The following is a 57,671-nucleotide window of genomic DNA, read 5'->3' as shown; positions in this document are numbered from 1 at the left end:
CCCACGCGGTCAGCGGTGGCCTGGCGGTGCTTCCCGGGCTCGTCGCGCGGCGGCTGCACGGGGTGCCGCTGCTGCTCACCGAGCACGGCGTGTACCTGCGCGAGCGCTACCTCGGCTATCGCACCGGCCCCTACCGGTGGCCGGTCAAGGCACTGCTTCTCGGCTTCTTCCGGCTGCTCGCCGAGGAGACGTACCGTACGGCGGACCTGATCACGCCGGGCAACCGCTACAACCGGCTGTGGGAGGAACAGGGCGGCGCGGCGCCGGAGTTGATACGTACCGTCTACAACGGCGTCGATCCGGCGGCCTTCCCGGCCGCCGGGCCCGAGCCGGACGTACCCACGCTCAGCTGGGCGGGGCGGGTCGACCCGATCAAGGACCTGGAGACCCTCATCAGGGCTTTCGCCCTGGTCAGGGCCGAGATACCGGACGCACGACTGCGACTGTTCGGCGGTACCCCGCGCGGCGGTGAGGCGTACCGGGAGCGCTGCGAGGCCCTCGCGGCGGAGCTCGGGCACGCGGACGCCGTCGTCTTCGAGGGCCGGGTGGACGACATCCGCGACGCGTACGCGGCGGGCAACGCGGTGATGCTGTCCAGCATCAGCGAAGGCTTCCCCTTCACGCTCATCGAAGCCATGTCCTGCGGGCGGGCCACGGTCTCCACGGATGTCGGCGGCGTACGGGAGGCCGTCGGCGACACCGGCCTGGTCGTGCCGCCGAGGGAACCGGAGGCCATGGCCCGCGCGGCCCTGGAGCTGCTCCGCGACCCGGCGCGCAGGGCCGCGATGGGGGTGGGCGCGCGGTTGCGCGTCATCGAGCAGTTCACGCTCCGCCAGACCATCGACACCTTCCGCTCCATCTACACCGAACTGGCGGGCGGGGTACCGGCGACCGGCTCCGCCGCGTGGCGGGAAGACGAGCGCGCGGGAGCCCTCGGATGAGCGGCCCTTTGCGGCTGCTGCCGGGCGAGGGAGACAGCCTGCCCGCCCTGCCCCGGCAGCGGAAGGAGCCCAGGGCGCGGCCCAGCTGGGCCGCCGACCCGATCGACGAACTCGCGGACCGGCTGATGGAGCCCGTGTCCGCCGCCGTCCATCCCTACGAGGTCGCCGCGCTCTTGGAGTCCGACGGCCTGACAGGTGATCAGATCACCACGCGCTACGCCCGTTCCGGTCTTTTCACGCTGGCCGAGGACCTGTACGCCCGGGTTCCCCGGCACTATCCCGAGCCGCCGCCCACCGCCGATCCCTGGCGACCCGACCACCTGCGGTGCGCCCTGCGCGGCCTGGTGTTCGCCCTGCCCGGCCTGGCCTATGTGCTGGGCCCGGGGCTGCTGGACGGTCCGCACGCCGTCCGCGGGCTCGTCGCCGCCGGCCTGACGGCCTGGGCGTGGAACCAGGCCCTCAGCCACCGCGCCTACCTGCGGCTCGGCACCACCGGCCCGGCCGCCGCGGGCCGCACCCTTCGGCTCGGGGCCCCGGCCGGAGCCCTCCTGGCCACCGTGGCGGGCCTGCTCCTCGCGGGCCCCGGGACGGCCGGGGCCTTCGCCGCCGGGCAGTCCTGCTACCTCGGCGCGGCGACCGTGCTCCTCGTCCTCGGCCGCGAACGCGCGCTGCTGGCGGCGCTGTCGCCCGTCACCGCCGGCGCCGCCGCCCTGCCCTGGTGGCAGCCGCCCGGCGCCGTGGCGGCGGCCCTGCTGCTCGCCACCGCCGGCCTCGCGGCGCTCGCGGCGGCGCACGCGGTCCGTGCCGCGCTGCGCTCGGGCCCCGCGCCCGCTGGTGCCACGCCCCCGCTGACGCGCTCGCTTCCGTACGGGCTGTTCGGCCTGGCGGCCGGGGTGCTCGCGATGCTCACGGGGGCTGTGGACCCGTACGCCGTCGTCGTCCTGACGCTCAGCATGGGCTTCGCCGAGTGGCTGCTCTACCGCTACCGGGGGCTCGCCGTCGCGGCGCTGCGCGCCAGCACCCAGCCGCGGGACTTCACCCTGCGTGCCGCCCGCGCCCTGGCGCTGTGCCTGAGCGCCTACGTCGTCCTGCTGGCGGCCGGCGCCGTGTTCGCCGGGGCCGGTGCGGCTCCCCTGCTCGGGCTGGGAGCGGTCCTGTGGACCGCCCTGCTGCTCCAGGCGTTCGGAGTGGCCTGGCCACCGGCTGCGGTCTGTCTGACCGCAGCCGCCGGGGAAGCCGCCGCCACGGCCGCCGGGCTCCCGACCGGGCCCGTCCAGCTGCTCTGCCGCTGCGCCGCCGCCCTCGTCCTCCTGTTCCTGGCCTGCCGGATCCTCGGCAGGCCCACCGCACACCGCTGAACTCCCGAACCGACCGATCCCCGTCACCACCGACCGAGGAGCGTCCCTGTGACCGCACCGGCACCAGCGCCCGTACCAGCAAACTCACTTGTCGCCGTCACCGGCGCCGAGGGCTTCATCGGCTCCCACCTCACGGAGGCGCTCGTCGCGGCCGGCCACCGGGTCCGTGCCATGGCCCAGTACAACTCCTTCTCCTCCTACGGGTGGCTGGAGACCCTCTCCGCCGAGACCCTCGACCAGGTGGAGATCGTCCTCGGCGACGTCCGCGACCCCGGTTCGGTCAACGGGCTCATCGAGGGCGCGGAGGCCGTGTACCACCTGGCCGCCCTCATCGCGATCCCGTACTCCTACCAGGCCCCGCACAGCTACGTGGACACCAACGTCACGGGCACCCTCAACGTCCTCGAAGCGGTGCGCAGGCAGGGCACCCCGCGCCTGGTCCACACCTCGACGAGCGAGACGTACGGCACCGCGCAGACCGTGCCGATCACCGAGGACCACCCGATCAGCACACAGTCGCCGTACGCCGCGTCGAAGGCGGGCGGCGACCGTCTCGCCGACAGCTACCACGCCAGTTTCGAGACCCCCGTCGTCACCCTGCGCCCCTTCAACACCTTCGGGCCGCGCCAGTCGATGCGGGCGGTCATCCCGACCGTGATCGGCCAGGTCGCCGCCGGGGAGCGGACGATCACCCTCGGGGACCTGCGTCCCACCCGTGACTTCCTGTACGTCAAGGACACCGCGCGCGCCTTCCTGGCGGTGGGCACCGCGCCCGCCGAGGCGGTCGTGGGACGAACGTTCAACGCCGGTACCGGCGGTGAGATCTCGGTGGGCGAACTCACCCGGCTCATCGGCAAGCTGATGGACGCGGACCTCGACGTACGCGAGGACGAACAGCGCATCCGGCCCGCGAATTCCGAGGTGATGCGCCTGGTCGCCGATGCCACACGGCTGCGTACCGCCACCGGATGGCAGCCCGAGCACGACCTGGAGCAGGGGCTCGGGCACACCATCGACTTCTTCCGCGACCCCGGCAACCTCTCCCGCTACAAGACCGGCATCTACAACATATGACCTCGTCCGCACGCGACGTACAGGGGACTTCCATGCATGCAGTGATCCTCGCAGGTGGCAAGGGCGTTCGGCTGCGGCCGTACACGACGGCGCTGCCCAAGCCGCTCGTGCCCATCGGTGACCAGCACGCGATCCTGGAGATCGTGCTCCGGCAGCTGGCCGCGAGCGGCTTCACGAGCTGCACCATCGCCATCGGTCACCTCGGCCACATCATCCGTGCGTACGTCGGCAACGGCTCGCAGTGGGGCCTGCGCGTCGGCTACTCGACGGAGGACAGTCCGCTCGGCACCATGGGCCCGCTGCTGACCATGATGGACCGGCTGCCCGACGAGTTCCTGGTGATGAACGGCGACATCCTCACCGACCTCGACTACGGGGACGTACTGCGGGAACACCGCTCGTCCGGGGCGCCGCTCACCGTCGCCACGTACGCCCGCAAGGTGGCGATCGACTTCGGCGTCCTGACGACCGAGGGGGGCCGGGTCGTCGGCTTCGCCGAGAAGCCGAGCATGGACTACCGCGTCTCCATGGGGGTGTACGGGCTCTCCCGGGAGACGCTCGCCGGATACACCCCCGGCCTGCCGCTCGGCTTCGACGAACTGGTCCTCGACCTGCTGGCCGCCGAGACACCCCCGCACGCCTACGACTTCGACGGCTACTGGCTCGACATCGGCCGCCCCGACGACTACGACCGGGCCAACGCGGAGTTCACCACCCACCGCGGCCTGCTCCTCAAGGGGGCGTGAGCCGGACATGCGCATTCTCGTCCTGGGTTCCACCGGATTCCTGGGCGGGCACACCGCCGGGCAGCTGCGCGCCCTGCCGGGCGTGCGGCTGCTCGCCGGCGGGCGGTCCCCGGCCGCCGATGTGCCCCTCGACCTCACCGCCGACCCGGAGATCCTGGCGGACGCGCTGCGCGCCGCCGCGCCCGACGCGGTCGTCAACTGCGCGGGTCTGGTGACCGGAAGCCCCGTGCGGCTCACCGACGCCAACGCCCGCGGCCCCGCCGCGCTCTGCGAGGCCCTGGCCGTGGCGGCGCCCGGAGCGCGCCTGGTCCACCTCGGCTCGGCGGCCGAGTACGGACCCACCGCGCCGGGCGAAGCCGTGGCCGAGGACGCGGCCACCCGTCCCCAGGGCCCGTACGGAGCCACCAAACTGGCCGGCACGGCCGCCGTGACCGCGTCGGCCCTCGACGCCGTCGTGCTGCGCGTGTTCAATCCGGTCGGTCCGGGCGCCCCGGCCGCCGGACTGCCGGGGCGGCTCGCGGGGGAACTGCGCAGGGCCGCGGTGTCCGGGACCGTACGGGTGGGGGACCTGTCGGCCTACCGGGACTTCGTGGACGTTCGGGACGTCGCGCGCGCCGCCGTCCTCGCGGCGACGCTTCCCGGTCCGCTGCCCCGCGTGCTCAACATCGGCAGCGGCCGGGCGACCGTCGTCCGCGACATCGCCGACGGGCTGGTCCGGGCGGCCGGCTTCCGGGGCCTCGTCGAGGAGACGAGCGGGGGCTCGGCCCGCTCGTCGGCGGTCTCCTGGCAGTGCGCGGACATCGGGGCGGCGCGGGCCGCGCTCGGCTGGCAGCCGGGGCGGGGGCTCGACGCATCGCTGGCGGACCTGTGGCAGGCGCTGCCGGGGGCCGCTGTGCCGGCAGCCCGGTGAAGCCGGCGCCGGAGCCGGAACCCCTGCCGCCGGCGAAGCTGCTCGTTCCCATGTACGTCCACCCCGCCGTCGACCCCGGCGCCTGGTGGACGCTCGTGGAGTCCGCGCCCCGGCTGTACGGCGTGGTGCTCAACATCGCGGACGGCCCCGGCACCGTGCCCGAGCCGTCGTTCGCCGCCGCCGCCCGCGCTCTGCGGGCGGCGGGGGTCCGGCTGCTCGGGTACGCCGACACCGACTACGGCCACCGGCCGCTGCGGGCCGTGACCGCCGACTTCGACCGCTACCGCGACTGGTACGCCACCGACGGCTTCTTCCTGGACCAGGCCGCCGCCGAACCGGGCGCCGTACGCCACTACCGGCGCCTCGCCCGGGCGGCGCGCTCCCGGGGCGGCCGTACGGTCGTCCTCAACCCGGGCGTGCACCCGGCGCCGGCCTACGCGGGGGTCGCCGATCTGCTGGTCACCTTCGAAGGCGACTGGGCCGCCTATTCGGCGGCGCCGGTGGCACCGGCCTGGACGGCGGCGCACCCGCCGGAACGCTTCTGCCATCTCGTGCACGGCGTGCCGGCCGGACTGTGCGCGCTCGCCGCCCGCACGGCGGCGCTGCGCCGCGCCGCCGTGCACTGCGCGGTCCCGGGCCACGGACCCAACCCCTGGTCGCTCCTGCCGCCCGTACTGCACCGGAAGGCCCCATGACCCGCTCGCGCCCGCTCTGCCTGCTCTTCCTTCTCGCCCTGCTGGCAGCGTGCTCGGCTCCGGCGCCCGAACCGGCACCGGACCCCCGTCCGCCGCACTCCGGACGGTGGCGGCCGGCTGTCGGTACGGCCTGGCAGTGGCAGCTGGAGGGCCGGGTCGACCGCCGCGTCGACGTGCCCGTCTACGACATCGACGGGTTCGAGAACGACGCCGCGGCGGTGCGCCGGCTGCACCGGGACGGCCGCAAGGTCATCTGCTACATCAACGCGGGCGCGTGGGAGTCGTTCCGCCCCGACCGCCGGGACTTCCCCGCCGCCGTCCTGGGCCGGGGCAACGGGTGGGCAGGCGAACGCTGGCTCGACATCCGCCGGCTGGACGTCCTGCGCCCGCTGATGGCCAAGCGGTTCGACATGTGCCGCGAGAAGGGCTTCGACGCGGTGGAGCCGGATCTGATGGACGGCTATCTCAACGACACCGGCTTTCCGCTGACCGCCGGCCACCAGCTCGCGTACAACCGCATGCTCGCCGGGCTCGCCCACGCCCGCGGGATGTCGGTGGGGCTGAAGAACGACCTGCCGCAGATCCCGCGGCTGGTCGCGGACTTCGACTTCGCGGTGAACGAGGAGTGCGTGCAGTACGACGACTGCGCCGCACTCGCTCCGTTCGTGAAGGCCGGCAAGGCGGTACTGCACGTCGAATACGCCGTCCCGGTCGGCGACTTCTGCGAGCGCTCCAGAAAGCTCGGCCTCAGCTCGATGCGCAAGAGGCTGGACCTGGGGGTGTGGCGCCAGCCCTGCTAGTCGCCCGGCGCACCGGGCCCGTAAGTCCGGCGGGCGGGAGTGCGGTGGATGGGCGGGCGTGGGCGACCGCCCGGCCACCGGGGACCGACGGGTGGGCTACGACGGGCGGCGGGGCCGGCCGCGCTTGCCGCCGCCCTTGGACCCGCCGGACGAGCCGCCGGAGCCGCTCCGGGGGTTCCGGCCCGCCGATTTCCCGGCCGCTTTCCCGGACCTCGCGGCCGACTTCCCGGCCGGCTTGCCCGCTGCGGCCTTCCGCCCTCCGCCGCGCGCGTCAGGGCTCTTGCCCTTCGGCTCGGCCGCCTGGGCCGGCGGGCGCCCGCGGGTGCTGTTCACGGTCCGCCCGCGGACGATCCCGATGAACTGCTCCACCAGATCGGTGGTCTCGTCCTGCGGCCACGACAGCGCGACCCTCGACTGGGGCGCGTCCGAGACGGCGACGTAGGTGAGGTCCCTGCGGTGGTGGAGGCGGGCGAGCGACTGGGGGACGACGAGCAGTCCCACTCCGGCCGCCACCAGCTCGACGGCGTCGGCCGTCGTCGCGGGGCGCTCGTTCGCCGGCTGGCCCGGCGGACGCTCCCAGTCCAGGGTGTCGTCCAGGGGGTGCAGCACGAGGTCGTCGGCGAGGTCCGCCACGGACACCTCGTCGACCGCCGCCGCCGGGTGGTCCTTCGGGACGACGACCACAGTCGTCTCGGTGTAGAGCGGGATCGCGCTGAGGTCCGTGCGGTCGACCGGCAGCCGTACGAATCCGGCGTCGGCGTCACCGCCCCGCAGCACGTCGAACGCGTCGGCGGCGGAGACCCCCATGAGGGTCAGCGGGATTCCCGGCAGCCGCTCGTTCCAGATCCGCACCCACTTCGTGGGCATGACTCCCGGCACGTAGGCGAGCCGGAACGAAGAGGGTGTTTCCGAGCCTGTCACCCGGCAAGGTTACCGCCATGGTCGGAGGTGGCACGCACGCTCGATACCCTTGACACCATGACGTCCCACCAGAACACCCAGACCATGAAGCCCGCGACCGCGGCGAAGAAGCTGGGTGTGTACCTCGAGGCCACCCCCGCCGCTTTCCAGGAGGGTGTCGTCTCGCGCACCGAGCTCAACGCACTCCAGACCGACCCGCCCGAGTGGCTGGTGGAGCTGCGGCGCAACGGCCCCCACCCCCGTCCGGTGGTCGCGGCCAAGCTCGGCGTCTCCATCGCCGGTCTCGCCCGTGGCGGAGCCACGGAGCCGCTCACCACGGAGCAGATCGAAGCCCTGAAGGCGGAGAACCCCGAGTGGCTTCAGCAGGAACGCGCCACCCTGGCCGAGGTCAGGAAGGAAGCGGTGCGTATCAAGGAGAAGAACGCGGAGCGCGCCGCCCGCGCGACGCGCGACTGACCGTCCTCGTGCGAAAGGGGGGCGCCCGGATGTCCGGGCGCCCCCCTTTCGCACGTCACGGCGTACGCGGTACGGGATGACCCGCCCCCCGTCGCCCCCGCGACGGCGGCGGACGCGGTCAGGGCTGCGGGGTCCACCGGTGTGGGGCGACGATGGAGAGAGCGCGTCGCCCGCCGAAGAAGTGAAGCAGCCACTGTGCCGGCGGGTGGAAGGAGCAGTCGGCCATGGACACGGACGGGTTCGCCGCCGATCTCGGCCCTGCCGGACGTGCGGAGCTGGGCCCTTCCCCGCCGGGCGGACTCCTGGACGTCCTGGGGGTGGCCGCGATCGTCCTGGACGCGGACGGGCGGATCGTGTTCTGGAGCCCTCAGGCGCAGGCGTTGCTGGGGTACAGCGCCCAGGAGGCGCTCGGCCGGTACGCGGCCCGGCTGCTGGTCGCGGACGAGCACGTCGATCTTGTGCTGGGGCTGTTCGCGCAGGTGATGGAGGGCGAGGGGACCTGGGCGGGCGTGTTTCCCGTACGTCACCGGGACGGCCGGACGCGGTTGCTGGAGTTCCGCAACATGCGGCTGCTGGACGACCGCGGTGATCTGTACGCCCTGGGCCTGGCCACCGATCAGGCGACGCTGCAACGGGTGGAGCGGGACCTGGCGCTTTCCGTGCGGCTGGTCGACCAGTCACCGATCGGGCTGGCCGTCATGGACACCGACCTGCGGTACGTGATGGTCAACCCGGCACTGGAGCGGATCAACGGTCTTCCGGCCGAGGACCATCTCGGACGGAGCGTGCACGAAGCGCTGCCGTTGCTGGACGCCGACCCCCTGGAAGCGGGGCTGCGGCAGGTCCTGGCCACCGGCGTCCCGCTGCTGGACCAGTACACCGTCGGCCGTACCCGGGCCGATCCCGGCACCGAGCACGCCTGGTCGGTCTCCTGCTTCCGGCTGGAGGACGGCGGCGGGAAGGTCCTGGGGGTGGCCACCTCGTCGGTGGACGTCACCGACCGGCACCGGGCCGCTCTGGAAGCCGAGCGGGCCCGGCACCGGCTGGCCGTGGTCGCCGACGCGTCGGTGCGCATCGGCACCACGCTGGACCTGGAGCAGACCGCCCGTGAGCTGGCCGATGTCGCCGTGCCGGAGCTCGCCGACATGGCCGCCGTGGACCTCCTCGACGCCGCGCTGGCGGGCCACCGCACCACCGTTCCCTCCGGCGGACCGGCGCTGTTCCGGGCCCTGGCTGTGGCCGCCGCCTATCCCACCGAGGCCGCGAGCGCCGCCGACGCTGCGGGCGAGATCGCGCGGTACGACGCCGACCGGCTGGTCACCCGGTGCGTCAACACGAGCCGGCCCGTCATGGTGCCGCACGTGGGCGAGGCCGACCTGTCCCTCATCGCCCGCGACCCGCGCGCGGCGGCGCTGATGGCCCGGGCGGGTGTCCACTCGTACCTGGCCGTGCCGCTGATCGCGCGCGGTGAGGTCATCGGCGCCCTGGATCTCGTACGGGCCCGGAACGCGCAGCCGTTCACCGATGACGACGCCACCCTGGCCTCCGAGCTGGCTGCGCGCGCCGCGGTCTGCATCGACAACGCCCGCTGGTACCAGCAGCAGCGGGACACCGCCCTCACCCTTCAGCGCAGCCTCCTGCCCGAGCCGCCGCCGCGGCTGTTCGGCCTGGAGGTCGCCTCCCGCTACCAGCCGGCCGGCGCCGCCAGTGAGGTCGGTGGCGACTGGTACGACATCCTCCCGCTTCCCGACCACAAGACCGCTCTCGTCGTCGGCGACGTCATGGGCAGCGGCATCAAGGCCGCCACCACCATGGGACGGCTGCGCACCGCGACCCAGACGCTCGCCGGACTGGGCCTGGAGCCCACCCAGGTTCTTCTCAACCTGGACCGGATCACCGCGGGTCTGGACCCCTACTTCGCCACCTGCACCTACGCGCTCTACGACCCCCACAGCGCGCAGTGCCGCATCTCCACGGCCGGGCATCTGCCGCCCGTGCGGATGCGGCCCGGTCACGATCCGGAACTCCTCGACCTGCCCACCGGCGCTCCGCTGGGCGTCGGCGGCGTACCGTTTCGCTCCACCGCCGTCGACCTGGACCCCGGCGACCAGCTGGTCCTCTACACCGACGGCCTGGTCGAGACCCGTGACCAGGACATCGACACCCGCCTGGACGCCCTCGTCACGCTGCTCGGCGGCCCGCACCGCGCGCTCGAATACACCTGCGACCACCTGCTGGCGGCGCTGCGGCATCCCGACGACCACGACGACGTGGCCCTGCTCATCGCCCGGGTCCGCCGCTGACCGCGCCGGATGCCCGGCGCCGGGTGCTACGAGGGGACGGGGGCTACGAGGGGACGGGGGCGCCCGTGGGCGAGTCGTCGGTCTCCGGCTGCTGCGGCGGGTCGCTGAGCTGCTCGCGCACGTAGTTCCAGACCACCGCGATCAGCGCGGCCGCCGGTACCGCGAGCAGGCTGCCCACGATGCCGGTCAGGCTGCCGCCCAGCGTCACGGCGAGCAGCACCACCGCCGCGTGCAGGCCCAGTCCGCGACTCTGGATCATGGGCTGGAACACGTTGCCTTCGAGCTGCTGCACCACGACGATGATGGCCAGCACGATCAGCGCGTCGGTCAGGCCGTTCGACACCAACGCGATGAGCACCGCGACCAGGCCGGCGAACAGCGCTCCCACGATCGGCACGAACGCCGAGACGAAGGTGAGCACCGCCAGCGGGAGCACCAGGGGCACGTCGAGGATCCACAGACCGAGACCGATGAGCACGGCGTCCAGCAGGCCGACGAATGCCTGTGAACGCACGAACGCGCCCAGGGTGTCCCAGCCGCGCTCGGCCACGATCGGCACGTCGGTGGCGAGTCGGCCGGGGAGCTGGCGGGTGAGCCAGGGCAGGAAGCGCGGGCCGTCCTTGAGGAAGAAGAACATCAGGAAGAGCGCCAGGACGGCGGTGACCACACCGTTGAAGACGGTGCTCACCCCGGTGCCGACAGCGGTGACCATGCTGCCGAGGCTGTCCTGAACCCGGGTGACTGCGGTGTCGAAGGCACCCGCGATCTCGTCCTCGCCGATGTTCAGCGGCGGCCCGGAGGCCCACTCGCGCAGTTTCTGGATGCCTTCGACCACGCCGTCGGTCAGCTCGCCGGACTGCGACGCCACCGGAACCGCGATCAGCGCCACGATGCCCGCGGCGACCAGCAGGAACAGCACGGTCACCACCGCCGCGGCCAGGGCCGGGCGCCAGCCGTGCCGGCGCAGGAAGCGCGCCAGCGGCCAGGTCAGCGTGGTGAGGAACAGGGCCACTATGAGCGGCCAGACGACCGACCACATGCGGCCTAGAAGCCACAGGGCAACCGCTGTGAGCAGGAGGACCAGCAGCAACTCGACGGAGACGCGCGCCGATCTCCGCAGCGCGGCGGAGGTTTTCGCGGAACTCAACTTGGCAGACATGGGGGAAACCCTATGGGCAGGCCGGCCGCACGTCGGCAACGGTCCGGCACCGACTCCCGCACCGGGTACGAACCGTGCGGCACCGGCACACGAACAGCCCGCGGCGGCCTCCGACCGTTTGCCGCGCTCACCAGCGGGCCGCCGCCCAGGCGAGCGCGTAGCCCGCGCTGTTGAGGGCGCAGTGCAGCGCGACGGGAGGGACGAGGCTGCCGGAGCGGCGGCGGAGTTCGCAGAAGAACACGCCGGCGAGGGCGGTACCGGCCACCGCTGCCGCCACCGACAGGGCGACGGCGGTCGGGCCCGTGCCGAAGACGGCCTCGGCGGCCTCGTTGGCACGCGTGAGCCCTCGTGCGGGTTCCACGTGCCAGAGGCCGAAGAGGACCGAGGAAGTGACGGTCGCCCAGGCGGGTCCCCGCCGTCGCTCGACCATGGCCCACAGGACTCCCCGGAATGCCGTCTCCTCGAGCAGTACGGTGCCGAGCGGTACGCGCACCAGTACGCGGAACACCAGCTCGCCGTGGGTGAGCCCAGCGGCGCGTTCGTCCAGGAAGGCTTCCCGGGTGAACGGCACGGCCAGGCCCACGAGGTAGACCAGTACGACGGCGCCGGCCAGGACGAGTCCCCAGCGCAGTCCCCGGCGGGCACTCCCGGCTCCGAGCCCGAGGTCGTCCCGGCTGAGTCCGTCCCACCGGGCGATCAGCAGGAGAACGGCGGTCGTGGCCACGCAGAGAGGGACGTACCAGTCGGCCGGCAGCCGGCTGCCCCACACCTGCACGGCGGCGAGAACCGCGATGACGAGAGTGATCCGCATCGTCGTACCAGAATCGCCGAAGACCCGGGGACGGTCCTCATCCGACGCGCCGGGCCGTCGTCGGCGCCCCCGTGGTCACACGGCCCGGCGCATGCAGGTCCGGGGCCACCGGTCCAGACCGTGTGCCGCTTCGCTGCGGCGGATCCGCCGCAGGCCGGGGGTGAGCCCGCTGTCGTCCAGGAGCCGGAAACCGCAACGCGCGTAGTAGGGGGCGTTCCACGGGACCTCGGTGAACGTGGTGAGGGTCAGCGCGGGTGTCCCCTCGCCGCCGGCGTACACGGCCAGGTGGTCCAGCAGCGACCGGCCGATTCCGCGCCGCGCGCTGTCCGGGTGCACCGACACCTGCTCGACGTGCAGGTTGCCGTCGACGCGGTCGGCGATGAGGTAAGCGACCGGGGTGTCGGTGTCATCGACGGCGGCCCAGGCGAGCCCGGCGTGGTGGTAGCGGGCGAGCTCATCGAGCGGCAGCGGCTCGTCGGCGGCGATCTCCGGCATTCCGATGTCGCGGAAGCACCGCCCGGCCGCCCTCTCGATGTCTCGGAGGAGAGGCAGCTCGTCCAGGTGCACCGCTCGCATACGCATGCACGCATTGTCCGTGGCGGGCCGGACGGCGCCAACGGATTTCACGTTCCCCGAGGCAGCCCCTCGCGCCGGCGCCGACGTACCCCGGCGGTGAGCACGGCGGCGACCGCCTCGACGGTCAGGGTCGTCTCATCGGACTCCGGGCTTCGCGGGGCCGGTCAGGCGAGGTGGAACACTTCGGCGAGCGGTTTCATGGCCCGGTCCGGCCGGTCGCCGTCGAGCGCTTCGAAGAACTCGCCCATCTCTGCCTGCCAGCGGGCGTTGATATCCGTGGCGGCCATGGCGGCCTGCGCCCCGGCGAAGTCCTCCGTCTCCAGGTAGCCGACGAGCAGCCCGTCCTCGCGCAGGAAGAGCGAGTAGTTGTGCCAGCCGGCGGCCGAGAGGGCTTCGAGCATTCCGGGCCAGACCGCCGCATGCCGTTCGCGGTACTCGTCGATGCGGCCCTGGCGGACCTTGAGGAGGAAGCAGACGCGCTGCACGGGTGCGTACCGCCGCTCGCGTCTAGAGGTCGAACTCGTCGAGGGCCGGGATGGGCGCCGGGGCCTGGTCGGGCTGGTTCACGGGGAGCTCCTCAACGGCGGTCTCAGCGCCGAGTGGTGAAAGGTTTCAACAAGGTTCTCGGAAGCTAGACGCGCCGCACCGACTCCGTCAATGGGTGTGCGCCGGAAAGCCTCGCCGCTGAGCCTATTTGTATTGCGCGCGCCGTAATCCCGCATCAGACCCTTGACAGGGATGTTCGCCACACATAGCTTCTGGAAAATGAAACGATTCATGCTCCACGGGCATCCATGCGGCACACAGGAGCACTGCCGATGACGACCCCACCGGACGTCTCCACGACGACCCGACCGGACGTCTCCACGATGACGACCCGACCGGATATCTCCACCGTGAAGGCGGCTCTCAGGACACAGGCCATCGAGACGCCGTCATGGGCCTACGGGAACTCGGGCACCCGCTTCAAGGTGTTCGCGCAGCCCGGTGTCCCCCGTACCCCGCGAGAGAAACTGGACGACGCCGCCCGCGTCCATCAGCACACCGGCGCGGCCCCGACCGTCGCCCTGCACATCCCCTGGGACAAGTGCGGCTCCTCCGGCGGATACACGGAGCTGGCCACGTACGCCGAGGAGCGCGGCCTGCGGCTCGGGGCGATCAACTCCAACGTCTTCCAGGACGACGACTACAAGCTGGGCAGCGTCTGCAACCCCGACCCCGCCGTGCGCCGCAAGGCCCTTGACCACCTGCTCGAATGCGTCGACATCATGGACGCCACCGGCTCCCGCGACCTGAAGCTGTGGTTTTCCGACGGCACGAACTACCCGGGTCAGGACGACATCCGGGCCCGTCAGGACCGCCTCGGGGAGGCCCTTGCCACCGTCTACGAACGGCTGGGCGACCACCAGCGGATGCTGATCGAGTACAAGCTCTTCGAGCCCGCCTTCTACACCATGGACGTGCCGGACTGGGGCACGGCGTACGCCCATTGCCTGAAGCTGGGCGAGAAGGCGCAGGTGGTGGTCGACACCGGGCACCACGCGCCGGGCACCAACATCGAGTTCATCGTCTCCCTGCTGCTGCGGGAGGGGAAGCTCGGCGGGTTCGACTTCAACTCGCGGTTCTACGCCGACGACGACCTGATGGCCGGAGCGGCGGACCCGTTCCAGCTGTTCCGGATCATGTACGAGGTGGTGCGGGGCGGCGGCCTCGACTCCGGCGCGGCCTTCATGCTCGACCAGTGCCACAACGTCGAGGCGAAGATCCCCGCGATCATCCGCTCCGTGATGAACGTTCAGGAAGCCACGGCCAAAGCCCTGCTGGTGGACGCCGGCGCGCTCGGCGAAGCCCAGGCGGCGGGAGACGTGCTGGCCGCCAACGCGGTCCTCATGGACGCGTACAGCACCGATGTCCGGCCGCTGCTCGCCGAGGTGCGCGAGGAGGCCGGCATCGATCCGGACCCGATGGCGGCGTACCGCCGCTCGGGCTGGGCGCAGAAGATCGTCGACGAGCGCGTGGGCGGGACCCAGTCCGGATGGGGGGCGTGATCCGTATGACGGGGCACCATGAGGCGCAGGCAGCCGTCGACGGGCTGTTGAAGCGCTCGCACCGGCTGGGAGCCGATCCGCGCAACACCAACTACGCCGGCGGCAATACGTCGGCCAAGGCCACTGCCCTCGACCCGGTGACCGGTGAGGGCGTCGAGCTGATGTGGGTCAAGGGTTCGGGCGGTGACCTGGGCACGCTCACGGCGGACGGGCTCGCCGCGCTGCGCCTCGACCGGCTGCGCGCGCTCACCGGGGTGTATCCGGGGGTTGACCGCGAGGATGACATGGCCGCCGCCTTCGAGTACTGCCTGCACGGCAAGGGAGGCGCGGCCCCCTCGATCGACACCGCGATGCACGGCCTCGTCGACGCCGCCCATGTCGACCACCTGCACCCCGACTCCGGTATCGCCCTGGCCTGCGCCGCCGACGGGGAGAAGCTCACCGCCGAGTGCTTCGGCGAGCAGGTGGTGTGGGTGCCCTGGCGGCGGCCCGGCTTCCAGCTCGGCCTGGACATCGCCGCGGTCAAGGAGGCCAACCCCCGGGCCGTCGGCTGCGTCCTCGGCGGGCACGGCATCACGGCGTGGGGCGCGACGTCCGAGGAGTGCGAAGCCAACTCGCTGCACATCATCCGCACCGCCGAGGTGTTCCTCGCCGAGCGCGGCCGGCCCGAGCCCTTCGGCCCGGTCCTGGAGGGGTACGAGCCGCTGGGCACCGCCGAACGCCGGGAGCGCGCGGCCGCGCTCGCCCCGTACGTACGGGCTGTCGCGTCTGCCGACCGGCCGCAGGTCGGCCACTTCGACGACTCCGACACCGTCCTGGACTTCCTCTCCCGCGCCGAGCACGGGCGGCTGGCGGCCCTGGGTACCAGCTGCCCGGACCACTTCCTGCGGACGAAGGTCAGGCCGCTCGTGCTCGACGTACCGCCGTCCGCACCGCGGGAAGAGGTGATCGCACGGCTCAAGGAGCTCCACACCGGGTACCGCGAGGAGTACCGCGCGTACTACGAGCGGCACGCGGAGGCCGGCTCGCCCGCGATGCGGGGCGCGGACCCAGCGATCGTACTGATCCCCGGTGTCGGCATGTTCTCGTTCGGCAAGGACAAGCAGACGGCGCGGGTGGCGGGCGAGTTCTACGTCAACGCGATCAATGTCATGCGGGGCGCGGAGTCGGTTTCGGCGTACGCGCCGATCGAGGAGCGCGAGAAGTTCCGCATCGAGTACTGGGAGCTGGAGGAGGCCAAGCTGCGGCGGATGCCGGAGCCGAAGCCCCTGGCCACGCGGACCGCGCTCGTCACAGGGGCCGGATCCGGCATCGGCAGGGCGATCGCCCACCGGCTGGTGGCGGCGGGGGCGTGCGTCGTGGTCGCCGACCTGGACGCGGCGAAGGCGGCGTCGGTGGCGGAGGAGCTGGGCGGACCGGACAAGGCGGTCGCCGTCACGGTGGATGTGACGGACGAGGAGCAGATCGCGGCGGCCTTCCGGGAGGCGCTGCTCGCGTTCGGCGGGGTCGACCTGGTGGTCAACAACGCCGGGATCTCCATCTCCAAGCCGCTGCTGGAGACTTCGGCACGGGACTGGGACCTCCAGCACGACGTCATGGCGCGCGGCTCCTTCCTCGTCTCGCGGGAGGCGGCCCGGGTGATGACCGCGCAGGGGCTGGGCGGCGACATCGTCTACATCGCATCGAAGAACGCCGTCTTCGCGGGCCCCAACAACATCGCGTACTCCGCGACCAAGGCCGATCAGGCGCATCAAGTGCGGCTGCTGGCAGCCGAGTTGGGTGAGCATGGCATCCGGGTCAACGGAGTCAACCCGGACGGTGTGGTGCGCGGGTCCGGCATCTTCGCGTCGGGCTGGGGAGCGCAGCGGGCCGCCGTGTACGGGGTGGAGGAGGAGAAGCTGGGCGAGTTCTACGCTCAGCGCACGCTGCTGAAGCGGGAAGTGCTGCCGGAGCATGTCGCGAACGCCGTCTTCGCTCTGACGGGCGGTGACCTCACGCATACGACGGGACTGCACATCCCGGTGGACGCGGGCGTCGCGGCGGCGTTCCTGAGGTAACGACGCGGCCGACTGCGGCGGAGCGGAAAGGGCCGCCACAGTCGCCCCTCCCCCGAGCCGAACCCCACCCGCATTCCACGAGGAATCCATGCCACCCACCCGCACCCGCACCCACACCTTCGCCGCCGTGGATCTCGGCGCGTCCAGCGGGCGCGTCATGGTGGCCATGGTCGGACCCGGGTCCCTGCGCCTGCGAGAGGTGCACCGGTTCCCGAACAGGCCGGTCCGGGTCGGCGGCACCCTGCACTGGGACATCCTCGCCCTCTACGGGGGGGTACTGGACGGCCTGCGGGCGGCCGGAGCAGCGGCGGGCGGGCGGCTCGCAGGGGTCGGGATCGACAGCTGGGCGGTGGACTACGCGCTGCTCGACGCCGACGGGGCTCTGCTCGGGAACCCCGTGCACTACCGGGACACCCGCACCGACGGCGCCCCGGAGAAGATCGCGGCCGCGGTTCCGCCCGAAGAGCTGTACGCCGCGACGGGCCTTCAGCACCTGCCGTTCAACACCGTCTTCCAGCTCGTCGCGGCCCGCGGTACGCCCCAACTCGCGGCGGCGAAGCGGCTCCTGCTGATCCCCGACCTGATCTCGTACTGGCTGACGGGCGAGGCCGGTACCGAGATCACCAACGCCTCCACCACCCAGCTCGTCGATCCGCGCACCCGCGCCTGGTCCCCCGTCGTCGCCGCGCGTCTCGGTATCGACCTCGGCCTCTTCCCGCCCCTGCGCAGCCCCGGCGACCCGGCAGGATTTCTGCGGCCCGGGGTGCTGGCCGAGACGGGACTTACCGCCGGCGGCCCCGTCCCGGTGACCGCCGTGGGATCGCACGACACGGCGTCGGCGGTGGTGGGTGTCCCGGCGGACGGCGACGACTTCGCGTACATCGCGACCGGCACCTGGTCCCTGGCGGGGCTCGAACTCGACCGTCCCGTACTCACCGAGGCGTCCAGGGCGGCGAACTTCACCAACGAGCTGGGCGTGGACGGCACCGTCCGCTACCTCCGCAACATCATGGGCCTGTGGCTGCTCCAGGAGTGCCTGCGGACCTGGGAGGCACAAGGCGACCCGCAGGATCTCGACGCCCTCCTCGAAGCCGCGGCCCGCGCGACGCCGCTGCGCTCGGTCGTCGACGCGGGCGACCCGGCCTTCCTCGCGCCGGACGACATGCCACGGCGTATCGCACAGGCATGTGTCCGCACCGGACAGCCGGAGCCCCGCACACCCGCGGCCGTGACCCGCTGTGTACTGGACTCGCTCGCCCTGGCCCATCGCAGGGCCGTCGAGGAGGCCCAGACGCTGTCCGGCCGGACGGCGAGAACCGTGCACATCGTCGGCGGCGGCGCGCACAACACGCTGTTGTGCCGGCTGACGGCGGACGCGACCGGCCTGCCGGTCGTCGCGGGCCCCGCCGAGGCGGCGGCCCTCGGCAATGTCCTGGTCCAGGCGCGCGCGGCCGGTGTGGTCGGCGGGCGACTCGCCGATCTGCGGGCGCTGCTGCGCGCCACCCAGCCGTTGCGGTACTACGATCCGGCGGGCGACCGTACGGCGTGGGACGAGGCCGCTGACCGTATCGGGGCAGGCACTGTCACCGGCACCGGCAGAGGCACAGGAACGGAGGCGTGAGGTGCGCGTAGCTCTCTTCGTCACGTGCGTGAACGACACGCTTTATCCGCGCACCGGACAAGCCGTGGTGCGGCTGCTGGAGCGGCTGGGTGTGGAGGTGGACTTCCCGCAGCCCCAGACCTGTTGCGGGCAGCCGCAGTTTAACACCGGCTACCGCCACGAGACGGAGCCGCTGGTACGCCGCTTCGACCGCGCCTTCGCCGACCACGAGTACGTCGTCACGCCGTCCGGTTCCTGCGCCGCGATGGTCAGGGACAACTACCCGCGCATCGGGGCGAAGGCAGCCGCCGAGGGGCGCGGCGAGGAGCTGGCCGAGGCCGCGGGGCGGGCCGTTCCGAAGACGTACGAGCTGACGGAGTTCCTGGTCGACGTCCTCGGCGTGACCGATGTCGGTGCCTGGTTCCCGTACGCCGTCACCTACCACCCCACCTGCCACGGACTGCGTGTTCTGGGCCTGGGAGAGCGGCCGCGCAGACTGCTGGAGCAGGTAAAGGGGCTGGAACTGCGCGAGCTGCCGGGAGCCCAGGAGTGCTGCGGTTTCGGCGGCACCTTCGCCGTGAAGAACGCCGCAGTGTCGGCGGCCATGGGCGCCGACAAGGTGCGCGCCGTCGAGTCGACGGGCGCAGGGGCGGTGTGCACGGTCGACAACTCCTGCCTCATGCACATCGGCGGCACGCTCGCCAAGAAGGGGTCCGCCGTACGGCCCGTGCACATCGGGGAGATTCTCGCCGCGACCGAGGAGGAGCCCTACGTATGAGCGGTACGAGCGATACATATCTCGGGATGCCGGCGTTCCCGGCAGCGGCGCGGGACGCCGTGCGGAACGAGACGCTGCGCGAGAACCTGCGCCATGCCACGCACACCATCCGCGACAAGCGCGCGAAGGCCGTGGCGGAGCTGGACGACTGGGCGTTGTTGCGTGCCGCCGGCAGGGACGTGAAGGAGCGGACCCTGCGCCATCTCGACCACTACCTGCTTCAGTTGGAGGAGTCGGTCACGGCGGCGGGCGGCACCGTGCACTGGGCAGCGGACGCCGGGGAAGCGAACCGGATCGTGACCGCGCTGGTGAAGCAGACCGGCCAGAGCGAAGTGGTCAAGGTCAAGTCGATGGCCACGCAGGAGATCGGGCTCAACGAGGCACTGGAGGCCGAAGGCATCCGCGCCTACGAGACCGACCTCGCGGAGCTCATCGTGCAGCTCGGCGACGACCGGCCGTCACACATCCTGGTGCCCGCCATCCACCGCAACCGGGGCGAGATCCGCGACATCTTCGCTCAGAGGATGGGGAGTTGGGGCAGGCCCGCCCTGGCCGGGCTGAGCGACGACCCGGCCGAACTTGCCGAGGCGGCCCGCGTCCATCTGCGGGAGAAGTTCCTGCGCGCCAAGGTGGGGATTTCCGGCGCGAACTTCATGGTGGCGGAGACCGGCACCCTCGTCGTGGTCGAGTCCGAGGGCAACGGCCGGATGTGCCTGACCCTCCCCGAGACGCTGATCTCCGTCGTGGGCATCGAGAAGGTCGTTCCTACCTGGCAGGACCTCGAAGTGTTTCTTCAGACCCTGCCGCGCTCCTCGACGGCGGAGCGGATGAACCCGTACACGAGCATGTGGACGGGTACGACGGACAGCGACGGGCCGCGCACCTTCCACCTGGTCCTGCTGGACAACGGCCGTACGGACACGCTCGCGGACGAGGTGGGGCGCCAGGCCCTGCGCTGCATCCGCTGCTCGGCGTGCCTGAACGTGTGCCCGGTGTACGAGCGGGCGGGCGGCCACGCGTACGGCTCGGTCTATCCGGGCCCCATCGGCGCGATCCTCAGCCCGCAGCTGCGCGGCACCGGGAGCGATGTCGACGCCTCGCTGCCGTACGCGTCGTCGCTGTGCGGGGCCTGCTACGACGTGTGTCCTGTCGCCATCGACATCCCTGAGGTGCTGGTGCATCTGCGGGAGCGGGTGGTGGAGGGCGGCGAGGTGACCAGGAACGGGGAGCGGGTCACCATCAAGCCCGCGAAGGGGCACACGGCCGAGCGTGCGGCGATGCGCGCGGCACGCTGGGTGCTGGACCACCCGGGCGCACTGCGGGCCGGACAGCGGCTGGCGTCCCGTACCCGCCGCCTCCACCCGAAGCGGCTGCCGGGGCCGGGGCGGGCGTGGACCGACACGCGCGCGCTGCCGGAGGTCCCCGCGGAGTCGTTCAGGGACTGGTGGCAGCGCACGCGGGGAGGAGCCCGATGAACGGGAGCGTCAGCGGCGGTGCCAGCAGCAGCAGGGAAAGGGTGTTGGCGCGGGTGCGCCGGGCACTGGCGGACGTGCCGCGCGACGAGCGGCCGCGGGATGTCGGGGTGGAGCGCGGCTATCTGCGCGTGCACGGCGACCGGACGGCCGAGCAGACGGTCGACCTGCTCGCGGAGAACCTGGCGGACTACCGGGCGCTCGTGCACCGGGTGGACGCGGCAGGGCTGCCCCGGCTGCTGAAGCGGCTCCTGGCCGCACACGGCTCGCGTTCGGTGCTCGTACCGCCGGGGCTCCCGTCCGAATGGCTGGCCGCCGCAGACCCGGCCGTGGTGCCCGACCGGGAGGCGGACACGGCGTACGAACTCGACACCGTCGACAGTGTGGTGACGGGCTGCGCGGTCGCGATCGCCGAGACCGGCACGATCGTCCTGGACGGCGGCCCCGACCAGGGCAGGCGCCGGATCACTCTGGTGCCCGACCACCACATCTGCGTCGTACGGGTGCCGGACCAGGTGGTCAGGTCCGTACCGCAAGCGCTCGAACGGCTGGACCCCGGGCGGCCGCAGACCTGGATCTCGGGTCCCTCGGCCACCAGCGACATCGAGCTGAACCGGGTCGAGGGCGTCCATGGCCCGCGCACGCTCGAAGTGATCCTGGTCGGCGGCGGGTCCGAGAGGCAGGCCCCTTCGGTGCGCTGACCGGCGAGCCGCGAGCCTCGATCCGAGTCCGCGCATCACCGGATGATCTGCTGGGATCTGCGCGCCCCTGCAACAGGGCTGTGACAGCAACCCCATCGAGTGGCACCCGTGCTACTCGGTAAACTCTGGGTTCGGCTGTACTTCTGGTGACTCTCCTGGTTGGGGGAGGTGGTGCGGCGGTTGCCTATCGGGGGTGTGGCGCGCTGTGGCGATGATGTTGCCGGATGAGCTCGAGTGGGTTCTGAAGATGCTCGGCTACAACTGGCCGACGGCGAACGAGGACCTGCTCAGAGATTCCGCCCAGTTGTGGCGGACGTTCGGTGACGACGTCCAGAAGCTGCGCGTACGGGCGGACACCAGTGCCCGGACGGTGGTCGCGCACAACGCGGGCGAGTCCATCGAGAAGTTCGCCACGCACTACAAGAAGTTCTCCAACGGCTCGGACGGCTACCTCTCCAACGCCGCCGAAGCCGCCTACATCATCGCGAACACCTTCGAAGCCGCCGCGTACTTGGTGGAGTTCGCGAAGTACGCGGTCATCGTCCAGCTCATCGCCCTGGCCATCCAGATCGCCGCCGCGGCCGCCGCCTCCGTCGTCACCTTCGGCCTGTCCGCCGCAGCCGGCATGGTCGCCACCCAGATCACCCGCCTCGCCGTACGACGCATCCTCGACGCGCTCAAAGACGCGCTGATGCAAGCCATCATCGAGGCGATGAAGGAACCGGCCGTCTCCGCCGTCCAGGCCATGGTCACCGACCTCGTCAGGCAGTCCGTGAACGTCGGCTTCGGCGCCCAGGAAGGCTTCGACCTCAGCAAAACCGTCTCCGCCGGTGCCAAGGGCGGCTGGGAAGCCATCAAGCAGACGCCGCAGACGTTCGCCGAGGGGTTGCGTGACGGCCTGGGCAAGAAGGCCGGCAGCAGCGTCCGCGACGGCATCGACAGTGGCTACAACAACAGCATGGACGCCTTCAACAACCGCAACAATCCCACAACGGGCAGCGGTGACGGCGGCAGCAGCGGCAGCTCGGGGAGTGAAGGCACCGGAAGCGACAGCTCCTCCTCCAACGGTTCGAACTCCTCAAGCTCCGCGAACTCATCGGGGTCGTCCAACTCCTCCGGCTCGACAAACTCATCGGGGTCGTCCAGCTCGTCGGCATCAACGAGTTCGTCGGGCTCCTCCAACTCCTCGAACCCGACCGGCACCTCGGACACCTCCAACCCCTCCAGCTCCTCCAGCTCCTCCGACTCGTCCGACTCGGACTCGTCGATGACTTCGCGTGCGAACGCCAACACAGGCAACACGAACATCGGCGGTGGCATATCCGCCGACGGCGACGGACCGGCGACCTACAACGCCCCCGACCTCGGAAACCTCCCCAGCACCGACACGGGGAGCGCCACCCCGGACTCGTCGCCCAGCAGCTCGGACACCGGGCACAGTCCTTCCGCCTCGGACCCGCCCTCCCCGCCGACGCTGTCGGACTTCGACGACCCGACACCGAGCAGTTCATCCCCGGCGCCGTCCCCGGCCCCGACTGCCGACACCAGCAGCAGTACGCCCAGTGCGGGCGACAACCGGGCAGGCTCGTCCTCGCCCGGCGGTCTCACCTCACCCAGCCCGCAATCGGCGCCCACGCCGACGGGCGGCAGCACACCCTCGTCCACCAGTGGCGGCGGCTCGATCAGTACGTCGATCGACAGCCTCGCCGCCAGCATCCCCACCCAGTCCAACGCCGCCCCCGCGCCCACCACAGCCGATTCCTCGACCACGGCCGGCCCCCGCCCGGACGGCAACTCCTCGATGCCGACCTCACCCACCTCCCCCTCCACAGCGGACGGCGGAACGGGCGCACGCACCGGCACCAACACCACCCCAGGCAGCACCCCGTCCAGTACGAGCCCCACCAGCCCCAACCCCGCGCAGAGCACACCCAGGACCCCGTCCAGCACCCCAGGCATCCCCAACCCCACTGGCACCGGCACCGGCCCCGCCTCCACCCCGAGCCCTACACCTTCCACGCCCCCACGCAGTACTCCGGCACCATCGACGGACGGCCGCGTCCCCGGGCCGACGCCCGGACCCGTAACCAGCCCCAACGGCAACACACCTGGCGGGGCCAACACCCGTACTCCGGGAGCGCACCAGCCCACGCCCGGCGCGGGTGACAACCGCACCCCGAACCCGAACCAGCCCACACCCGGGACCGCACCGAGCCGCACGCCGAACCCCAGCACGCCCAGCACGCCCAGCACGCCCAGCACGCCCAGCACGCCCGGCACGCCCGGCGCGAACACGAACACGAACACGGGCTCGACCACGCCCAGCACACCCGGCCCCGGATCAACCACACCGGCCCAGGACCCGAGGCAGCCCGCGCCGCCCAGGAGCGCCCAGCCGCCCACAGTGACTCCAACGGCGGTACCGGGCAACAGCACTCCGGGCACCCCGAATCAGCCCGGAGCCAGCCCCAGCCCCAGCCCCACCCCGGGCAACAAGCCCCAACAGCCGGGCTCACACCCCCACGCACCCCAAAACACGCAACCGGGCCCGGCGAACACACCCAGCACACCCAGCACACCCAACACGCCGAACCAGCAGCAAGCGACGGCGATCCCCATCCACACCGTGACCCCGGCCCCGGCCCCGGCCCCGGCCCCGGCCCCCAACGGTCACACCGCCCAGCCCGCCACGCCGACCCCCAACACCACCCCGCCCACCCAGCAGCCGGGCCAGAACGACAACACCAGGCCCACCGCGACGCCGGCCTCGGCAACCCGCGACAACACACCCCCCGGCGGCGTCACCGACCCCACCCGCGCGGAACAGGACGCCCTGGAAAACTCCGTCCCCCGAGACGAGAACGGCGACCCCACCCGCCCACCGGACCCCGCAGACGGCCCCTGGGTCCAGAACATCAACGGCAGCGGACCCGACACACCGGGCCGCAACAACAACTGCGTCGACACCGCCCTGTCCACCGTCGACACCTACGCCGGCAACCCCACAGCCGCAGGCGCACGTACCCCGGACCCGGACACCAACGGCAACCCCTCCGACCGCGGCGAAAGAGGCGGCCGCGACCGCATCGAGAACACCCTCGGCGCCCGGTTCAGCGACCTGGGCAACGGCCGCGACGCCTTCAACCGCCTGGAGAACACCCTCCGCAACAGCGGCCACGGCTCACAGGCCGTCATCATCACCCAGGACACCAACGGCCGCGCCCACGCCTGGAATGCCGTCAACCACAACGGCAAGATCACCTATATCGACGCCCAAACCGGCCGCACCAGCCCCAACCCCCTGCACAGCGGCAACAACGGCGTCTTCGCCATCCCCCTGGACGCAAACCGGCAGCCGATCACACCGGGCACCGGCGATCGCTCCCGGCCGGACTCGGATCGCTCCGACCGCCGCGCTCCTGGGACGGACGGCAACGCTGACCGTCGAGCACCCGAGGCCCCCGCGGGCACTGATCCGGGCTCTGATCCCAACGGCTCGGACACCTCGGACGCGAAGGACGCCACACCCAAGAACGGGGGCCAGCAGCCCTACACCGGCCCCCACGACCGGGGTGTCAGCGACACCGCACAACAAGGCCGCGACGTCACCCGTGACGGCCCGGGGAGTGATACTTCGCGCACGCTGGACAGCGAAGGGACGCATTCGCGGGAATACGGTCTCGAGCCCGACGCCCGCCAGCGAGAGCTGCGGAGCAACCAGGACGTCCATCGCGTCGAACTGGACCGGGTGCACGACAACCTGGACCGGTGGGCCGGGTCCGGTCATCTGGCCAGCGTCCTCCAAGCGACGGCTGGTGCCTCGTCGCATCCCGACGACCCCAACCGACCCCGCAGTTTCACCAGGTCGCAGCTCACTGAACGCCTTCCTGGGTTCGGTCAGCTCTCCCGTGGGGAACAGCAGGCCGTCGTGGCGTCGCTCGCCCGGCTCAGCCTTTCCTCCCACCGGCAGCATGGTGTGGGCAGCAACCCGGAACACATCAAGGAACCATACCGGCAGCCGGGCGAGCCCGATCCGGGCCCGAAGACTCCGGACAGAAACGCGAAGAAGGCCACTGGGTCCCTTGGAGCGAAACTCCACCAGAAGTTCGGGAACAACTTCGTCAAGCAACTCATCAAGGACCGCGCCAAGGAAGGAGACGAACTGAGCCAGAAGCAGGCGGCAACAGCGCGGAGGCACGGTCCGGACTTCTCGGACAAGAATTTCGCGGTGCTTGAATTGCAGGGCCCTCCTCCGGGCGACGACGTGATATACGTCGTGGACTCCTCCGTGCCTGCGAACGAAGCGGGGGTCACTCCCCGCCATTCAGAGAAACACCTTCTTGAATGGCTCAAACGGGCAGACCCTGACGGGACGAAGTACACACCGCTGGGGCTCTACACGGAGCGCGAGCCCTGTGGTGAGGGCCAAGGGCATGCGAAGTGCTCCGATACGTTGCAGGACCAGCAACTCGGAAAAATACCGATCAACTACAGCGCCACGTATCGGACCGATCCGCAAGGTCCGATCGATCGCGATGCCGTGACTGATCAACGGGACGATCAACTCGAATCCTGGTCCGACCGACCCGTCCAGGAAGTGAGGGATGAACTCGAGCGACGCCTTCGTGAGAAGTACGTCCCGCACTCCAAGAAGCTTCCTGAGAAGTTGAATGCCGTAAACAACATGAGCGAGAGTCAGGCAAGAGAAGCGCTTGCGACCGCAATCACCAACGAGTACAAGAAGATCCGGGACGAGACGAGAACTCACAAGGAGCAGGCCATGGTGGCGGAGATGACCCGACACGTCGACGTTCTGCGACGCACCTGGGACAAAGTCCTGCCCCAGTTGATTTGAGCCCCACAGACCGTCAAGGGGGCCGAGGATTCACCCCGCCGACCAAGCGAACTAGGCTAGCCACCATGCCAGACAGCATCGAATCCCTTGTAGGGGATCTGACGTCCGACGACCGCACCGTCCGCACAGAAGCGCAGGACGCCCTTGTCGCTTTGGGATCTGCGGCGGTCGAGCACGTTCTGCCGCTCCTCGATGACCGACGGACTGCGGGAGAACTGGAAGGCATCGCTTTCTTCCGACGCGCAGCGGACAGCGCAGTTCCGCGCCTTCAGGAGATTAGGCGCAGGGGCCCGGGCCGCTTGCGCAGGGCGGCTCTTCGAGCACTGGCGGAGGTGAGAGGGGAAGAGGGCCTGGAGTCGAGAGATCGCCAAGCCGTCGAACGGCTCGTACGGATCAAGCTGCTGCGCGAGAAGCAGGAGCGAGTGACCCTGCCTCGGGAAACTCGATGGCTGGCCTTCCCGGCCGACCGGCTCGAAGGCGCCGTCGCCGCACTAGGGCTCCACGACCTCCGGCCCGCCACCTGCGCCATGGGAGTGGCGGCGACCACCGTCGCCAAGGATGCCATCGAGAACGAGACGCCGGACGGCGGGAAAGTCGTTGCATACCGGGCCTTCATCACACCAGAATTCAAGGGCTGGCGGTTGGTCTACGGTGATTCTTTTCTGGACGCAGCCGGCGGGCCGGAATTGGCGGAGCGAATCAGCGAGCGTTGCGGCGAGGGGCACTTCTACAGCATCGACACGTATCACAACGCCAATGTCTGGTGGATCGCAGAGAACGGTCGCGTCGTGCGTGGACACAGCACATACGCCGACCCCGAATGGGTCGGAGAGCCACTGCCCTTCGAGCTCACGTACATCGAAGCCGACGCGGACGACCCATTTCTCGATCGTGATCTCGTCGAGAGGTACTCCGAAGGTGCCACCGATCCCGACATGGTGGCCCTGAAGCTCTCGGTGGAACCCCGCCGGATGCGCCCGGCGACGATGCGGGGCCATGGTTGGTTGGCCACTACACACCCCGCGGTGCCGAGCGGCGCGTTCCGGGGCGCCCTGCCCATCTGACAGAAGAGCTCAGGCACAAAAGTCCAGTCGTTGATCCTCGAAGCGACCTGCTCCGCACACCTGCGAGCAAGTGGGAGACGGAAAGCCATGACCGGCTCGACCGACAACTACGCACCGCACCCTCACATCGGCGGGCGCACCGCTGCCTTGCGGGCGCTGGCCGCGTGGCGGACGCAGCGGCCGGGGTCGCCGCGTGTCGTGCTGCTGACCGGGAGCTCCGGCAGTGGACGCTCCCGGCTTCTCACCGGTTTCCTCATGCTCTGCGACCCCGAGTTCCGTAAGCAGCTGATCCTCGACGAACTCGACCCCTCGACCGTACCGCCGGAGCTGCCCGCTCCTGCCGTACCGAGCGCCAAGGGACTGACCTCTGCGCAGTTCTTGTGGGTACTCGCCGACCACTACGGTCTGGATGCCTCCGATGCACCGTCGGTGTACGCCGAGTTGGCCCGGCTCGGGCCACTGACCATCGTTGTACCGGATGTCGATCGCGCGGGCCCGGTGCGGGCCGCGGAAGAACCGGTGCGGCTGGTACGGGACGTACTCGCACGTCTCGCTGCCGCACCGAACATCCGCCTGCTCGTCGAGGTGCCCCGCGAACTCGTTGTCGAGTTGGGCGAGGGCCTCCCGCCCGGGACGACGCAGGTCATCGACCTCGACGATCCGGAGTGGGCCGACCCCGAGGCCATCGCCCGGCAAGCCGAGGCCATGCTGAATCCTGCGTTCCTGGCACCCGACCTGCCCTTCACGACCGACGCCGCTGTGCGCCGGACGCTGGCCGAAAAGATCGGCCGGCGAGCCGGAAGCAGTCCCCTGGTGGCAGAGCTCGCGGTCAACAGCATTCTGACCGCACCGGAGGGTGTGGACCCCGACGACGAACGGCTGTGGCCCACCACGATCGGTGAGGCCCTTGATCTGCACGCCAGGAGACTCGGCGCCGATCCCCAGTTGCTCCGACTCGTGCTCGCCCCGCTGGCACTCGCCGAAGGGCAGGGTCTTCCCGTGGAGTTGTGGGCGCCGCTCGCGAGTGCGGTCGCCGGACGGGACATGCGGTCGGCCATCGCGAACGGGATGGCTCTGGCGGGTCCCTTCGTGCAGCCTCTGGAAATCGAAGAGGACCCGATCACCGAGCGGACATTGATCCGCCTGCTGCACCCTGCCATCGCCGATCAGGTGCAGACCGGCCTCCCAGACATTCGAGCAGCGCAAGCCCGGATCGCGATGGCCCTTCTCCAGTCGGTGCCTGATCAGGACTGGGGTCTTGCGGATCCGTATGTCTGCGACCACATAGCCGCGCACGCCCTCGAAGCAGGGCTGTTGCCTCAGCTCCTCACCGACCCGGGACTGTTCGTGCACGCCGACCCGGTCACGCTGCGTGCGGCTCTGGAGTCTGTGCCGGTCGGCACACTCGGGGCGCCAGCCCTCACCTATTTGCGCACCGCCCCCTTGTTGACCCGTACCCAGGGTTCCGAGTTGCTGCGGGCCGCCCTCCTGGAATCCGCTTTTGTTGAGGACGGGCTGCCCGAGTATTGCGAGGCGGTGCACCGGCTCGGCCTCGACCTCCCCTGGCGAACTCTCTGGAGCGTGTCGGTGCCCGGCGTCAGCGAGGTGACCATCGCGCGAGTCCCGGGCGCCAACGGAACCGACCTGCCGGTGGCGGTACTGGTGGTGCCGGCCGGTACCCCCGGGGCGCAATCGGCAGAGGCAACCGGCGACTCGGCGGTCCTTGTTCACGGTCTTCTGCATCCGGGCACCCTTCTCGAGGGAGTCGACCTGGCACAGGTCGTGCGCCCTTCCGAAGAGGAGCGTGCCGCCTCGCCTTTCGGCCTCAGCCGAGGCTCCGACTATGTCCGGGTGTGGGACCGGGCCAACGACGACGCGGTGACGGCACTGATCTGCGACTCTCCCATCACCAGCGTTGACCTGTCGCCGGAGGGCATCCTCCTGGTAGCAACGGCGCGCGGCGCCAGGGCTCTGCGGATCCACTCGGATTCCCACCGGCCTTCGCGCCACAGTGCTTGACGGACCCGTGTGACCACCCGGGAGCGGGCGCTCGCCACCTCTTGGCCGGCTCGTCCCTTGCCCAGTTCACCGCGATGCTGTGCTTGCGGTGGAAGTACATGCCGGCCTGCACCACGAGCGCTGCGGGAGTTCAGCATTCGCAATACGCGACGCTCGGCGAAGTGCCCTCGATACTGGGCTCAGCCGGTCAAGAGGCCGACTCACCTGGACAGCGGTCGGTCACCGAACCACCAGTAGCAGGTCAGCAGCGTCAACCAGGAGGTACGCATGAGGATGCTCATCAACGTGGCTGAGACCGTCGTGGCCGACGCGTTGCGCGGGATGGCCGCCGCGCATCCCCGGCTGACGGTCGACGTGGAGAACCGTGTCGTCGTACGGTCCGACGCGCCCGTGGCCGGCCGTGTGGGGATCGTGTCGGGAGGGGGCAGTGGGCACGAGCCGTTGCACGCCGGGTTCGTCGGGCCCGGAATGCTGTCCGCCGCGTGTCCCGGTGAGGTGTTCACCTCGCCCGTTCCCGACCAGATGGTGCGGGCCGCGGCCGCGGTGGACAGTGGGCAGGGGGTCCTCTTCGTCGTCAAGAACTACACCGGCGACGTGCTCAACTTCGACATGGCCGCCGAACTCGCCGAGGACGAGGGCATTCAGGTCGCCAAGGTCCTCGTCGACGACGACGTCGCCGTGACCGACAGCTCCTTCACCGCGGGCCGGCGCGGCACGGGCGCGACGCTCTTCGTCGAGAAGATCGCCGGCGCCGCCGCCGAGGAGGGCGCGCCGCTGGAGCGGGTTGAGGCACTCGCGCGGCAGGTGAACGCGTCCTCCCGGAGCTTCGGGGTCGCGCTCAGCGCCGTCACCACACCCGCGAAGGGTACGCCGACCTTCGATCTGCCGCCGGGCGAACTGGAGTTGGGAATCGGCATCCACGGCGAGCCGGGGCGCGAGCGGCGGCCGATGATGACATCGGGCGAGATCGCGGACTTCGCCGTCGACGCGGTACTGGATGACCTGCGGCCGACGCGGCCCGTACTCGTACTGGTCAACGGCATGGGCGCCACTCCGCTGCTGGAGCTGTACGGATTCAACGCGGAAGTGCAGCGCGTCCTGACCGAGCGGGGCGTCGCAGTGGCCCGTACGCTCGTCGGGAACTACGTCACCTCGCTGGACATGGCGGGCTGCTCGGTGACGCTCTGCCAGGTGGACGAGGAGCTGTTGCGGCTGTGGGACGCGCCGGTCGAGACTCCCGCGCTCCGCTGGGGACGCTGACACGCCGTACAGCCGTATCGACCGTGTGAAGGAGATCTTGTGCTTGTGCTCGACGCCGAATTCTTCCGTCGCTGGATGTCCGCGACGGCGGACGCCGTGGACCGTGAGGCCGGCCGCCTCACCGAGCTGGACTCGGCCATCGGCGACGCCGATCACGGCAGCAATCTGCAACGCGGTTTCGCGGCCGTCGCGGCCGCGCTGGAGAAGGAGCGGCCCGCCACACCGGGTGCGGTGCTGGCACTGGCGGGGCGGCAGTTGATCTCGACGGTGGGCGGCGCCTCCGGGCCGCTGTACGGGACGCTGTTGCGGCGTACGGGCAAGGCGCTCGGAGACGACAGCGAGGTGACGCCCGGGAAGCTCGCCGCGGCCCTCGGTGCGGGCGTCGACGCGGTGGCGCAGCTGGGTGGGGCGAAGGCCGGGGACAAGACGATGCTCGACGCGCTGATCCCGGCGGCCGGCGCGCTCGGCGAGTCGCTGTCGTTCGGCGCGGCGCGGGAGGCGGCCGACGAGGGCGCGCTGGCGACCGTACCGCTTCAGGCGCGCAAGGGCAGGGCCAGTTATCTCGGCGAACGGAGCATCGGGCACCAGGATCCGGGGGCGACGTCGTCGGCGCTGCTCATCGGTACGCTCGCCGACACGGCGGAGGCGGGCGCGTGAGCGGGGGGAAGCTCGTCGGAATCGTGCTGGTCTCGCACAGTGCGTCGGTCGCCGCCTCCGTTGCCGAGCTGGCGAAGGGTCTCGCGGGCGGCAAGGAGACCGCGCCGGTGGCCGCGGCGGGCGGCACGCCTGACGGCGGGCTCGGCACCAGCTCGGAGCTGATCGCCGAGGCGGCCAGGTCGGTGGACGCGGGCGCGGGGGTCGCCGTGCTGGTCGACCTCGGCAGCGCGGTGCTCACGGTGAAGGCGCTGCTGGCCGAGGGCGACGAACTGCCGGACGGGGCGCGGCTGGTGGACGCGCCGTTCGTGGAGGGCGCCGTGGCCGCGCTGGTCACCGCCTCGGCGGGCGCGGACCTGGACGCGGTGGAGGCGGCGGCCAAGGAGGCGTACGACTACCGCAAGGCGTGACGCTCGGCGCGTGATCCGGGCGTGGCCGGGGCGCGAGCCCGGCGGGCGTTGCCGGGGCGCGAGCCCGGCGGGCGTTGGCCGGGGCGCGAGCCCGGCGGGCGTTGGCCGGGGCGCGAGCCCGGCGGGCGTTGCCGGGGCGCGAGCCCGGCGGGCGTTGGCCGGGGCGCGAGCCCGGCGGGCGTTGGCCGGGGCGCGAGCCCGGCGGGCGTTGGCCGGCCGCAAGCCCGCCCCACAGGGCCGGGTCCCCTGCCCGCGGCCGGCAGGCAAGGGACCCGGCCCTCTTATCCACCCGCGGCGTGCGGCCAGGCCGTCGCCGCCGTCGTCGTCACGGAACCCGCTCTCTCCTCCCCCACCCGGACCTCGGTGCGCTGCGTCGTACCGTTGACCGTCACCACGAGTGTGATCGTTCCCGGGCGCAGCGTCGTCAGCGTTCCCGTCGCCGGGTCGAAGGCCGCCGCGTGCCGGGGCCGGGCCTCCTTGGCGGAGCCGATGTGGAGGTTCGGGGAGCCCGTCCAGTCCGCGCTCAGCGGGAAGGCGGCCGGGACCCGTCGCGCGCCCTGGGTGACCGTTGCCTTCACCGGCGCCGCGCGCCCCGGCGGCAGTGCGGTCGGGGCGTCGAGTACCAGGGCGTCCACGTGGGCGCGGGTCTGCACCGACACCCAGTCGGGGCCGCCTTCCCAGGGGCGGTGGCGGGCCGTCGCCTGCTCGCGGGGCGAGACCTTGTCGACGCCGACCAGGGACCAGCCCGTGAAGCCGCCCTCGTCCGCGGGGCCCGCCGGTGTCTTCCCGGAGTTGCCGTTGACCAGATACGGCACACCGTCGACGTGCGCCGCGTGGAAGACCCCCACGTGGCTGCCGATCAGTCCCGCGCCCTTCCCGGTCGTACGCCGGAAATCGGCCAGCCAGCGCTCGATGAGCGCCGCCTCCTTGCGGTCGCCCAGCTGGCTGCCCTTCTGCCCGGTCGGGTCGCGCGGCGGCACGTGCTGGATCAGTACGACCGAGCCGACGCTGTCGTCCCCGGACGCCGCGTCCAGTTGCGCGCGCAGGTTCCTGATCTGTGCGAAGCCGCCGCCCCGCAGGCTCAGGCTCGACGTGTCCAGGGTGATGAAGCGGGTTCCCTCGTGGTCGAACGTCCGGTGCGCGGGGCCGAATTCGGCGATGAAGTTGTCGATCTTTCCGCCCATCACCTCATGGTTTCCCGGTACGTAGTACCAGGGCAGGGCGTTCCCGAGTTCCTCCGTCAGGACGCGGCGGGCGAAGGCGAGGTCGGCCGGTGAACCCTCGTCGACGAGGTCGCCGTTGACGACCAGGAAGTCCGGCTTCGCCGCCCTGATCTCGCGCAGGGTACGGCGTGCCTGTGCCACGATCGCACTGTCCGGGTCGCGGGCGACGAACTGTGCGTCGGACATCACCGCGAACCGCCAGTCCCGGCCCTCCGTTTCGGCCGCCGGGTCGATGAGCGGGTCGGCGGGCGCGGGGCGCTCGGGGAGTACGACGGTGGGGGGCACCTGGGCGGTCAGGGTGTCCAGAACGATCTCGCCCGTGTACTGCTTGGCGGCCGCCGTCTCCGCCAGATAGAAGCGGTGGACCCGGAGCGGCATCGCCGCACCCGGCGGTACGGCGAACGTCACCTGCCGCCAGCCGGTCCAGGTGACGAACGGGCCGCGCAGGAGCTGGTCGGAGCCGGCCGCGTCCTTCAGGTGCAGCGTCGGCCAGGCGCCCCTGGCGTCACCCTTGATCCACATCGTGAAGGACTGCGGCTGGCCGGCGACGGTGAGCGGTGGTTGCGGCGGACTCGCGTACGCGGCGCGGGTCGCCGTCGACTGCGTGAAGTCGTACGTGAGCTTCAGCCCTGTGCCGGTGTGCCCTTCGGGTGTCGCCGCGACCGAACCGCTCGCCCGCGCCTGGCTGAACGTCCAGGAAGCGGCGTCGTCGAACGCCGACACCGCCTGTTCCGCGAGGCCGACGCTGACGGCGAGCCAGGCGACCTCGCCGTCCACGGTGGCCTTGATCTGCCCGGCGCCGGTGCCCGTGCGGGACGTGACGGTGAAGTTGCCCCGGCCGTCGTCGCGGATGTCGAACAGCGAACGGTCGTAGTCGAGCCTCACGTCGCGCGGTTCCACGGGGGCTCCGGTGCCGTGGGCGTCGTACCCGACGATGCCGAACGTGCCGCCGGCCGCCGCGTCCGCGAGGCCCACTCGCCGCGTGGTCGGCTCGATGCGGGCGAGGTCGTCGAGGACGGTCAGCCGTGTTCCGCCCTCGGCCGGGCCGCGGTGCGCGCGCACGCGCGTGGTGCCGCCGCGGCCGGCCGTGAACAGCCCGTCGCCGTCGACCCGGCCCACGGACGCGCGGGAGCTCTGCCAGCGGGGACGGCCCTCGGCCGGGCCGTACGTCTCGTCGTAACCGGCGGCGGTGAGCTGCCGGGTGAGTCCGGGGAAGACCCGCTCCGGGTGGCCGCCCACGACCGGGTCGGCGGTGGGTGCGCTGCCTGCGGGCGTACGCGTCTCGACCCAGAAGCCGCGCAGCTGCCCGCTGCCGTCGGGAGCGGTGAGGGCGAGGCCGTTAGGCACGGTGCGTTCGCTGCCGTCGGACGGGCTGTTCTCCACCTGGAGCGCGTCGCTGCCGGGTTCGCGGGCGATCAGGGTCGAGGAGCCGCCGCCGTCGAGGTTCAGGGCGCTGTGCGCTCCGGCGTCCTTCATCATCCGGGCGAGTTCGGTGAGGGTGACGCCGCCGCTGTCGGCCTGGCGGCCGTCGACGGTCATCACCTGCATCTCACCGCCGTCCCGGGAGAAGCCGACGGCGGTGCGGGGCGCGGCGGTGTTGTTGCCCTGGCCGTCGTGGTTCTGCGGTACGCCGTCCACGACGAGCAGTTCACGGCCGCCGACGGAGGTACGCGGCACAGGTCCACTGTCGCTGCGTGCCCTGTACTCCATGGTCACGGGATCGCCCGGCGCGAGCGCGGTGAGAGCTGCCGCTCCGGCCTCGCGTCCGACGAGGACCGTCGTACCTTCGGGGATGGGTCCGGTGCCCGGCCGGTCCCGGACCTCGACGACCTTTCCGTCCCGTACGGCGGCCTCGGCGACAGGGGTGGCGGCGTCCACCGTGAGCGCGCGGTCGGCCGTCCCCCAGCCGGAGTTGTACGCCCCCACTCCCCCGGCCGGGACATTGGCCGCGTTGTACGCCGCCAGGGGGCGAGTGCCGGTGGGCAGGGTCAACGTGCCTTCGAAGTAAAGCTGGAGGACGCGGCCCGCGCTGCCGGGGCCGATGCCGACGGAGCGGTGGAGGCCGGGGGCCGGGGAGTGCACGGGGCGGCCGTCCTTGACGCCGGGACCCAGGGGGGCGCCGGTCTGGTTGATGTCGAAGAAGTCGGCGTTGAGGGCGGCGACGGTACGGCGGCCCTCGCCCGGGTCGTGCGCGGCGGCGAGTTCGGTGACGGTACGGCGGTCGGAGACCTTCCCGGAGTGCAGGTAGTCGGCCTGTACGCCGCTGCCGCCGAGGTCGACGGAGAGCGCGTCGACCCGGAGCCACTTGTCGGATTCCAGCCGGTCGTACGAGGTGAGGCGGACGCCGGGGGCGACCGGGCGGGCGCTGCGGGCGGTCTCGATGCCGTCGCCGTCGACGACGGACCGGGTGCTGCCGGCCGGGGCGCTCGCGGGCGGCGGGGCTACGGGTCTCAGCACTTCCGCGGCGTTACGGGGGCGTGGATCGGGGGTCGTACCGGCGTCCGCCGGGGAGACCGCCCCGGCCGTCAGCGCGGTCGCCGTCGCGAGGAGCGCGACAGCTCGTCCGAGGGAGCCAACTGTGCCAAGGCCCACAAGTCCTCCTGGGAGACGGCTGGTTGGGCGGAGCGGCGGCAGGGCGCTGCCCCGCCCACAGCATTGCCCGCGCGCACCGCGACACACCAGGGGGCGACGGAAGCCTCGGGGCGAACATGCGGCGCCGCCGAGGTGACACCGGGTCGGGGCGCGGCACGCCGCTGCGCGGTGCGGACGCGTTCACGTTAGGGGGCGGCGGTTACCGTGCGGGGCAGCCGACGGCCGGGCGGCGGTGCGGGCCATCCGTTCGGCCTTGCCGCGGCTGCGGGGCGGCCGGTGCGGCGACCCTCGTGGCCAGTGCGCTCTCTGACGGCACGTCGGAACGGAGCGGCGACCGGTGCGGCGCGTTCGCGTTCCGGGCGCGACGCGCGGGAAGAGCCACGACGGGTGCGGCACGGCACGGCCGGACGCGCGGGAAGAGCCGCGACGGGTGCGGCACGGCCCACGGCGACGGCGTACCGCCTGCCGGGTGAGCGTCGCGCTGCGCCCGCGCTGCTGCATCCGGGGCTCCCCGTCGCCGATGTGGTCTACCGGCCGCTCGACACGGCGCCGCCGCACCGGACACGCGGCGCCGGCTGACGCACGCTGGAGGGCGGCGGCACGGCCGCTCCCACGGCCGCCCGTCGCCGCCCGAGGACCGTGGCCCCCAGGACAGGAGTCCCCCATGCGCAAGTCCATCGCCACCGTCTGCGTCGGCGGTTCACTGACCGAGAAGCTGGAGGCGGTCGCCCGGGCCGGGTTCGACGGTGTGGAGATCTTCGAGAACGACCTGCTCGGCTGCCCGCTGCCGCCGGAGCGGGTCCGCGAGCGGGCCGACAGCCTGGGCCTGCGCATCGAGCTGTACCAGCCGTTCCGGGACTTCGAGGCGGTCGCCCCGGACAGGCTGGCGGACAATCTGCGGCGTGCCGAGCACAAGTTCCGGATGATGGAGCGACTCGGCGCCGGCATGATGCTTGTCTGCTCGAACGTCTCCCCCCTGGCCGTCGACGACGACGCCCTCGCCGCCGAGCAGTTGCGCCTGCTCGCGGAGCGGGCCGCCGACCACGGCATCCGGCTGGCGTACGAGCCGCTGGCCTGGGGCCGCCACGTCGACACGTACGCGCGTGCCTGGCGGATCGTACGGATGGCCGGTCATCCGAACCTCGGCATCTGCCTGGACAGCTTCCACATCCTGTCGCGCGGTTCGGACCCGGCCGGTATCGAAGCCATCCCCGGCGACAAGATCTTCTTCGTCCAGCTCGCCGACGCCCCGCTGCTCGCCATGGACGTACTCCACTGGAGCCGCCACTACCGCTGCTTCCCAGGCCAGGGCGGCTTCGACCTTGCCGGGCTGCTGGCGCCTGTCCTGCGCACGGGCTACGCCGGACCGCTGTCGCTGGAGGTCTTCAACGACAGTCTCCGGCAGGCGGACACCGGGCGGACCGCCGTCGACGCGATGCGCTCCCTGATCGCGCTGGAGGAGTCCGTCGCGCAGGTGCTCGGCACGGCCTCCCCGCTCCCCCGTCCCGTGCGGCCCGACGGCTTCGCCTTCGCCGAGCTGGCCACCCGTGACCACAAGCGCCTGGGCGGGTTGCTCGGCGCCCTGGGATTCGCCCGTACGGGACAGCACGAGACCAAGCCGGTCGAGCTCTGGGAGCAAGGGCGCGCCAGGATCCTCCTCAGCCGCGTCCACCCCGACAGCCCCACCGACACCTCGCTGGTGGCCATCGGGGTCGAGTCCCCCGATCCGGCGCTCTCCGCCGAGCGCGCCAGGGCGCTGCTGTCGCCCGCGCTCTCCCGCCACCGCGCCCCCGGTTCCGCGCGGCTGGACGCCGTCGCGACGCCGGACGGCACCGAGTTGTTCTTCTGCGACTCCGGGCACCCGCACTGGCGCGAGGACTTCGATGCCGTGACGCCGCCGGAGGGGCACATCGGCGGCATCGACCATGTGGCGCTCAGCCATCCCTGGGACCGGTTCGACGAGGCGGCCCTGTTCTACCGTTCGGTCCTCGGGCTGCGGCCGTACGAGAGCGTCGAAGCGGCCGATCCGTACGGTCTGCTGCGCAGCCGCGCCATGTCGAACGCCGACGGTACGGTCCGCCTCACGCTCACCCTCGCGCGCGTCGGCCCGCAGTACCCGGCGGAGCAGCACATCGCGCTCGCCGACGCCGACATCGTCGCGACGGCGCGCCGGCTCCGGGCCCTGCCCGAGAACGTACTGCTGCCGGTTCCCGGCAACTACTACGACGACCTGCGGGCCCGTTTCGACCTGGGCGAGGAGCGGCACCGGGAACTGCGCGAGCTGGGGCTGATGTACGACCGGGACGAAGACGGCGAGTTCCTGCACCTCTGTACGGTCACCGTCGGCCGGGTCTTCTTCGAGATCGTGCAGCGCATCTGCGGCTACCGCGGCTTCGGCACGGCCAACACCCCGGTACGGCTCGCCGCCCAGCACACCCCCGCACCGGTGTCCCCCGCGGCCCCGGACGTGCGTGGCTAGCCGGCCGCCGGGCCCAGGTGCGGGGGGCCGAGATACGGGAAGTCGCGGAGCAGGTCCGCGTGCGGCCCGATGTGGTCACCGGCGATCTTGCCGCCCGAGATCATGGCCAGCCGGGCCGAGGTGACGTCGTCGGTGAGGGTACGGCCATTGGGGTAGGCGGCGGTCCGCCCCCGGTCGTAGAGCAGGATGTCCGGCAGGACCGTGCGCAGCGTCTCCTCGGCGGTCCGCGCGTCGTAACCGCCGGTGTGCCGCAGCACCTCGGTCCACGCCTCGTGGTACGTGTCCCAGTCGGTCGCGGGCTCCCCCTCGTTGTACGCCGTCTTCGCCTCGTCGGCGTTGAAGTACGCCGTCAGGGAGGGGTGGGCGCCCCGGTCGACCGATGTGAGCCGCCCGTCCTGCCGTACGCTCACCCGCGCCCACACCCCGATGGGGTCCGCGTCGAGCTCCTCGCTCGGGATCTCCAGGGCGATGCCGAGGACGTTCTTGTCGGCTCCCCAGTCCACGCCGGTCCACTGGAAGTCCTTGAGGATGCCGTCGAGGTCGGCGAAGAACGGGTCGCTGCGCAGGCCGGCGGAGAAGAGGTACGGCCCCGCTTCGACCACCTGGGGCTCCGCGCCGAAGGAGACGGGCGCGTCGGTGATGAACTCCTGCCCTCCGGGCTCCGGGCTAAGGGCCTGCGCCCCGGTGGCCCAGTACACGCTCGCCGTCTGCTGCCCGTCGGCGGGCGGGGAGAAGACGAAGCTGAACGCCACGTCGGGCCGCTCGTCACCGTCGACGTCGACATTGATGCGGTAGACCGCGTCCGGATGGAACGCCGCGCCCGTGGCGGGGGCGATCGGGTGGACGTTCATGATCAGTACGGTCCGGTCGCCGGGCACGGTGAACACGAACAGATCCGTCAGATCCAGTCGGGCGTCGTCCATGGGCGAGCGCAGATTCGGTCCGCTGAGGTGATGAGACATGACTTCAGCGTCCGCCCCCGTCCCCCTCGCCGCACGGCGGTGCCCGCCAAACGCGCCCCGGGTTCACTCCCCCGGCCATTCCCCCGGTTCCGGGTACGGCCGGGGCCCAGGGCCCGTACGGTGTGGGCGCACCGTCCGGAACAGGCAGGGGTATCTGGAGGACCGGGCCATGTCCGTACACACGCACCGGCGCCCGCGGCGCCGTCTCATCCCGGCCGTACTGGCGCTCGCCCTGGCCCCGGTGGCCTTCCTGTTCGCGTGGCTGATGCCCGCGTCGGGTGCGTCCGCGCCCTCGCAGGACGCCTGCCGCACGGTGGCCGACAGCATGCCGCGCGGTGACTGCGGGCCGTTCCGCCAGATCTTCGCCGAGGACTTCAACGGCGATACAGTGCCGCTCGGCTCGTTCAGCGACTGCGACCACTTCGCCGACACGAAGGACGCGTACTGCGGGGGTCTGCGCGGCGCCTACCGGGAGGACTGGTGGGCGTACCCGAGCAGTTGGCAGGACACCGCGACGTCCGGAGCCGACGGCAACGCCGTCAGGTCCGTGGGCGGCACCTACCGTCCGGAGGACACCGTCAGCGTAGGTCCCGCCGAGAACGGCGACGGGCGGATGAGCATCCGGATGTGGCGGCCGGCAGACGGCGGGCCGGTCCATGCGGCGGCCGTGGTGCCGAAGAAGCTGATGGAACGGACGTACGGGAAGTTCAGCGAGCGCTTCCGGGTGGTGAAGGCCGCGCCGGGCTACAAGTCGGCGCACCTCTGGTACGGCGACGGCTGCGAGATGGACTTTCCCGAGCAGAACTGGACCGACACGATCACCGCCTTCACGCACCCCTGCGACGGCGGGCAGCAGGACATGTTCGCCACCGGCGCCCGCTGGACGGACTGGCACACCACGTCTGTCGAGTGGACGCCCGACGAGGTCCGCTACTACCTCGACGGGGCGCTCGTCGGGTCGAGCACGCGCGGCGTTCCGTCCGGCCCGCTGTCCTGGATACTCCAGAACGAGAGCGCCCTGTACGGTCCGCCCGCAGCCCCCGGTTCGTCGGCGCAGCTCGACATCACATGGGTCGCCGGTTACGCGTACGAGGGCGGGCCGGCCGGCAGCTGAGCGGCTCACGAGCGCGGGCGGGGAAGCTCGCCCGAATCCGCGGGGCCGCACAGCGGGTCCCATCCATGAATTCAACGCGCCCCATTGCCAGCCGACTTGCGCAGCTCTACGCTCACACGATCCCACTCATGAACAACGTTCACATATGGGGATGTGAGACATGCGGAGCACACTTCTCGCCGTCTCGGCCGGCCTTGTTGCCGTCGTCGGCATGCTTCTGGCGCCCAGCGCCCACGCGGAGGTCGAGCCGGGCGGCTGGACCTCCGTCTCGCCGTCGTTCAACGTCCAGGAAAGGGGATGCGGCCAGGTCGACGGCCTGACCTTCACGCTCACCTGTTCCACCGCGAGCGGCGACCAGCGCGCCGAGCGCCGCTACGCCACGTACACCGGAGGCACCCGGCAGTTCGAGGGCTACTTCCGGATCAGCAGCATGGGCGGCACCCGGATCAGCCTCAAGCAGACCTTCAACGACTCGGCGCCGGGGCCGTACTTCATGCTGGCGGCCGAGCGCGGGGGCCGCCTGTACGCCGTGCACGGCGGGACGACGCTCTCGAACGCGGGGACCGTCGGCGCGACGGTCCGCGTGAACACCGTGCACCAGGTGGGCGGCGAACACCGTACGTACGTCAACGGCTCGCTGAAGCACACGTACAGCAGTCCGGGCGGCAGCTTCTACGACAAGTTCGGCGCCTACCGGACGAGCAGCGGCAACGGACCCGCCACCGTGGTGTGGAGCGACGTGAGGTTCTGGCGCAAGTGACGACGACGGCCAGGGCCCGGGCCGCGGCGGCAGGGATTCTCGCCCTCTCCCTGGCCGCCTGCACCTCCCCCTCCCCGGCAGGAGAGGGGGCCGCTCCCACGGCCGCCCGGCTCACGGCGGTCCTCGACTCGCCCGTCGACATCACCCTGCGGTGGACGGGCGGGGAGAGGGGCGCGGCCGGGCGCGTCGTCGAATTCGCGACGCGGGCGCGGGGCCCGTACACGATCCTCCAGTTCGCGCCCCCGGGACAGCGGACGTACCGGCACCCCGATCTCATGCCGCACACCACGTTCCACTACCGCCTGCGCCCTTATTACGGCCGGGCTTCGCGGCCCGTCGAAGTCGCCCTGCCACCCGGCGGACTGTCCGGGAAGGACCAGCGGGACGACCACACCTGGGCGCCGCCGCGCACGGTCGCGGGCCGCGCCGTGCCCACGCGCCCGGTCCGGGACGCGGCATCCGCACCGGACGGCCTGACAGCGGCCGTGAAGCACGCCAACGGCATCCGCTTCACCTGGACCGACCGCGCCGCCGACGAGGAGGCCCAGCTGCTGGAGGTCAGGCCGGCGGGCAGCCGTTCGTTCCGGCCGGCCGCCGTCCTCGACCCCGGCGTCAATTCCTTCGGCCTGATCACCCTCCCCGGCGAGAAGAAGGCGTCGTACCGGATCCGCGCCGTCGCGTACGGCGAACCGGGCCCTGTCGTACGCCTGAGGACCGGCGCGGCGCCCGGATCCCCGGCTACAAGCCGCTGAGCTCGCGCACGGTGGCCATGTCGCTGAACGGGATCAGCCGCTCACCCACGATCTGGTACGGCTCGCTGCCCTTGCCGGCGATCAGCACGATGTCGTCGGGTCCGGCGGCGGACAGCGCGTACGCGATGGCGGCGCGCCGGTCGGCGTACCGCTCGAAGGGGGTGCCGGTCGCCACCAGCCCCGGGGTGATCTGGTCCAGGATCGCCTCGGGGTTCTCGTTCCTGGGGTTGTCCGAGGTCAGCACGCACAGGTCGGAGTGCGTCCCGGCGATCTCCCCCATCTCGGCGCGCTTGGTGGTGTCACGGTCCCCGCCGCAGCCGAAGACGGTGACGACACGGCCCGTGGCGAAGCCGCGGATGGTCGTGAGGACCTTCTCCAGCGAGTCCGGGGAGTGCGCGTAGTCCACGATCACCGACGTTCCGGCCCGCGTCCGGTAGCGCTCGAAGCGCCCGGGGGCCGTCGGCATCCGGTCCAGCGCGGCGACCAGCCCCGCCAGGTCGTGACCCAGCACATGGCAGGCGGCGACGGTGGCCAGGGCGTTGGCGACGGAGAAGCGGCCGGGCACCGGGATCGCCGCCGGGTACTTGCGGCCGTCGTGGTGCAGGGTGAACCGCGTGCCGTCGCTGTCCATGCTGAGGTCCGTCGCCCGGTAGTCCGCCTCCGCGTCCAGGGCGTACGTCGTCACGGCGCCCGGCATCATCGCCACGATCGAGGCCCCCACCGGGTCGTCCACGTTGACGACCGCACGACGGCAGAGCCCCTGGAACAGGCGCAGCTTGGCGTCCCGGTAGTTCTCCATGGTGCCGTGGTCGTCCAGGTGGTCCTGGCTGAGGTTGGTGAAGATCCCGACGTCGATGAACGAGTCGTCCACCCGGTGCGTCAGCAGCCCCATCGAGGTCGCCTCGAGCACCACCGTGGACACCTCGCGGTCACGCATGCGTCCCAGCAGGTACTGGAAGTCCGGCGACTCCGGCGTGGTCAGCACCGACCTCGGCATGGGGATCACCTCGTCACCGATCCGGCTGCCTCCGGTGCCGATGACGCCGACCTCGGCGCCCTCCGCGATCCGCAGCAGGGACTCGACCATGTACGAGACGGAGGTCTTCCCGTTGGTGCCGGTGACGGCGACCATGTCCATGGCCCGCCCGGGCTCCCGGTAGTACCGGGAGGCGACGGCGGCGGCCGCCTTCCTGATGTCCGGTACGCGTACGACGCAGACGCCCGCGGCGGCAGCGGCCACCGACGCCGGCAGCCCCCCGCCCGTCATCCCGCCCGCGGCGTCGCCCTCGACGAGCACCGCGGCCGCGCCGCGCGCGACGGCGGGGCCGACCGCCTCGGGGCCGCCGCCCTCGTGGCCGGGTACGGCGATGAACAGGGAACCCGGGGCGGCCCGGTCGGCGTCGAAGCAGGTGCCCGCCGTGATCGTCGTCCCGGGATCCCCCGCGAGGACCTCGTGGTCGTGGCCGGCCAGCAACTCGCTCAACTTCACAGGGGTCCTCTCGGGGGATTACGTCGACGACCGGTGGTCCGGGGTCGGCAAGGCGGCGTCCAGGGCTGGAGAACCCGGGCGCGGAAGGTCCGACGAACAAGCACAGATGGGGGGAATGCGGCGATGAGGGGGGAACGTCCTGCGCGTACCGGACGAAAAACGCCGGTCGGAAACCGGCAGGCAGTACCCGGGCTCTCTTGCCGGGAAGAAGAGAAACAGAAGAAGCGGGAAGAAGCGCTAGCCGTGGCCGTGCAGGGCCCGGCACAGGGCGTGGGAAGCCCGGCTCAGGCACTCCCAGGCTCCCGATGTGCTGCGACTCATGCTCTGGAGTGTACGGCCCCGGCGGCTGCCCGGAGCACCCCTGTGAGGGAGAGCCGGAGCCCCGGTGGCACACTGGCCGCCGATTCGCCGAAGGAGCACTCCATGCCGTTGATCCGCAATCTCAGCCGGGCGGTCCGCCGCGCCTACCGCCCGAACGTGGATCTCAGCCACCCCACCCGGTCCCCGCTCGGCAGCGCGGTCGTCAACTGCGTGGTGTACGACGACGGGGCCCGGAGGCCGGGCGACTGTCCGGCCGAGGAGGCCCTCGCGCGGGTCCGCAAGGCCGGCCGGGGCTTCGTCTGGATCGGCCTGCACGAGCCGTCCCAGGAGGAATTCGCCGGTCTGGCCGCCCTGTTCGGGCTGCACCCGCTGGCCGTGGAGGACGCCGTACAGGCGCATCAGCGGCCGAAGGTGGAGCGGTACGACGACGTACTGTTCGCGGTCTTCAAGACCGTCCACTACGTCGAGCACGCCGAGCTCACGGCCACCAGCGAGATCGTGGACACCGGCGACCTCATGGTCTTCACCGGCCCCGACTTCGTCATCACCGTCCGGCACGGCGGACGCGGCTCGCTCGGGCCGCTGCGCGAGGTCCTGGAGGCGTCGCCCGAGCGGCTCGCCATGGGCCCCGCCGCCGTGCTGCACGCCGTGGCCGACCAGGTGGTCGACGACTACCTCGTGGTGGCGGAGGCCGTGCAGCACGACATGGACGCGGTCGAGACGGCGGTGTTCAGCGAGCCGGCCGGGCGCGGCGACGCCGGCCGGATCTACCAGCTCAAGCGCGAACTCCTCGAACTGAAGCGGGCGGTGGCGCCGCTGGCCCGGCCGCTGCACCTGCTGGCCACCGACACCATGCCGGCCGTCGGCCCGGAGATCCGTACGTACTTCCGCGACGTTGCCGGGCACCTGGCGAGGACCGCCGAGCAGATCGCCGCCTTCGAGGGACTGCTCGACTCGATCCTTCAGGCCCATCTCGCGCAGGTGACCATGACGCAGAACGAGGACATGCGGAAGATCACCTCCTGGGCGGCGATCGTCGCCGTACCCACGATGATCTGCGGTGTGTACGGCATGAACTTCGACCACATGCCGGAACTGCGCTGGACGTACGGCTACCCGCTGGCCCTCGGCGTCATGGCCGTCGCCTGCTTCGCCATCCACCGGGCGTTCCGCCGCAACGGCTGGCTATGACCCCTTGAGCACGACGGCGCCGCCCACGACGACGGTCTGCGCGACGGTGCCGGGGATGTCCTCGGGCGCGACCCGGAAGATGTCGCGGGACAGGACGACGAAATCGGCGAGCTTGCCGACCGTCAGTGAACCCCTCTCGTGTTCCAGGAAGTTGGCGTACGCCGAACCCATGGTGTAGCCGTGCACCGCGGTTTCCACGTCGACCGTCTCGCCGGGCATCCACGGTTCGCCGCCGCCGAGGGGGCGGCGGGTCACAGCGGTGTAGATGCCCACCATCGGGTCCATCTCGGCGACGTTCCAGTCGCTGGAGAAGGCGAGCACCGCGCCGGCCTCGTGCAGGCTGCGCATCGGCCACGCCTTGTGCCAGCGGCCCTCGCCGACGTTCTCGGCCCAGTCCTTGCCCGGCCCGGCGATCTCGGGTGCGCTGTGGCGCGGCTGCATGCAGGCGACCACCCCGAGCTCCCGGAAGCGCGGGGTGTCCTCGGGGTCGAGGCATTCGACGTGGACGACCTGGTGGCGGGCGTCGCGCGGGCCGTTGGCGGCGCGGGCCCGCTCGACGGAATCGAGGACGGTACGGATGCCCCGGTCGCCGGTGGCGTGGACGAAGCACTGGAAGCCGCGGGCGTCCAGCCGGGTCAGCAGGGCGTCGAACTCCTCGGGCGGGTAGAAGGTCTCGCCCCGGTGGTGGCCGCAGCCGGCGTACGGCTCCAGGAGCGCGGCGGTGCGCGGCTCGACGACGTCGTCGATGTAGAGCTTGAGCGGGCCGACGTTCAGCCGGTCGTCGTCGAAGCGGCGGGCCGCCTCGGCGAAGTCGTCGAGGTCGGCGTCGGTGGTGCCGCGCGGGTGGAAGAGGGCCGCGACGATCCGGGAGCGGAGCCGGCCCTCGGCGCGGGCCCGCTCGTACAGGGCGAGGTCGTCGAGGGAGTTCTGCGGCTCGACGACGGTGGTGATGCCGTAGGTGATCGCGTCGTCGAGGCTCCGGGCCAGGCGCCCGTACTGCCGGTCGGGCGACGCCCACGGCACGCCGAGCGCGCGCAGGGTGCGGTGGCCGTCGCGGGAGAGGCCCTTGACGGCGAAGTCCTTGACGAAGCCGGTGGGTTCGCCGGTCGCCGGGTCGGTCTCGGCCTCGCCGAAGGGCAGGCTCGTACGGCCCTTGGAGATACCGAGGCGGCGCAGGGCCGCCGTGTTGAGCCAGGCGGTGTGGACGTCGTAGCTGAGGACGAAGGCGGGGGTGTCGCCGGTGACCGGGTCGAGGTCCGCCGCGCGCGGCATGCGGCCGTCCGGGATCGCCGAGTAGTCGAACGCCTCCGCCTCGATCCACTCGGCGTCGGGGTGGGCCGTGTGCCAGGCGCGGATGCGTGCGTGGATGCCGTCGAGCGTACGGACACCGGCGAGTTGTACGCAGGCGTCGTCGGAGCCGAGCCTGACGTGGTTGTGGGCGTCGATGAAGCCGGGCAGCACGAGCCGGCCGCCCGCGTCGACGACCTCGGTGTCCGGTCCGGTCCACTGTGCGGCGTCCTGGTCCGCGCCGAGCCAGGCGATGCGCCCGTCGCGCACGGCCATCGCCCCCGCCTCGGGCAGCCGGGCGTCGACGGTGTGGATGCGGGCGTTGACGAGGACCAGGTCGGCCCGGTCGGTGCGGGTCATGAGGGATGCGCTCCTGTACGAGTGGTGCGTGCGATACGGGTGGTGTGTGCGGTACGTGCGGTACGGCTGGTGCGAGTGGCTCAGCGGGCGGAACGGACCGGCGTGCGCGCGGTCAGCGCCCAGTACGCGAGCGCGGAGACGACCGAGCCGAGGAGAGTGAGGTCGGCGCCGCCGAGGGGGGCGACGAGGGGGCCGGTCCACAGTTCGGAGTCGCAGGTGAGCGCGGAGAAGGCGATTCCGGTGAGGAGGGCGGCCATGCCCGCCGGGTGGTAGCCGCTCCGGTACCAGTAGGCGCCGCCGGGTCCGGCGTGCAGCGCGTCGGCGTCGTAACGGCAGCGGCGCAGCACCATGTCGGTGAGGAAGACACCGCTCCACGGGGCGAACACGATGATCAGGAGCGAGAGGAAGGACAGCAGCGACTCGGTGAAGTCGGCGAAGAAGAGGGCCCAGAGGGAACCGGCGGCGGTGACTGCGGCGCTGATGAGGATGGCGCGCGACCGGCTCCACGGGATGCCGAGAACCTGGAGGTTCAGGCTGGAGGAGTAGAGCGTGATGATCGAGTTGGTGACCGAGCCGAGGAGGACGAGGGCGAGGAAGACCGGCTGGAACCAGCCGGGCAGCAGCTTCTCGGTGCCCGCCACGGCGTCGGTCATGTCGGTCTGCGTGGCGGCTGCGACACCGGCGACGCCGAGCGCGACCGAGGAGAGGAAGCCGCCGAGCGCTCCGCAGCAGGTCAGGGAGCGCAGCGAGGTGGTGGTGGGGAGGTAGCGGGTGTAGTCGGCGGGCATCGGCACGTACGAGAAGGGGCTGGACAGCATGACGACGAAGGCCAGGCTCCAGCCGGCCGCGCCCGGCCCGGTGGCGGGGGCGGTGGTGTCGGCGCCGGGCAGGACGAAGACGAGCAGGGCCCCGAAGCCGGCGGCCAGCGCGTACGCCATCCAGCGTTCGGCGAACTGCACGGTGGCGTGTCCCCACATGGCGACCGCGAAGGTCAGGGTGAGCGTGATCAGCAGGGCGAGGGCCCGTGCCGTGTCGCCGCCCTGCCAGCCGATCTCGGCGAAGAAGACTTCCAGCGCGAGGGTGCCGACCACCGTGTTGACGATGGTGTAGCCGATGCTGACGATCCAGTTGAGCACTCCGGCGGGCCAGTTGCCGCGCGTGCCGAAGGCGGCGCGGGAGATCACGAGGGTGGCCGTTCCGGTACGGATGCCGCTGAGGCCCGCGGCGCTGATGACGAAGAACGCCAGACCGCCGACGACCACGACAGCGGTCGCCTGCCAGAAGGACAGGCCGAAGGCGACGGCGAGCGCCCCGTTGATCACGTAGGTGAAGGTCAGGTTCGAGCCGAACCAGAGCCAGAAGAGGTCCTTGGCGCTGCCGTGCCGCTCGCCGTCGGGGATGCGGTCGATGCCGTGGGTCTCGACATGGAACACCTCGTCGCTCTGCTGCTGATCCGCCATGTGCGTTGCCATGCCACTCCCACCAGACCTTGAATGCCGTTCTAAGAGTTAGAACGGCATTCAAGATGCGGTGCCGGTCCCCCACCCGTCAAGACCCCGGCGCGAATCCGCGGCTAAGGTCATGACATCGGGTACGAACGGTCGAAGCGGTGGAGGGGGAAACGGGTGGCTGGAGCGGCGCGACGGCGCGACGGGCACATCGCCCAGGAGCGGATGCTCGAAGAGGCCATGGCGGTCATCGCCGAGCAGGGCCTCGCCGCGCTCACCATGTCCGCGCTCGCCGAGCGGCTGGACACCAGCGGCGGCCACATCCTCTACTACTTCGGCAGCAAGGACCGGCTGCTGCTGGAGGCCCTGCGCTGGAGCGAGAGCGACCTCGCCTCGGAGCGCCGGCTGCTGCTGGCCCGCCGGACGACGGCGGAACGCAAGCTCGGCCAGTTCCTGGAGCTGTACCTGCCGCGCGGACCGCGCGACCCGCGCTGGATGCTGTGGATCGAGCTCTGGGCCCGTACACCCGCGAACGAAGACCTGCGGCAGGCCCAGGAGGAGCTGGACCGGGGCTGGCAGGAGGACCTGGAGGCGCTGCTGAGCAGGGGTGTGGCGCGCTCACGCTTCGCCCCCATGGACATACCGGCGCACGCCTCGCAGCTGCTGGCGCTGCTCGACGGGCTGAGCACCCGGGTCGTACTGGGCCAGCGCGGCAGCGACCGCCGCCAGGCACTGACGGCGGCGCGGTCGGCGGCGGAGCGGCTGATTCCGCGGGTCGCCGGCTAGTCGGTACCCGGCGGGGCGGCTGATTCCGCGGTCGCCGGTCGGTCAGTACCCGGCGGGGCGGCCGAATCCGCGGGTCGCCGGTCGGTCAGTACCCGGCGGGGCGGACCAGTCCCGTCTCGTACGCGAAGACCGCGGCCTGGGTCCGGTCGCGCAGGCCGAGCTTGACCAGGATGCGGCTCACGTGGGTCTTCACGGTCTGCTCCGCCACCACCAGCCGGACGGCGATCTCCGCGTTCGACAGGCCCTGCGCTATCAGCGACAGCACCTCCGTCTCGCGTTCCGTCAGGTCGCCGACGCGGTCCTTGAGCGGGGCGCGGGGCGCGTCGGTCAGCCGGGAGAACTCGGCTATCAGCCGCTTGGTGATGTTCGGGGCGAGCAGGGCCTCACCGCCGGCCACCACCCGTACCGCCTGCGCGAGTTCGGCGGCGGAGGCGTCCTTCAGGAGGAACCCGGAGGCGCCGGCGCGCAGCGCCTCGTACACGTACTCGTCGAGGTCGAAGGTGGTCAGGACGAGGACCTTGACGGTGGCGCCGGCCGGCTCGGTGATGCGGCGGGTCGCGTCGATGCCACCGAGCACGGGCATCCGGATGTCCATCAGGACGACGTCCGGGCCGAGTTCCGCCACCTTGGCCACCGCGTCGAGGCCGTCGACCGCCTGGCCGACGACCTCGATGCCGGGTTCGGCGTTGAGCAGCACCGTGAACCCCTGACGGACCATCATCTGGTCGTCGGCGATCAGTACGCGGATGGTCATGGACTGCCCTCCAGGGGAAGTGTCGCCAGTACTTCGTAACCGCCTCCGGGAAGCGGCCCGTTGGCGAACTCACCGCCCAGCATGACGGTACGTTCCCGCATGCCCAGCAGACCGTGGCCGGGGCCCCGCGAGGGTTCGGCCGGTTCGTCGGGGGCGGTGTTGGTGATCCGGACGGTGAGACCGGCCGTGTGGTACGCGGTCTCCACCCGCGCCCGCGCTCCGGGTGCGTGCCGCATCACGTTGCTGAGCGCCTCCTGCACGATACGGAATGCCGAGAGTTCGACGCCGGGCGGCAGCGGGCAGGGCTCTCCCGTGATCCGGGTCGTGACGGTAAGCCCGGCGCCGCGCACGTTGGCGACCAGCTCGTCGAGCCGGTCGAGGGTGGGCTGGGGGGCGTGCCGCAGGGTTTGCGACAGGGTGTCCTCGGAGCGCAGTACGCCAAGGACGCGGCGCAGTTCGGTGAGCGCGCCGACGGCGTTCTCACGTATCCCCGCGAGGTTCTCCTTCAGCTCGTCGGACGGGTTCTCGACGAGGTGCGGGGCGACCTGCGCCTGGATGGAGATGACCGACATGTGGTGGGCGACGACGTCGTGCAGCTCGCGCGCGATCCGGTTGCGCTCCTCCAGGAGGGTGCGCCGGGACCGTTCCTCGCTGGTGAGTTCCTCCTGCGCAACCAGCGCGGTACGCGCGATCCGCAGTCCCCGCAGCGACGCACCGACCACCACTGCCGCGACGAGTACCGGGGCCGCCCGGTCCACGTCGAGGTTGTGGGGCTGGGTGGTGAAGGCGGTGCAGGCCACTCCGGCCAGCAGGCTGATCGCCAGCGCCCCGGCCGCGCGGCGGGGTCTGACCCGCAGGGCCAGCAGGAACAGCGCCCCGCTCTGGAGGAGGAGTCCGGGGATCGACCAGGGGTACAGCGTGTCCGGGTTCATCACGGGCTCGGAGATCCGCACCGTGACGACCATCAGGATCGTCGAGGCCCACCAGGCGCCCAGCGGCCGGGACATGCCCGCGACGAGCACCCCCGACTGAAGCAGGGCCAGCAGCACCACGTGATCGGGAATGCCGGCGCCCGGCGAGACCAGATCACTCACGTGCACCACGGCGATCGCCGTCGCCAGCAGTACGAGCAGTACCCCGAACACCGGCCGCCAGACCGGCCAGCCCGGCGACCCCATGGGGGGCAGCGGATCGGCGGGCGCCGTCCACAGGTCCTCGCGCAAGGTGCGGGGCAGCGCCCTCAGCGCGGCCACGAGCCGGCGCCCGTCGGTCTTCTTCACCGGGTCCACCCTAAGCACGCCGCACCCGCGCCTCCTGGGCGGGATGCCCTTCGCACACCACCCGGCCGGCCTTCAACGCCTCGCGCGGCCGCCCCTGTTCGTACGTACGGAACGCCGCCCGGCACACCCACAGCGCCCCGGCGAACACCGGCAGCCAGGCGGACCGGGCCGACACCCAGCCCCAGCCGTCGGGAACGGTGTGCAGGCCGGGCAGGGGCCCGCCCGCGAGCAGCCCGACGGCCGTGACCGCCATCAGCGCGGTCTGGTGCCAGAGGAAGACGGTCATCGCGGAGAGGTTGACCAGTGCCACCGCCGCCCAGACGGCCGGCCGCGCGAGCACGCGCCGCAGCGGGCCGAGCAGCAGCAGCGCCGCGCCGCACTGCGCGAGTCCGAAGGTGACGGCGGCGAGGGTGGGAGGGTTGAGGTTGGAGACGGCTGCGCCGGGCACACCGACCATGGACGCCGGGTAGCCGGCGAACAGGACCAGGAGCGCGGTGGCGAGCGCGCCGCCGGCCAGCAGGCCCCAGCCCGCCGTACGGCCGCGCAGGCTGCCCCGCGCCCAGGCCGCGCCCAGGCAGTACGGGACGAGCCAGCCGGCCGCGACGTTGAGCCAGCCGGGCCACGCGGGTCCGTCGAGACCGAACCGGACCAGGTCGACGTGCAGGACGAAGGCGAGCGGCCAGAGCGGGTGGAGCTTCGCCATCAGCGGGGTGGCCGCCGTGAGGGCCGCGAAGACCAGCAGGAACCAGAGCGGGGACAGCGCCAGCTTCAGCAGCGCGCGTACGGTCTCCGGGCCCGCACCGGACATCAGCATCACGCCGGCCGCCACCGCCCACACCACCAGTACGGCGGCGACCGGCCGGCCCAGCCGGGCCGTACGGGCCCGGAGCCACTGCCCGTAGGTCCCGCCGCGGGCGCGCCCGGCGGTGTAACTCTTCGCCCCCACCAGCCCGCCCACCAGGAAGAAGACCGCCAGGGTCTGGAACATCCAGGACACCGGGGCGAGTTGGGGCATGTAGTGGAGCGGGCTGGCGGCGCGTACCGTGCCGCTGTCCTCGACGAGGGCGGTCACCAGCCAGTGGCCGAGCACCACGCCGAGGATGGCCAGCGCGCGCAGCGCGTCGACGGCGCGGTCCCGGCCGGGCGGTGTCGCGGAGTCGATCCGGCGGACCAGGTCACGCATGACGGCCCTCCTCGGCGGGGGCCAGGCCCGAGACGATCCGGGCGATGTTCGCCAGGGAGAGGGAACCGGGCTTCAGGTAGTCGCTGTGACCGGCCCCGCCCGCCGCGAAGCCCCGTGCCCCGAACTCGCGCGACACCGGGTCGGCGCCCAGTCCGACGGTGCAGAAGGGGAGTCGCAACCGCGTGTGCGGTACGCGGGCGACCCAGTCGCCGGTGCCCCGGCCGGCCCACACGGTCGCGCGGGTGCGCAGCGCGGCGGCGTTGTCGCCGCCCGTGCCGGGGCTGCCGTACAGAACGATGTCCGTGACGTCCAGCCCGGCGGCGGCCCGGCCGCAGACCACGGAGCCGTAGGAGTGGCAGAGGAGGGACGTACGGGCGGTGGGCCTGGCCGCGGCCAGCTCCGCGACGAACCGGCGCAGGGCGGGGGCGGCGTCGTCGGCGCGGCCGGGGGTCAGCACCTCGGGGCTCACCGTGCCGGGGGTCCTGTACCCGAGCCAGGCGACGACGGCCGATCCCTCGCCCAGCTCCCGCTGGAGCGCGGTGGCGCCGGCTCTGAGCCGTGCGTACCGGTCGAGGCTGGTGTCCGACCCGGGGACGAGGACGGCGATCCGCCCGGCCCGTGACAGGTCGCCGAAGACTTCGGCGGCGCGGCCGCCGTCGCGGCCGTCGAAGGAGAGGAAGTGGCGGGCGGGGACGGCCATGGCGCGCAGCGCGGCGGCCCGCCGGTGGTCGCCGTGCCGCTCGGCCGCCCGTAGGGCGGCCCGGATGCCGTCCCGGCCTGCGGCGTACCGCCCGGCAAGGACGGCGGGGGTCGCGGCCCCGAGCGGGGCCAGGGCCGCGGGGGCGGGCGCCGGGACAGCCGACGGGCGGGCCGCGCCCGACACCGGCACGGCCACCGAGGCGATCACGAGCGCGGCGAGCAGGGTGCGGCGGCAGCGGCTGCTGCGGGGGCGGGACGCCATGGCAGGTGGTCCTTCCGTACCGGATCTCTTACGTGCTTCCGGTAAGGAAGTTATGGATCACACCTCGTGGTCGGCGTCCAACCGGGGAGGGCACCTTCCGCGTAGCTCTGAAGTACTACGGGTAGGGGTCCCGGGCCCGTCAGTGCGCGTTCTCCGTCGGGCGGAGGTCCTTGGGGATCTTCGCCCAGGTGAGCACCGCCGCCGCGAGCGGAAGTGCGGCGGCGAGCAGGAAGGTCGGCGTCATGCCCGCGGTGAAGGCCGTGGAGACCTTGTCCAGCAGTGCGGCCCCGGCCGGCCCGCCGATGTGGCCGGCCACGTGTGCGGCCTCGCCCACGGAGTCGCGGACGGCCGCGGTGGTCGCACCGTCCAGGCCGAGTCCGGGCAGGTGCGCCCGGTACAGGGCGGACGCGACACTGCCCAGGATGGCGACGCCCATCGCCGCACCGAGTTCGTAGCAGGTCTCCTCGATGGCGGCGGCGCCGCTGACGTCGCGCGCCGGGGCCGAGGCCATCAGGGTCACCGAGGCGACCGTGGTGGCGATGCCCACGCCGCAGCCGAGTACGGCCAGCGCGAAGGCGATCGACGGGTAGCCGAGGGTGCCGGTCCGCTGGAAGACCCACGGCAGCGCGAGGCCCGCGGTCATCATCAGCAGGCCGCCGCCGAGTACGTGGCGGATCTGGAGGCGGTGCATCAGGGCGGGCGTCACCAGAGAGGTGACGACCAGTCCGAGGGGTGCGGGGAGCAGTCGGATGCCTGCCTCCAGCGGTGTGTAGCCCTCGCCGTACTGGAACCACTGGGTGATCAGGAACAGGGCGGAGCCGAGCGCGATCATGCCGAGGAAGATCGCGGCGGCGGCGATGCTGAACGACCGGCCGGCGAAGAGCCGTACCCGGAGCAACGGCTGCGGAAGCCTCAGCTGGCGGCGTACGAACACGGTCAGCGCGACCGCTGCCACGGCCAGCAGCGCCCAGGCGACCGGGTCGGCGGGGCCGCCCTTTCCGAGCTGCTTGATGCCGCCCGCGAGGGCGAGCATGCCGACGACCGACTGCCCGACGCCCCACCAGTCCCAGCGGCCCTCACGCGGCTGACGCGATTCGGGGAGCAGCCACAGTCCGAACGCGATGACGGCGAGGGCGACCGGCACGTTGAGCAGGAACGCGGACTGCCAGCCGTTCTTCTCGACGAGCAGGCCGCCCACGACCGGGCCGAGCGCCATGCCGCCGCCGAAGACCGCGGCCCACACGGCGTACGCGAAGGCGCGTTCACGCGCGTCGCTGAAGACGTGCCGCAGGATCGACAGCGTCGACGGCATGATGGCCGCGCCGCCGACGCCGAGCAGTGCGCGGGCGGCGATGACCTGCCACGGCGCGGTGGCGAACACGGCGATCAGCGAGGCGAGCGCGAAGACGCCGAATCCGATGAGCAGCATGCGCTTGCGTCCCCAACGGTCGCCGAGCGCACCGGCGGTGACCAGTACACCGGACAGCGCGAGCGCGTACACGTCGATGATCCACAGCTGCTGCACGGAGCTGGGCTGCAAGTCCTCGACGAGGGACGGGAAGGCCACGTTGAGGATCGTGGTGTCCATCGCGATCAGCAGCAGGCTGCCGGAGAGGATCGTGAGGACGGCCCAGCGCCGGGGATCGAGCTGAGCCCGGGTGTCTTGCCGGGCGGGGGCGGGGTGCATGGGTTTCCTGTTTCGGGTCGTGCCGGAGGGAGCCAAATGACACCTCCCGGTCTCGCTTGAGACGTTAGTGTCTCAAATAAGACGCCAATGCGCACACCCATTTCACTCTTTCGCCCATTCATCCCGGTTTGCCTGCTTATCGCGCAGCCACTCCGAGGAGCCCCGTTATGTTTTTCGCGGTCCTGCAAGAGGGCCGCTGGCCTCCGAGCCCGGCATGACTGTTGCCCCCTGTCGATCGGATGACCTGGGGGGTGTCACCGGGCCCGAGGGGTGCCGTCGGAGACGCTGATGAGAGGTCCGACCACCGCCTGGCCGGGCGCAATGCCCGGCCGTTTGCGGGCGGCAGGTCTGCATAACGTGGATGCGCGAGAACGGCCCCGACACCCAGGCCGGCACGGCAACGACTGAGTGGGGGCACGGTGATCGACACCGAAGGCGTGGGCGTCTTCCTCGGCCTGGACGTCGGCAAGAGCACACACCACGGCCACGGGGTGACCCCGGCCGGAAGAAGGTCTTCGACAAGCCCCTCCCAACAGCGAGCCGAAGCTGCGGGCCGTCTTCGAGAAACTGGCCGCGAAGTTCGGCACCGTCCTCGTCGTCGTGGACCAGCCCGCCTCCATCGGCGCCCTGCCGCTGACCGTCGCCCGCGACGCGGGCTGCCAGGTCGCCTACCTGCCCGGACTCGCGATGCGGCGGATCGCCGACCTCTACCCCGGCGAGGCGAAGACCGACGCGAAGGACGCGGCCGTGATCTCGGACGCCGCCCGCACGATGCCGCACACCCTGCGCTCCCTGGAGCTGACCGACGAGATCACCGCCGAGCTCACCGTCCTTGTGGGCTTCGACCAGGACCTCGCAGCCGAGGCCACCCGCACCTCCAACCGGATACGGGGCCTGCTCACCCAGTTCCACCCCAGCCTGGAGCGCGTCCTCGGCCCCCGCTTGGACCACCAGGCCGTCACCTGGCTGCTCGAACGCTACGGCTCCCCGGCCGCCCTGCGGAAAGCCGGCCGCCGCAGACTCGTCGAACTCATCCGCCCCAAGGCCCCGCGCATGGCCACCCGGCTCATCGACGACATCTTCGACGCGCTCGACGAACAGACCGTCGTCGTTCCGGGCACCGGCACCCTCGACGTGGTCATCCCGTCCCTGGCCCGCTCGCTCACGGCCGTCCACGAACAACGCCGGGCCCTGGAAACCCAGATCAGCGAACTGCTGGAGGCCCACCCTCTTTCCCAGGTCCTGACGTCGCTGCCCGGCGTCGGCGTCAGGACCGCCGCCGTCCTGCTGGTCACCGTCGGCGACGGCACCAGCTTCCCCACCGCCGCCCACCTCGCCTCCTACGCCGGCCTCGCACCGGCCACGAAACAGTCGGGCACCGCGATCCACGGCGAACACGCACCCAGAGGCGGCAACCGGCAGCTCAAACGCGCGATGTTCCTGTCTGCGTTCGCCGCTCTGCACGACCCCGCCTCCCGCGGCTACTACGACCGCTGCCGGAACCGCGGAAAGACCCACACAAGCCCTTCTCCGCCTCGCCCGCCAACGCATCAGCGTCCTGTTCGCCATGCTCCGCGACGGAACCTTCTACGAGGCACGCGGCCCCGAAATAGCCCACGCATGACCAGCCTGAGCTTGACGAAGGACATAGAGGCACCCCCCCGCTGACGCACGCCAAGGGCGGGGCCACGTCCGCATACCGGGTGCGTGTTCACGGGATCCGACCGAATTGATCTTGTCGGCATAGATCGTTTACGCGCGGGGCATGCTGGTACCGCCATTGACCAATGAGCATGACAAGCCACTGGCGTGCAGGCCGGGGGGACCCGCGCGCCCGCGACAAGGAGCACCCGAGTGCCGCAGGACGTACGGTTCGATCTCCCCTTCACCACCCCGGTCAGCACGCACCTGGAGTACGCGAGGGAACAACATCTGCGATGGGTCCGGGACATGGGACTCGTCCGCAGCCAGGCCGGTTTCGAGGAATATCAGTCCTGGGACCTGCCGCAGGCCGCGATACGCACCTACCCGCACGCCTCGCCCGACGACATGGTCGTCCTGATGAACTGGTTCTCGCTGGCCTTCCTCTTCGACGACCAGTTCGACGCCGCGAGTCCCGACCGCGCCGACCGGATAACCGAGGTCGCCAGGGAACTCATCGTGACCCCGCTGCGCCCCGCCGGAACCCTGCCGCGCGTCGTCTGCCCCATCACGCTCGCCTGGGCCGAGGTATGGGAACAGCTCTCCGACGGCATGTCGCTGACGTGGTGCACCCGCTTCGCCGCTTCCTGGGGGCGGTTCCTGGCCGCGCACGCCGAGGAGGTCGACCTGGCGGCCCGCGGCACCCTGCTCGGCGTCAGGCCGTACACGGCGTTCCGCAGACGCACGGTGGGCATCCACCACAGCATCGACGCGGGCGAGCGCAGCCGCCGCTTCGAGGTCCCCGCGCAGGCGCAGGCGCACCCGGTCATGGAGGGACTGCGCGACGCCGCCGCGGACACCATCGGCTTCATGAACGACATCCACTCCTTCGAGCGGGAGAAGCGCCGGGGCGACGGCCACAACCTGATCGCCGTCCTCCACCGCGAGCGCGGCCTGTCGTGGGAGAAGGCCGCCGCCGAGGCGTTCCGGATGACCAGCGAGCGTCTCGACGCGTACGTGAGGCTGGAGGCGCGGGTACCCGCGATGTGCGACGAGCTCCGGCTGACGGACGACGAACGCCGCCGGGTGTGGATGGGCGTGGAGGCCATACGGCACTGGATCGGCGGCAACTACGAATGGGCCCTGACCACCGGCCGGTACGCCGCCGCGAAGGAGGGCCCCGCGGCCGCTGCCGAACTGGAGGGCCGCGGCTCCCTCGACGACCTGCTCACGGTCTGACGCCCTGCTCACCGTCTGACGCCCTGACGGGCCGCCGCCGGCCGGCTTCCCTCGCGTACGGGAAGCCGGCCGGCGGACCGGCCGGTCTCAGACCCCGGCGCCCTGCGGCACGAACTCGACCGGGATGCGGTCCAGCCGTGACTCCCACGTCGAGGCGGTGGACGTCAGCTCACCGGCCGGAGTGGCCAGGCGCAGGCCCGGCAGCCGGTGCAGCAGGACGTCGACGGCGGTCTCGATGATGGCCTGGCCGACGTTCTGGCCGGGGCACTCGTGCGGACCGCCGCTGAACGCCAGATGCGCCTGGTTCCCCTGCACGGAGACGCCGGCGTCGGGCCGGATCTCCGGGTCCAGGTTCCCGGCCGTCAGGCCGAGTACCAGCAGGTCGCCCGTCTTGATGTGCTGGCCGCCAAGCTCCAGGTCGGCCGTTGCGAACCGCCCCGGGCACACCGCCAGCGGCGGAGTGTTCCACATGACCTCCTCCACCACCGCCGAGA

General features: G+C 71.8%; 44 protein-coding genes and 1 pseudogene (2 of these 45 running past the window's edge). 29 read left to right on the top strand and 16 right to left on the bottom strand.

Going from position 1 to position 57,671, the window contains the following annotated elements; all coding sequences use genetic code 11:
* The 7 genes in view from pelF to AS594_RS31380 are tightly spaced (at most 48 nt apart) and all read left to right on the top strand, a layout consistent with a single transcriptional unit that may run on beyond the window.
* Positions 1 to 941 carry the 3' portion of a GT4 family glycosyltransferase PelF gene (pelF, locus tag AS594_RS31410; RefSeq protein WP_069775355.1) on the top strand. The gene continues 559 nt to the left of window position 1, outside the view, so only the last 941 of its 1,500 coding nucleotides appear in the window; the start codon falls outside the window, past its left edge; it ends in the stop codon at positions 939 to 941.
* A complete protein-coding gene (locus AS594_RS31405; RefSeq protein ID WP_069935600.1) occupies positions 938 to 2,299 on the top strand; it encodes a hypothetical protein in 1,362 nt (453 codons plus the stop codon). The genes pelF and AS594_RS31405 overlap by 4 nt, the downstream gene beginning before the upstream one ends.
* Before the next feature lie 48 nt (positions 2,300 to 2,347).
* Complete coding sequence (locus tag AS594_RS31400) at positions 2,348 to 3,373, top strand: SDR family NAD(P)-dependent oxidoreductase (RefSeq protein ID WP_069935599.1); 1,026 nt, start codon at positions 2,348 to 2,350, stop codon at positions 3,371 to 3,373.
* A 32-nt stretch (positions 3,374 to 3,405) separates the two neighbouring features.
* A complete protein-coding gene (locus AS594_RS31395) occupies positions 3,406 to 4,119 on the top strand; it encodes a nucleotidyltransferase family protein (RefSeq protein WP_069930102.1) in 714 nt (237 codons plus the stop codon).
* 7 nt (positions 4,120 to 4,126) lie between these two features.
* Positions 4,127 to 5,029 carry an NAD-dependent epimerase/dehydratase family protein gene (locus tag AS594_RS31390; RefSeq protein ID WP_069935598.1) on the top strand — a complete coding sequence of 301 codons (903 nt, stop codon included), beginning with the start codon at positions 4,127 to 4,129 and terminating at the stop codon, positions 5,027 to 5,029.
* Positions 5,026 to 5,724, top strand: coding sequence for a spherulation-specific family 4 protein (locus AS594_RS31385; RefSeq protein ID WP_420877864.1), 699 nt, complete (start codon positions 5,026 to 5,028; stop codon positions 5,722 to 5,724). Before AS594_RS31390 ends, AS594_RS31385 begins: the two co-directional genes overlap by 4 nt.
* On the top strand, positions 5,721 to 6,524 hold the full coding sequence (locus AS594_RS31380; RefSeq protein ID WP_069775362.1) for an endo alpha-1,4 polygalactosaminidase: 804 nt from the start codon (positions 5,721 to 5,723) through the stop codon (positions 6,522 to 6,524). The genes AS594_RS31385 and AS594_RS31380 overlap by 4 nt, the downstream gene beginning before the upstream one ends.
* A 96-nt stretch (positions 6,525 to 6,620) precedes the next feature.
* On the opposite strand, the gene AS594_RS31375 is transcribed toward AS594_RS31380, so the two are convergent.
* On the bottom strand, positions 6,621 to 7,445 hold the full coding sequence (locus AS594_RS31375) for a LysR family substrate-binding domain-containing protein (RefSeq protein WP_069775363.1): 825 nt from the start codon (positions 7,443 to 7,445) through the stop codon (positions 6,621 to 6,623).
* Between the two features lie 57 nt (positions 7,446 to 7,502).
* On the opposite strand from AS594_RS31375, the gene AS594_RS31370 reads away from it, so the two are divergent.
* Positions 7,503 to 7,901, top strand: a complete 399-nt coding sequence (locus AS594_RS31370) for a DUF5997 family protein (RefSeq protein ID WP_069775364.1) — start codon at positions 7,503 to 7,505, stop codon at positions 7,899 to 7,901.
* Positions 7,902 to 8,125: 224 nt separating this feature from the next.
* Entirely contained in the window at positions 8,126 to 10,204 is a 2,079-nt protein-coding gene (locus AS594_RS31365; RefSeq protein ID WP_069775365.1) for a SpoIIE family protein phosphatase, read from the top strand.
* A 43-nt stretch (positions 10,205 to 10,247) separates the two neighbouring features.
* Here the strand turns inward: AS594_RS31365 and AS594_RS31360 are convergent, their stop codons facing one another.
* The 4 genes from AS594_RS31360 to AS594_RS31345 form a co-directional block, all read right to left on the bottom strand.
* On the bottom strand, positions 10,248 to 11,363 hold the full coding sequence (locus AS594_RS31360) for an AI-2E family transporter (RefSeq protein ID WP_069775366.1): 1,116 nt from the start codon (positions 11,361 to 11,363) through the stop codon (positions 10,248 to 10,250).
* Between the two features lie 127 nt (positions 11,364 to 11,490).
* Complete coding sequence (locus tag AS594_RS31355; RefSeq protein ID WP_069935597.1) at positions 11,491 to 12,174, bottom strand: CPBP family intramembrane glutamic endopeptidase; 684 nt, start codon at positions 12,172 to 12,174, stop codon at positions 11,491 to 11,493.
* 75 nt (positions 12,175 to 12,249) lie between these two features.
* On the bottom strand, positions 12,250 to 12,756 hold the full coding sequence (locus AS594_RS31350) for a GNAT family N-acetyltransferase (protein ID WP_069775369.1): 507 nt from the start codon (positions 12,754 to 12,756) through the stop codon (positions 12,250 to 12,252).
* A 158-nt stretch (positions 12,757 to 12,914) separates the two neighbouring features.
* On the bottom strand, positions 12,915 to 13,235 hold the full coding sequence (locus AS594_RS31345; protein ID WP_069775371.1) for an L-rhamnose mutarotase: 321 nt from the start codon (positions 13,233 to 13,235) through the stop codon (positions 12,915 to 12,917).
* 384 nt (positions 13,236 to 13,619) lie between these two features.
* Between AS594_RS31345 and rhaI the strand changes: the two genes are divergently transcribed.
* The 12 genes from rhaI to AS594_RS31265 all read left to right on the top strand — a co-directional run bounded on the left by rhaI (position 13,620) and on the right by AS594_RS31265 (position 31,668).
* Positions 13,620 to 14,798, top strand: a complete 1,179-nt coding sequence (gene rhaI, locus AS594_RS31340) for an L-rhamnose isomerase (protein ID WP_069930912.1) — start codon at positions 13,620 to 13,622, stop codon at positions 14,796 to 14,798.
* A 5-nt stretch (positions 14,799 to 14,803) separates the two neighbouring features.
* The gene (locus tag AS594_RS31335) at positions 14,804 to 16,855 is read left to right on the top strand and encodes a bifunctional rhamnulose-1-phosphate aldolase/short-chain dehydrogenase (protein ID WP_069930911.1); all 2,052 of its coding nucleotides are present in this window, start codon (positions 14,804 to 14,806) and stop codon (positions 16,853 to 16,855) included.
* 88 nt (positions 16,856 to 16,943) lie between these two features.
* A complete protein-coding gene (locus tag AS594_RS31330; RefSeq protein WP_069935596.1) occupies positions 16,944 to 18,476 on the top strand; it encodes a rhamnulokinase in 1,533 nt (510 codons plus the stop codon).
* A 1-nt stretch (position 18,477) separates the two neighbouring features.
* Complete coding sequence (locus AS594_RS31325) at positions 18,478 to 19,233, top strand: (Fe-S)-binding protein (RefSeq protein WP_069775373.1); 756 nt, start codon at positions 18,478 to 18,480, stop codon at positions 19,231 to 19,233.
* Positions 19,230 to 20,708, top strand: a complete 1,479-nt coding sequence (locus AS594_RS31320) for a lactate utilization protein B (RefSeq protein ID WP_069775384.1) — start codon at positions 19,230 to 19,232, stop codon at positions 20,706 to 20,708. The genes AS594_RS31325 and AS594_RS31320 overlap by 4 nt, the downstream gene beginning before the upstream one ends.
* Positions 20,705 to 21,406, top strand: a complete 702-nt coding sequence (locus AS594_RS31315; RefSeq protein ID WP_069775376.1) for a LutC/YkgG family protein — start codon at positions 20,705 to 20,707, stop codon at positions 21,404 to 21,406. The genes AS594_RS31320 and AS594_RS31315 overlap by 4 nt, the downstream gene beginning before the upstream one ends.
* Before the next feature lie 211 nt (positions 21,407 to 21,617).
* On the top strand, positions 21,618 to 26,261 hold the full coding sequence (locus tag AS594_RS44000) for a toxin glutamine deamidase domain-containing protein (RefSeq protein ID WP_141747183.1): 4,644 nt from the start codon (positions 21,618 to 21,620) through the stop codon (positions 26,259 to 26,261).
* A 65-nt stretch (positions 26,262 to 26,326) separates the two neighbouring features.
* A complete protein-coding gene (locus AS594_RS31285; protein ID WP_069935592.1) occupies positions 26,327 to 27,325 on the top strand; it encodes a hypothetical protein in 999 nt (332 codons plus the stop codon).
* Between the two features lie 87 nt (positions 27,326 to 27,412).
* A complete protein-coding gene (locus AS594_RS31280) occupies positions 27,413 to 29,344 on the top strand; it encodes a hypothetical protein (protein ID WP_069775387.1) in 1,932 nt (643 codons plus the stop codon).
* Between the two features lie 267 nt (positions 29,345 to 29,611).
* The gene (gene dhaK, locus AS594_RS31275; protein ID WP_069775388.1) at positions 29,612 to 30,604 is read left to right on the top strand and encodes a dihydroxyacetone kinase subunit DhaK; all 993 of its coding nucleotides are present in this window, start codon (positions 29,612 to 29,614) and stop codon (positions 30,602 to 30,604) included.
* A 45-nt stretch (positions 30,605 to 30,649) separates the two neighbouring features.
* On the top strand, positions 30,650 to 31,261 hold the full coding sequence (gene dhaL / locus AS594_RS31270; protein WP_069775408.1) for a dihydroxyacetone kinase subunit DhaL: 612 nt from the start codon (positions 30,650 to 30,652) through the stop codon (positions 31,259 to 31,261).
* Entirely contained in the window at positions 31,258 to 31,668 is a 411-nt protein-coding gene (locus tag AS594_RS31265) for a PTS-dependent dihydroxyacetone kinase phosphotransferase subunit DhaM (RefSeq protein ID WP_069775410.1), read from the top strand. The genes dhaL and AS594_RS31265 overlap by 4 nt, the downstream gene beginning before the upstream one ends.
* Positions 31,669 to 31,949: 281 nt before the next feature.
* Here the strand turns inward: AS594_RS31265 and AS594_RS31260 are convergent, their stop codons facing one another.
* The gene (locus tag AS594_RS31260) at positions 31,950 to 35,483 is read right to left on the bottom strand and encodes a phosphodiester glycosidase family protein (protein WP_069775411.1); all 3,534 of its coding nucleotides are present in this window, start codon (positions 35,481 to 35,483) and stop codon (positions 31,950 to 31,952) included.
* A gap of 664 nt (positions 35,484 to 36,147) precedes the next feature.
* Here AS594_RS31260 and AS594_RS31250 point away from each other — a divergent pair.
* A complete protein-coding gene (locus tag AS594_RS31250; protein ID WP_069935591.1) occupies positions 36,148 to 37,962 on the top strand; it encodes a bifunctional sugar phosphate isomerase/epimerase/4-hydroxyphenylpyruvate dioxygenase family protein in 1,815 nt (604 codons plus the stop codon).
* Here AS594_RS31250 and AS594_RS31245 read toward each other — a convergent pair.
* Positions 37,959 to 38,924, bottom strand: a complete 966-nt coding sequence (locus tag AS594_RS31245; RefSeq protein WP_069775421.1) for a DUF4331 family protein — start codon at positions 38,922 to 38,924, stop codon at positions 37,959 to 37,961. The two genes, AS594_RS31250 and AS594_RS31245, sit on opposite strands and share 4 nt — an antisense overlap.
* Before the next feature lie 169 nt (positions 38,925 to 39,093).
* Between AS594_RS31245 and AS594_RS31240 the strand changes: the two genes are divergently transcribed.
* The 3 genes from AS594_RS31240 (at position 39,094) to AS594_RS31230 (ending at position 41,550) form a co-directional block, all read left to right on the top strand.
* The gene (locus AS594_RS31240; protein ID WP_069775423.1) at positions 39,094 to 40,038 is read left to right on the top strand and encodes a glycoside hydrolase family 16 protein; all 945 of its coding nucleotides are present in this window, start codon (positions 39,094 to 39,096) and stop codon (positions 40,036 to 40,038) included.
* A gap of 160 nt (positions 40,039 to 40,198) precedes the next feature.
* Positions 40,199 to 40,798: a LamG domain-containing protein gene (locus AS594_RS31235; RefSeq protein ID WP_069775425.1), complete on the top strand. Its 600-nt coding sequence runs from the start codon at positions 40,199 to 40,201 to the stop codon at positions 40,796 to 40,798.
* Positions 40,795 to 41,550: a fibronectin type III domain-containing protein gene (locus tag AS594_RS31230; RefSeq protein WP_079148087.1), complete on the top strand. Its 756-nt coding sequence runs from the start codon at positions 40,795 to 40,797 to the stop codon at positions 41,548 to 41,550. The genes AS594_RS31235 and AS594_RS31230 overlap by 4 nt, the downstream gene beginning before the upstream one ends.
* On the opposite strand, the gene AS594_RS31225 is transcribed toward AS594_RS31230, so the two are convergent.
* Positions 41,537 to 43,039: a UDP-N-acetylmuramoyl-L-alanyl-D-glutamate--2,6-diaminopimelate ligase gene (locus AS594_RS31225; RefSeq protein ID WP_069775428.1), complete on the bottom strand. Its 1,503-nt coding sequence runs from the start codon at positions 43,037 to 43,039 to the stop codon at positions 41,537 to 41,539. The two genes, AS594_RS31230 and AS594_RS31225, sit on opposite strands and share 14 nt — an antisense overlap.
* A 423-nt stretch (positions 43,040 to 43,462) precedes the next feature.
* Between AS594_RS31225 and AS594_RS31220 the strand changes: the two genes are divergently transcribed.
* A complete protein-coding gene (locus tag AS594_RS31220) occupies positions 43,463 to 44,551 on the top strand; it encodes a magnesium and cobalt transport protein CorA (protein WP_069935590.1) in 1,089 nt (362 codons plus the stop codon).
* On the opposite strand, the gene AS594_RS31215 is transcribed toward AS594_RS31220, so the two are convergent.
* Positions 44,546 to 46,198: an amidohydrolase gene (locus AS594_RS31215; RefSeq protein ID WP_069775432.1), complete on the bottom strand. Its 1,653-nt coding sequence runs from the start codon at positions 46,196 to 46,198 to the stop codon at positions 44,546 to 44,548. The genes AS594_RS31220 and AS594_RS31215 overlap by 6 nt on opposite strands.
* Before the next feature lie 80 nt (positions 46,199 to 46,278).
* On the bottom strand, positions 46,279 to 47,670 hold the full coding sequence (locus tag AS594_RS31210) for a purine-cytosine permease family protein (RefSeq protein ID WP_167368055.1): 1,392 nt from the start codon (positions 47,668 to 47,670) through the stop codon (positions 46,279 to 46,281).
* 153 nt (positions 47,671 to 47,823) lie between these two features.
* On the opposite strand from AS594_RS31210, the gene AS594_RS31205 reads away from it, so the two are divergent.
* On the top strand, positions 47,824 to 48,432 hold the full coding sequence (locus tag AS594_RS31205) for a TetR/AcrR family transcriptional regulator (protein WP_069775405.1): 609 nt from the start codon (positions 47,824 to 47,826) through the stop codon (positions 48,430 to 48,432).
* Positions 48,433 to 48,517: 85 nt separating this feature from the next.
* On the opposite strand, the gene AS594_RS31200 is transcribed toward AS594_RS31205, so the two are convergent.
* The 5 genes from AS594_RS31200 to AS594_RS31180 form a co-directional block, all read right to left on the bottom strand.
* Positions 48,518 to 49,186, bottom strand: a complete 669-nt coding sequence (locus tag AS594_RS31200) for a response regulator (protein ID WP_069775434.1) — start codon at positions 49,184 to 49,186, stop codon at positions 48,518 to 48,520.
* Positions 49,183 to 50,475, bottom strand: coding sequence for a sensor histidine kinase (locus tag AS594_RS31195; RefSeq protein ID WP_420877906.1), 1,293 nt, complete (start codon positions 50,473 to 50,475; stop codon positions 49,183 to 49,185). The genes AS594_RS31200 and AS594_RS31195 overlap by 4 nt, the downstream gene beginning before the upstream one ends.
* Position 50,476: 1 nt before the next feature.
* A complete protein-coding gene (locus AS594_RS31190) occupies positions 50,477 to 51,649 on the bottom strand; it encodes an acyltransferase family protein (RefSeq protein WP_069775436.1) in 1,173 nt (390 codons plus the stop codon).
* A complete protein-coding gene (locus tag AS594_RS31185) occupies positions 51,642 to 52,610 on the bottom strand; it encodes an alpha/beta hydrolase (RefSeq protein ID WP_069775437.1) in 969 nt (322 codons plus the stop codon). Before AS594_RS31185 ends, AS594_RS31190 begins: the two co-directional genes overlap by 8 nt.
* A gap of 139 nt (positions 52,611 to 52,749) precedes the next feature.
* The gene (locus AS594_RS31180; protein ID WP_069775438.1) at positions 52,750 to 54,297 is read right to left on the bottom strand and encodes an MFS transporter; all 1,548 of its coding nucleotides are present in this window, start codon (positions 54,295 to 54,297) and stop codon (positions 52,750 to 52,752) included.
* Between the two features lie 419 nt (positions 54,298 to 54,716).
* On the opposite strand from AS594_RS31180, the pseudogene AS594_RS31175 reads away from it, so the two are divergent.
* Both AS594_RS31175 and AS594_RS31170 read left to right on the top strand, forming a co-directional pair.
* Positions 54,717 to 55,921 (top strand): annotated as a pseudogene (locus tag AS594_RS31175) (IS110 family RNA-guided transposase).
* A 230-nt stretch (positions 55,922 to 56,151) separates the two neighbouring features.
* On the top strand, positions 56,152 to 57,177 hold the full coding sequence (locus AS594_RS31170; protein WP_069775439.1) for a 7-epi-alpha-eudesmol synthase: 1,026 nt from the start codon (positions 56,152 to 56,154) through the stop codon (positions 57,175 to 57,177).
* Positions 57,178 to 57,264: 87 nt separating this feature from the next.
* Here the strand turns inward: AS594_RS31170 and AS594_RS31165 are convergent, their stop codons facing one another.
* Positions 57,265 to 57,671, bottom strand: partial view of a cytochrome P450 gene (locus AS594_RS31165; protein WP_069775441.1) — the 3' portion only. Its footprint extends 883 nt past the window's final position; 407 of the gene's 1,290 nt are visible here — the last part of the coding sequence; its start codon lies off the right edge, out of view — the gene reads right to left on this strand; its stop codon occupies positions 57,265 to 57,267.

It is taken from the genome of Streptomyces agglomeratus, from assembly GCF_001746415.1.
GTDB lineage: Bacteria > Actinomycetota > Actinomycetes > Streptomycetales > Streptomycetaceae > Streptomyces > Streptomyces agglomeratus.
Note: the sequence above shows the minus strand (reverse complement) of the source record. Positions and strands in the feature narration are given on the sequence as shown.

What these genes read in the sequence shown, in the direction of transcription:
- AS594_RS31405 (WP_069935600.1), top strand. Translation starts at nt 938, where the DNA reads ATGAGCGGCCCTTTGCGGCTGCTGCCGGGCGAGGGAGACAGCCTGCCC.
- AS594_RS31395 (WP_069930102.1), top strand. Translation starts at nt 3,406, where the DNA reads ATGCATGCAGTGATCCTCGCAGGTGGCAAGGGCGTTCGGCTGCGGCCG.
- AS594_RS31390 (WP_069935598.1), top strand. Translation starts at nt 4,127, where the DNA reads ATGCGCATTCTCGTCCTGGGTTCCACCGGATTCCTGGGCGGGCACACC.
- AS594_RS31380 (WP_069775362.1), top strand. Translation starts at nt 5,721, where the DNA reads ATGACCCGCTCGCGCCCGCTCTGCCTGCTCTTCCTTCTCGCCCTGCTG.
- AS594_RS31370 (WP_069775364.1), top strand. Translation starts at nt 7,503, where the DNA reads ATGACGTCCCACCAGAACACCCAGACCATGAAGCCCGCGACCGCGGCG.
- AS594_RS31365 (WP_069775365.1), top strand. Translation starts at nt 8,126, where the DNA reads ATGGACACGGACGGGTTCGCCGCCGATCTCGGCCCTGCCGGACGTGCG.
- AS594_RS31360 (WP_069775366.1), bottom strand. Translation starts at nt 11,363, where the DNA reads ATGTCTGCCAAGTTGAGTTCCGCGAAAACCTCCGCCGCGCTGCGGAGA.
- AS594_RS31355 (WP_069935597.1), bottom strand. Translation starts at nt 12,174, where the DNA reads ATGCGGATCACTCTCGTCATCGCGGTTCTCGCCGCCGTGCAGGTGTGG.
- AS594_RS31350 (WP_069775369.1), bottom strand. Translation starts at nt 12,756, where the DNA reads ATGCGTATGCGAGCGGTGCACCTGGACGAGCTGCCTCTCCTCCGAGAC.
- rhaI (WP_069930912.1), top strand. Translation starts at nt 13,620, where the DNA reads ATGACGACCCGACCGGATATCTCCACCGTGAAGGCGGCTCTCAGGACA.
- AS594_RS31335 (WP_069930911.1), top strand. Translation starts at nt 14,804, where the DNA reads ATGACGGGGCACCATGAGGCGCAGGCAGCCGTCGACGGGCTGTTGAAG.
- AS594_RS31330 (WP_069935596.1), top strand. Translation starts at nt 16,944, where the DNA reads ATGCCACCCACCCGCACCCGCACCCACACCTTCGCCGCCGTGGATCTC.
- AS594_RS31320 (WP_069775384.1), top strand. Translation starts at nt 19,230, where the DNA reads ATGAGCGGTACGAGCGATACATATCTCGGGATGCCGGCGTTCCCGGCA.
- AS594_RS31315 (WP_069775376.1), top strand. Translation starts at nt 20,705, where the DNA reads ATGAACGGGAGCGTCAGCGGCGGTGCCAGCAGCAGCAGGGAAAGGGTG.
- AS594_RS44000 (WP_141747183.1), top strand. Translation starts at nt 21,618, where the DNA reads ATGATGTTGCCGGATGAGCTCGAGTGGGTTCTGAAGATGCTCGGCTAC.
- AS594_RS31285 (WP_069935592.1), top strand. Translation starts at nt 26,327, where the DNA reads ATGCCAGACAGCATCGAATCCCTTGTAGGGGATCTGACGTCCGACGAC.
- AS594_RS31280 (WP_069775387.1), top strand. Translation starts at nt 27,413, where the DNA reads ATGACCGGCTCGACCGACAACTACGCACCGCACCCTCACATCGGCGGG.
- dhaK (WP_069775388.1), top strand. Translation starts at nt 29,612, where the DNA reads ATGAGGATGCTCATCAACGTGGCTGAGACCGTCGTGGCCGACGCGTTG.
- AS594_RS31250 (WP_069935591.1), top strand. Translation starts at nt 36,148, where the DNA reads ATGCGCAAGTCCATCGCCACCGTCTGCGTCGGCGGTTCACTGACCGAG.
- AS594_RS31245 (WP_069775421.1), bottom strand. Translation starts at nt 38,924, where the DNA reads ATGTCTCATCACCTCAGCGGACCGAATCTGCGCTCGCCCATGGACGAC.
- AS594_RS31240 (WP_069775423.1), top strand. Translation starts at nt 39,094, where the DNA reads ATGTCCGTACACACGCACCGGCGCCCGCGGCGCCGTCTCATCCCGGCC.
- AS594_RS31235 (WP_069775425.1), top strand. Translation starts at nt 40,199, where the DNA reads ATGCGGAGCACACTTCTCGCCGTCTCGGCCGGCCTTGTTGCCGTCGTC.
- AS594_RS31220 (WP_069935590.1), top strand. Translation starts at nt 43,463, where the DNA reads ATGCCGTTGATCCGCAATCTCAGCCGGGCGGTCCGCCGCGCCTACCGC.
- AS594_RS31215 (WP_069775432.1), bottom strand. Translation starts at nt 46,198, where the DNA reads ATGACCCGCACCGACCGGGCCGACCTGGTCCTCGTCAACGCCCGCATC.
- AS594_RS31210 (WP_167368055.1), bottom strand. Translation starts at nt 47,670, where the DNA reads ATGGCAACGCACATGGCGGATCAGCAGCAGAGCGACGAGGTGTTCCAT.
- AS594_RS31200 (WP_069775434.1), bottom strand. Translation starts at nt 49,186, where the DNA reads ATGACCATCCGCGTACTGATCGCCGACGACCAGATGATGGTCCGTCAG.
- AS594_RS31190 (WP_069775436.1), bottom strand. Translation starts at nt 51,649, where the DNA reads ATGCGTGACCTGGTCCGCCGGATCGACTCCGCGACACCGCCCGGCCGG.
- AS594_RS31185 (WP_069775437.1), bottom strand. Translation starts at nt 52,610, where the DNA reads ATGGCGTCCCGCCCCCGCAGCAGCCGCTGCCGCCGCACCCTGCTCGCC.
- AS594_RS31180 (WP_069775438.1), bottom strand. Translation starts at nt 54,297, where the DNA reads ATGCACCCCGCCCCCGCCCGGCAAGACACCCGGGCTCAGCTCGATCCC.